This window comes from Microvirga lenta, from assembly GCF_020532555.1.
Classification (GTDB): domain Bacteria; phylum Pseudomonadota; class Alphaproteobacteria; order Rhizobiales; family Beijerinckiaceae; genus Microvirga; species Microvirga lenta.
The window spans coordinates 397,756-444,482 of the sequence record NZ_JAJBBR010000002.1 but is presented as its reverse complement, the minus strand read 5'-3'; the positions used below and the strand labels follow the sequence as shown (position 1 = coordinate 444,482).

General features: G+C 66.5%; 44 protein-coding genes (1 of these 44 running past the window's edge). 26 read left to right on the top strand and 18 right to left on the bottom strand.

All coding sequences use genetic code 11. The annotated features are described in order from the left end of the window. Positions 1-345 precede the first annotated feature (345 nt). The gene (locus tag LGR44_RS05095) at positions 346-621 is read left to right on the top strand and encodes a hypothetical protein (protein WP_226737917.1); all 276 of its coding nucleotides are present in this window, start codon (positions 346-348) and stop codon (positions 619-621) included. A 63-nt stretch (positions 622-684) separates the two neighbouring features. Here the strand turns inward: LGR44_RS05095 and LGR44_RS05090 are convergent, their stop codons facing one another. The 4 genes from LGR44_RS05090 to LGR44_RS05075 all read right to left on the bottom strand — a co-directional run bounded on the left by LGR44_RS05090 (position 685) and on the right by LGR44_RS05075 (position 7,858). Beyond that, positions 685-1,572, bottom strand: a complete 888-nt coding sequence (locus tag LGR44_RS05090) for a cation diffusion facilitator family transporter (protein WP_226737915.1) — start codon at positions 1,570-1,572, stop codon at positions 685-687. A 159-nt stretch (positions 1,573-1,731) separates the two neighbouring features. Next, positions 1,732-3,708 (bottom strand): CHASE2 domain-containing protein, encoded by a 1,977-nt coding sequence (locus tag LGR44_RS05085; protein ID WP_226737913.1) that lies wholly within the window; start codon positions 3,706-3,708, stop codon positions 1,732-1,734. Position 3,709: 1 nt separating this feature from the next. Then, positions 3,710-7,324 (bottom strand): FecR domain-containing protein, encoded by a 3,615-nt coding sequence (locus LGR44_RS05080; RefSeq protein ID WP_226737911.1) that lies wholly within the window; start codon positions 7,322-7,324, stop codon positions 3,710-3,712. A 147-nt stretch (positions 7,325-7,471) separates the two neighbouring features. Then, a complete protein-coding gene (locus tag LGR44_RS05075) occupies positions 7,472-7,858 on the bottom strand; it encodes a response regulator (protein ID WP_226737909.1) in 387 nt (128 codons plus the stop codon). A 464-nt stretch (positions 7,859-8,322) separates the two neighbouring features. On the opposite strand from LGR44_RS05075, the gene LGR44_RS05070 reads away from it, so the two are divergent. Beyond that, positions 8,323-9,066, top strand: a complete 744-nt coding sequence (locus tag LGR44_RS05070) for a glutamine amidotransferase (RefSeq protein ID WP_404809901.1) — start codon at positions 8,323-8,325, stop codon at positions 9,064-9,066. Positions 9,067-9,075: 9 nt separating this feature from the next. Further along, on the top strand, positions 9,076-9,588 hold the full coding sequence (locus LGR44_RS05065) for a GNAT family N-acetyltransferase (protein WP_226737905.1): 513 nt from the start codon (positions 9,076-9,078) through the stop codon (positions 9,586-9,588). A gap of 2 nt (positions 9,589-9,590) precedes the next feature. Here LGR44_RS05065 and LGR44_RS05060 read toward each other — a convergent pair whose 3' ends face one another. Further along, positions 9,591-11,024, bottom strand: coding sequence for a helix-turn-helix domain-containing protein (locus LGR44_RS05060; RefSeq protein ID WP_226737903.1), 1,434 nt, complete (start codon positions 11,022-11,024; stop codon positions 9,591-9,593). A 188-nt stretch (positions 11,025-11,212) separates the two neighbouring features. Here LGR44_RS05060 and aceA point away from each other — a divergent pair, with 188 nt between their 5' ends. From aceA to LGR44_RS05000, 12 genes are all read left to right on the top strand, one after another. Beyond that, a complete protein-coding gene (gene aceA / locus LGR44_RS05055; protein WP_226737901.1) occupies positions 11,213-12,532 on the top strand; it encodes an isocitrate lyase in 1,320 nt (439 codons plus the stop codon). A 43-nt stretch (positions 12,533-12,575) separates the two neighbouring features. Next, positions 12,576-12,782, top strand: a complete 207-nt coding sequence (locus LGR44_RS05050; protein ID WP_226737899.1) for a DUF4170 domain-containing protein — start codon at positions 12,576-12,578, stop codon at positions 12,780-12,782. A gap of 184 nt (positions 12,783-12,966) precedes the next feature. Next, positions 12,967-13,881 carry a glycine betaine ABC transporter substrate-binding protein OsmF gene (gene osmF, locus LGR44_RS05045; protein ID WP_226737897.1) on the top strand — a complete coding sequence of 305 codons (915 nt, stop codon included), beginning with the start codon at positions 12,967-12,969 and terminating at the stop codon, positions 13,879-13,881. 90 nt (positions 13,882-13,971) lie between these two features. Beyond that, positions 13,972-15,141: an ABC transporter permease gene (locus LGR44_RS05040; protein WP_226737895.1), complete on the top strand. Its 1,170-nt coding sequence runs from the start codon at positions 13,972-13,974 to the stop codon at positions 15,139-15,141. Further along, the gene (locus LGR44_RS05035; protein ID WP_226737893.1) at positions 15,134-16,072 is read left to right on the top strand and encodes an ABC transporter ATP-binding protein; all 939 of its coding nucleotides are present in this window, start codon (positions 15,134-15,136) and stop codon (positions 16,070-16,072) included. The genes LGR44_RS05040 and LGR44_RS05035 overlap by 8 nt, the downstream gene beginning before the upstream one ends. Continuing rightward, positions 16,069-16,821, top strand: coding sequence for an ABC transporter permease (locus LGR44_RS05030; protein ID WP_226737892.1), 753 nt, complete (start codon positions 16,069-16,071; stop codon positions 16,819-16,821). The genes LGR44_RS05035 and LGR44_RS05030 overlap by 4 nt, the downstream gene beginning before the upstream one ends. Positions 16,822-16,929: 108 nt before the next feature. Continuing rightward, entirely contained in the window at positions 16,930-17,496 is a 567-nt protein-coding gene (locus LGR44_RS05025; protein WP_226737890.1) for a biliverdin-producing heme oxygenase, read from the top strand. After that, a complete protein-coding gene (locus tag LGR44_RS05020; RefSeq protein ID WP_226737888.1) occupies positions 17,493-18,173 on the top strand; it encodes a PAS domain-containing protein in 681 nt (226 codons plus the stop codon). Before LGR44_RS05025 ends, LGR44_RS05020 begins: the two co-directional genes overlap by 4 nt. A 12-nt stretch (positions 18,174-18,185) precedes the next feature. Next, entirely contained in the window at positions 18,186-19,733 is a 1,548-nt protein-coding gene (locus tag LGR44_RS05015; protein ID WP_226737955.1) for a sensor histidine kinase, read from the top strand. Continuing rightward, entirely contained in the window at positions 19,734-20,180 is a 447-nt protein-coding gene (locus LGR44_RS05010) for a response regulator (RefSeq protein ID WP_226737887.1), read from the top strand. It begins immediately after the preceding gene. A gap of 8 nt (positions 20,181-20,188) precedes the next feature. Beyond that, the gene (locus LGR44_RS05005) at positions 20,189-21,247 is read left to right on the top strand and encodes a sensor histidine kinase (protein WP_226737885.1); all 1,059 of its coding nucleotides are present in this window, start codon (positions 20,189-20,191) and stop codon (positions 21,245-21,247) included. After that, positions 21,244-23,388, top strand: a complete 2,145-nt coding sequence (locus LGR44_RS05000; protein ID WP_226737883.1) for a sensor histidine kinase — start codon at positions 21,244-21,246, stop codon at positions 23,386-23,388. Before LGR44_RS05005 ends, LGR44_RS05000 begins: the two co-directional genes overlap by 4 nt. 15 nt (positions 23,389-23,403) lie before the next feature. Here LGR44_RS05000 and LGR44_RS04995 read toward each other — a convergent pair whose 3' ends face one another. From LGR44_RS04995 to LGR44_RS04965, 7 genes are read right to left on the bottom strand one after another with little or no spacing between them, the layout of a single operon-like run. Then, positions 23,404-24,372, bottom strand: a complete 969-nt coding sequence (locus LGR44_RS04995; RefSeq protein ID WP_226737881.1) for an isoaspartyl peptidase/L-asparaginase family protein — start codon at positions 24,370-24,372, stop codon at positions 23,404-23,406. Positions 24,373-24,384: 12 nt separating this feature from the next. Next, positions 24,385-25,434 (bottom strand): DmpA family aminopeptidase, encoded by a 1,050-nt coding sequence (locus tag LGR44_RS04990; RefSeq protein ID WP_226737879.1) that lies wholly within the window; start codon positions 25,432-25,434, stop codon positions 24,385-24,387. Next, positions 25,434-26,333 (bottom strand): polysaccharide deacetylase family protein, encoded by a 900-nt coding sequence (locus LGR44_RS04985; RefSeq protein ID WP_226737877.1) that lies wholly within the window; start codon positions 26,331-26,333, stop codon positions 25,434-25,436. The genes LGR44_RS04990 and LGR44_RS04985 overlap by 1 nt, the downstream gene beginning before the upstream one ends. A gap of 50 nt (positions 26,334-26,383) precedes the next feature. Further along, on the bottom strand, positions 26,384-27,139 hold the full coding sequence (locus LGR44_RS04980; protein WP_226737874.1) for an SDR family NAD(P)-dependent oxidoreductase: 756 nt from the start codon (positions 27,137-27,139) through the stop codon (positions 26,384-26,386). Beyond that, on the bottom strand, positions 27,136-28,152 hold the full coding sequence (locus LGR44_RS04975; protein WP_226737872.1) for a ketopantoate reductase family protein: 1,017 nt from the start codon (positions 28,150-28,152) through the stop codon (positions 27,136-27,138). The genes LGR44_RS04980 and LGR44_RS04975 overlap by 4 nt, the downstream gene beginning before the upstream one ends. Beyond that, a complete protein-coding gene (locus LGR44_RS04970; protein WP_226737870.1) occupies positions 28,152-28,847 on the bottom strand; it encodes a creatininase family protein in 696 nt (231 codons plus the stop codon). The genes LGR44_RS04975 and LGR44_RS04970 overlap by 1 nt, the downstream gene beginning before the upstream one ends. After that, positions 28,844-29,920, bottom strand: a complete 1,077-nt coding sequence (locus LGR44_RS04965; protein WP_226737868.1) for a GntR family transcriptional regulator — start codon at positions 29,918-29,920, stop codon at positions 28,844-28,846. Before LGR44_RS04965 ends, LGR44_RS04970 begins: the two co-directional genes overlap by 4 nt. Before the next feature lie 96 nt (positions 29,921-30,016). On the opposite strand from LGR44_RS04965, the gene LGR44_RS04960 reads away from it, so the two are divergent. The 6 genes from LGR44_RS04960 (at position 30,017) to LGR44_RS04935 (ending at position 37,158) form a co-directional block, all read left to right on the top strand. Beyond that, a complete protein-coding gene (locus tag LGR44_RS04960; protein WP_226737866.1) occupies positions 30,017-31,597 on the top strand; it encodes an ABC transporter substrate-binding protein in 1,581 nt (526 codons plus the stop codon). A 164-nt stretch (positions 31,598-31,761) separates the two neighbouring features. Further along, positions 31,762-32,736, top strand: a complete 975-nt coding sequence (locus LGR44_RS04955) for an ABC transporter permease (protein WP_226737864.1) — start codon at positions 31,762-31,764, stop codon at positions 32,734-32,736. After that, entirely contained in the window at positions 32,733-33,644 is a 912-nt protein-coding gene (locus LGR44_RS04950; RefSeq protein WP_226737862.1) for an ABC transporter permease, read from the top strand. Before LGR44_RS04955 ends, LGR44_RS04950 begins: the two co-directional genes overlap by 4 nt. Continuing rightward, the gene (locus tag LGR44_RS04945) at positions 33,641-34,660 is read left to right on the top strand and encodes an ABC transporter ATP-binding protein (RefSeq protein ID WP_226737859.1); all 1,020 of its coding nucleotides are present in this window, start codon (positions 33,641-33,643) and stop codon (positions 34,658-34,660) included. The genes LGR44_RS04950 and LGR44_RS04945 overlap by 4 nt, the downstream gene beginning before the upstream one ends. Next, a complete protein-coding gene (locus LGR44_RS04940) occupies positions 34,612-35,616 on the top strand; it encodes an ABC transporter ATP-binding protein (RefSeq protein ID WP_226737857.1) in 1,005 nt (334 codons plus the stop codon). Before LGR44_RS04945 ends, LGR44_RS04940 begins: the two co-directional genes overlap by 49 nt. Before the next feature lie 18 nt (positions 35,617-35,634). Beyond that, positions 35,635-37,158 carry a carboxypeptidase M32 gene (locus LGR44_RS04935; RefSeq protein ID WP_226737855.1) on the top strand — a complete coding sequence of 508 codons (1,524 nt, stop codon included), beginning with the start codon at positions 35,635-35,637 and terminating at the stop codon, positions 37,156-37,158. 5 nt (positions 37,159-37,163) lie between these two features. Here the strand turns inward: LGR44_RS04935 and LGR44_RS04930 are convergent, their stop codons facing one another. Genes LGR44_RS04930 through LGR44_RS04915 form a run of 4 tightly spaced genes read right to left on the bottom strand, consistent with a single transcriptional unit; the run spans position 37,164 to position 41,020 of the window. Beyond that, positions 37,164-37,925 (bottom strand): HugZ family pyridoxamine 5'-phosphate oxidase, encoded by a 762-nt coding sequence (locus tag LGR44_RS04930; protein ID WP_226737852.1) that lies wholly within the window; start codon positions 37,923-37,925, stop codon positions 37,164-37,166. Between the two features lie 38 nt (positions 37,926-37,963). Continuing rightward, positions 37,964-38,440: a heme utilization cystosolic carrier protein HutX gene (gene hutX, locus LGR44_RS04925; protein ID WP_226737953.1), complete on the bottom strand. Its 477-nt coding sequence runs from the start codon at positions 38,438-38,440 to the stop codon at positions 37,964-37,966. Positions 38,441-38,493: 53 nt separating this feature from the next. After that, positions 38,494-38,832 (bottom strand): antibiotic biosynthesis monooxygenase family protein, encoded by a 339-nt coding sequence (locus tag LGR44_RS04920; protein ID WP_226737850.1) that lies wholly within the window; start codon positions 38,830-38,832, stop codon positions 38,494-38,496. A gap of 34 nt (positions 38,833-38,866) precedes the next feature. Next, positions 38,867-41,020 (bottom strand): TonB-dependent hemoglobin/transferrin/lactoferrin family receptor, encoded by a 2,154-nt coding sequence (locus LGR44_RS04915; RefSeq protein WP_226737848.1) that lies wholly within the window; start codon positions 41,018-41,020, stop codon positions 38,867-38,869. 242 nt (positions 41,021-41,262) lie between these two features. Between LGR44_RS04915 and hemP the strand changes: the two genes are divergently transcribed. Genes hemP through LGR44_RS04895 form a run of 4 tightly spaced genes read left to right on the top strand, consistent with a single transcriptional unit; the run spans position 41,263 to position 44,188 of the window. Further along, positions 41,263-41,433, top strand: a complete 171-nt coding sequence (gene hemP / locus LGR44_RS21920; RefSeq protein ID WP_226737846.1) for a hemin uptake protein HemP — start codon at positions 41,263-41,265, stop codon at positions 41,431-41,433. A gap of 9 nt (positions 41,434-41,442) precedes the next feature. Then, a complete protein-coding gene (locus LGR44_RS04905) occupies positions 41,443-42,324 on the top strand; it encodes a heme/hemin ABC transporter substrate-binding protein (RefSeq protein WP_226737844.1) in 882 nt (293 codons plus the stop codon). Then, the gene (locus LGR44_RS04900; RefSeq protein WP_404809900.1) at positions 42,321-43,400 is read left to right on the top strand and encodes a FecCD family ABC transporter permease; all 1,080 of its coding nucleotides are present in this window, start codon (positions 42,321-42,323) and stop codon (positions 43,398-43,400) included. Before LGR44_RS04905 ends, LGR44_RS04900 begins: the two co-directional genes overlap by 4 nt. Beyond that, positions 43,397-44,188 (top strand): heme ABC transporter ATP-binding protein, encoded by a 792-nt coding sequence (locus LGR44_RS04895; RefSeq protein WP_226737840.1) that lies wholly within the window; start codon positions 43,397-43,399, stop codon positions 44,186-44,188. The genes LGR44_RS04900 and LGR44_RS04895 overlap by 4 nt, the downstream gene beginning before the upstream one ends. A gap of 6 nt (positions 44,189-44,194) precedes the next feature. Here the strand turns inward: LGR44_RS04895 and LGR44_RS04890 are convergent, their stop codons facing one another. Together LGR44_RS04890 and LGR44_RS04885 are read right to left on the bottom strand one after the other, a co-directional pair. Next, positions 44,195-44,704 (bottom strand): GAF domain-containing protein, encoded by a 510-nt coding sequence (locus LGR44_RS04890; protein ID WP_226737837.1) that lies wholly within the window; start codon positions 44,702-44,704, stop codon positions 44,195-44,197. A 114-nt stretch (positions 44,705-44,818) separates the two neighbouring features. Further along, positions 44,819-45,883 carry an endo-1,4-beta-xylanase gene (locus tag LGR44_RS04885; RefSeq protein WP_226737835.1) on the bottom strand — a complete coding sequence of 355 codons (1,065 nt, stop codon included), beginning with the start codon at positions 45,881-45,883 and terminating at the stop codon, positions 44,819-44,821. A gap of 73 nt (positions 45,884-45,956) precedes the next feature. Here LGR44_RS04885 and LGR44_RS04880 point away from each other — a divergent pair, with 73 nt between their 5' ends. Further along, positions 45,957-46,727, top strand: partial view of a SpoIIE family protein phosphatase gene (locus LGR44_RS04880; RefSeq protein WP_226737833.1) — the beginning only. Its footprint extends 1,224 nt past the window's final position; only the first 771 of its 1,995 coding nucleotides appear in the window; it begins with the start codon at positions 45,957-45,959; the stop codon falls past the right edge of the window.

Genomic DNA, 46,727 nt, shown 5'->3' with positions numbered 1-46,727 from the left:
AGGTGGGGGTGTGGGCGCCATCCTGGTTCCAGTCCGGCGCCCACACCCCCACCCTGGCCCTCCCCACAAGGGGGAGGGAAGACCGTCGCGCTGAACACCGCCTCATCCACGACGGCCTCTCACCAGATCCCAACCTCCTCAGGAGAGGCTGCGGGTGTGCGGGACAACCCAACCGGCCGCAACGTTGGATGAGTTTAATCCCAATATAGACAGCTGTTCGCCAAGTAGTCTGAATAGGCGTTCAGGTTACTTGCAGGGAATACGTTCATGAACGTTTTATTCGGAACCACGACATCGAAAAGGACGTTCATTTCCCACGTTTTCTCTGTGATGGAGACTTGAGAAATGCCCAAGAACATCTTGCTGGCGGCAGCCGCCGTCCTGGGCTTCGGAAGCATCATGGCCTCCGGCGCCCCGGCTCAGGCCCAGGTGGGACTCGAGATCGGCCCCGGCGGCGTACGCGTCTACGAGGACCGGCCCCATCGGCCCGTCGTCGAACGTCGTCGTGTGGAGCGTCGCGTCATCGTTGAGGACGAAGGCGAGGATTGCCGGGTGGAGGTGCGTCGCCGCATCAACCGCTTCGGTGAGCGCGAGGTAAGGCGCGTCACGATCTGCGAGTAAGACCACCACGGTCGAACACGGGCGCGACCTGCCGGGCCGCGCCTGTCTTCACGTCTTGGCTTGTTAAAGCACCACGATGCCGGCGTGCTTGGCCTTGTCGTCGGGCTCCACGTGGATCGTGATGAGGGCGTCCTCGACCTCCGCCTTCAGTGCCCGCTCCAGGCGGTCGCAGATGTCGTGGGCATCGGTGACGCTCATGGCGCCCGGGACCACGAGATGGAAGTCGATGAAGGTCATGCGCCCGGCATGGCGCGTGCGCAGGTCGTGGGCCTCGATGGCCCCTTCGGCATTGATCGCGATGATCTCGCGCACCCGGTTCAGAACGGTCTCCGGAAGAGCCTCGTCCATGAGCCCGCCGATGCTCTCCTTCATGAGGCTCCAGCCCGACCAGACGATGTTGAGCGCCACGACGATGGCCAGCGCCGGATCGAGCCAGAGCCATCCCGTCACTGAAACCAGCAGCAGGCCGGCGATGACGCCGGCCGAGGTGATCACGTCCGTGAAGAGGTGGCGTCCGTCGGCGGCGAGCGCCGGCGAGCGCAGGCGGCGTCCCTGCCGGATCAGCACCTGGGCCCAGACCGCATTGATGGTGCTGGCGACCGCGTTGACGGCGAGACCTTCCATCGGCGCATCGATCGCGCGAGGGTCCAGGAGGGTAAAATAGGCCTCCCGCAGAATCGCCAAGGCCGCCACGATGATCAGCACGCCTTCGAGCACGGCCGAGAAATACTCGACCTTGTGGTGGCCGTAGGGGTGGTTGGCGTCGGCGGGCTGGGCGCTCAGGCGCACGGCCAGGAAGGCCGCGATCGCGGTCACCACGTTGATGACGCTCTCCAGGGCATCCGAATAGAGCGCAATGCTGCCCGTGAGGTAATAGGCAGCATATTTCAGGACGAAAACGACGGTTCCGACGAAAATGCTGCCGATGGCAAGTTTCTGGATCTTGTCCATGGCATCGCAGGGCAAAACGGGTCAGCGGGAAAGACGGAGGCGACCTTATAAAGCCGGCGGCTCAGGCCGCAAGGCATTGTTTCTCTTTGCAAATGGCTCGCAAAAGCACTCGCGGCGGCCAAGCCGCTGTGCCTGAAAGCGATCCGTTCCCGAAGGCCCTCAGGCGATCCTGGCAAAACGCGCCGCCAGCCGGTCGTAATAGCCCGCAAGGGAGGGAGCCAGGGTCCGGCAGCGTTCGACGAGCCTGGCCGCGTCCTCCATCTCGCCGGCGCGCAGGCTCGCGAGGAGGCGGGGATGCAGGTCCTCGAGCTCGGCAACCGCCGGATCGGCTCTCCCGTCCGCCGGCGCGACGACCGTGTAGATGGCCGATTCGGTGGCGCGCCCGCGCACGGCGATGCGGTCGAGCTCGATCAGCACGTAATGGTCCCGCACCGCCTCCGCGGTGGCCGGACCGAGGATGAGCGAGACGCCGAACTCCTTCGACAGGCTCTCCAGGCGCGAGGCGAGATTCACCGCGTCGCCGAGGACGGAATAGTCGTAGCGCCAGCGCGAGCCCACATTGCCGACGACGCAATCGCCTGTGTTGATGCCGACGCCCACCGCGAAGCTGGGGGCGTTCTCGCCCTCCTCGCGGCGCAGGGTCCGGTTCAGCTCTCCCACCGCCTCCATCATCCCGAGCGCCGCGCGCACGGCGCGCAGGGGATGGTCCGGATTGCGCAAGGGGGCGTTCCAGAACGCCATCACGCAGTCGCCCATATACTTGTCGATGGTGCCGCGCTCGGCCAGCACGGCTCCCGACAGGGCGTCGAGCAGGCGGTTGATCAGCGTGGTGAGCCGTTCGGGCTCGTCCTTGAGCCGCTCGGACATGCTCGTGAAGCCGCGCACGTCGCAGAACAGGATCGTGAGGTTCCGGCGCTCCCCGCCCAGCTTCAGCGCGCTCGGGTCGCGGGCGAGCTGCGCCACCAGTTCCGGCGCGAGATAGCGGGAAAAGGCCTCCGAGACCGCGTGGCGCAGCTGCCGCTCGCGGATGAAGTCCAGGCCGAAGCGGGCGCCGAAGACGCCGAGCGCCGCCCCCACCGGCAGGGCCGGAGGCGCCCAGATGCGGCCGAAGCGCAGGAGCGCCCAGGCTCCCACGAGAAGCGAAGCGATTCCGAGAACGGCCAGGAAGCCCGCCCGCCTGGACATGCCTCGCAGACAGAGCGCGGCGGCCAGCAGGGCCGAGAGGACGATGAGCCCGGCCATGGCGAGACGGGAGACCGGCACCGCGTAAAGGCCGTGGCGCAGGTTGTCGAGGATCGTCGCCTGAACCTCGACGCCCGCGGTCAGATTGCCGGTGGTCAGGGTATAGGCGGTGGGAAAGGTGTCGGGGGCGCCGGTATCGGCCGAGGTCGCGGCCTTCAGGCTCAGGCCGATGAAGACCGTCTGGCCCCGGAGGCGCCCGGGCGGCAGGAAGGTCTCGGGGTCGAGGGCCTGGTAATAGGAGATTGTCGGGTAGGTCCGGGGCGGTCCGAAATACTGGATCAGCGCCCCCTCCGGCGGCGGAGCGACGGGGGTTCCCGCCAGGCGCAGGGCCTCGGCGGCGAAACCGTCGGGTCCACGGGGCATGAGGCGCAGATAGGCGTCGCCGTCGAGATCGACGGAGGTCACGCCGGGGACGGCACCGGCATCGAGAAAGGGGTCGACGGGATTGACCCGGGTGGTCTGGACGCCCTGGTCGAGAAGGGTCGTCACGTCGTCCGATGCCAGCACGACATCCGGACCGAGGGCGGATGCGAGCGCCCGGTCCGCCTCTTCGGTGGAGGGTTCGGAGAAGATGATGTCGAAGGCGATGACCTTGGCGCCCGCCCGGCGCAGGCTTTCGATGAGCTGCGCGTGCAGGCTGCGCGGCCAGGGCCAGCGCTGCCCCACCTCGGAGAAGGAGGGCTCGTCGATGGCCACGATCACCGCGCCCGGCTGCGGGGGCAGGGGCGGCGCGATGGTCGAGAAGATGTCGTAGAGCCGCCCCTCGACGAGGTGGAACGGCTTGAAGAACGAGACCGGGACGAGCAGGGCTGCGATGAGCCCCGCCATCGCGAAGTGGCGCCAGACCGAATCGTGGCGCCCGTCTCCGTCTTCCGCCGAGCGGCTCTCGGTCACGTCAGAAACGCGCCTTGATGCTCGCAGCGACGGTTCTTCCGGGACCCGGAATGGAGGGTGCGAGCTCGTATCCCCGGTCGAACAGGTTGAGCACCGTCACGCCCAGGAGCAGCCGCCGGTCAGGCGTCTCCCAGGTGACGGAGGCGTCCGTCGTCCAGTAATCGTCGAGCGGCGCACCGGCAATGTTGCCTGCGATGTCTCCGAGGAAGGTCTGTGCCAGGGTCACCTTGAGGCGGCTCGGATGGACGAAGGTGACGCCGGCGCGGGCAAAACGCTCCGCCACGTAAGGAACCGGCAACCCATAGACGTTGCCGGAGCGGATCTCCGACGAGGCGGCGCCGACCGTGCCGAACACGCCGATGCCATGGCCCAGCCAGAGATTGGCCGTCGCGGCCACCCGCTCGATCTTCGCCTCGTCGATGGGGATCGTGTCGAAGCTTTCCGGAATCGGAAGGCTCAACGAGGTCACGTCCTGCCGCTGGTATTCCACCGACGTGAAGAAGCGATCCGACCATTCCGCGTCCCAGCGCAGGGCGAGCGTGTCGGTCCTCCCGCCGACCCCCACGGGGAGGGCGTTCGGGAGGAGACCGACCGTCGTCAGCGGCGCGAGGGTGGATGTGGCCGGCAGGGACACGTCGCTGCGGTAGGCGGCCCGCAGCCAATGGCCCTCGAAGGGCGAGACGCCGATGCCCACGCGGGGCAGGGCGTACATGTCCGAAGGCTCGTTCTCGATGTCGAGCGAAAGGCCCTCGATCCCGGCCTGCGCCTCGAACCAGTCGTTGGGGCGCCAGAAGGCGTCCGCATAGAGCCGCCCGCCGTCGAACGAGGCATCGCCGCCTTCCGCCGGAAGGACGACGCCGTTGAGGCGCCTGTCGACCTGGGCCTTCGTCTCGCCCACGAAGCCCTCGGCTCCATAGCGGAAGGTGAGGTTGTCGAGGCCGAACATGTGGCTCAGGGCGAAAAGGGTCGCGTTCGAGCGGGTCCGCCGGTTCTGGAGCAGCTCGACGAGGGAAAGATTCTCGTCGAAGCCGACGATCTGTTCCCCGATCCGGTCTTCGCTGCGGGCGGCGAAAACGGCGGCCGTGAGCACGTTGCGGTATCCGAAGGTGTGGCTCCAGCCGGCGCCGAGCTGATACTCCGTCGTGTCCCTCATGGCCGCCGTGGCCTGCGTCGGAAATTCGAGGGTGATGGATCCGGGTTCGAGCCTCGCCAGGGTTCCGAAGGCCAGGAACCGGTCGGCGGCGGAGGGAGCCGCTCCGATGAAGAGGGCCGCGTTGTCGAGCCTCTCGTCGTCGAACGAATAGGGCCCGTTGGCCCGCAGGCGTCCGGCCGTGAAGGAGAATGCCGTCGGCACCGGCTCGTTGGAGAAGCCGTTGACCGTCGCGGTCGACTGCCAGCCGATCCGGCCTTCCTGGGAAATGATGCTCCCGCCGATTTCCGCGTCGAGGAACGGGCGCCGCAGGAGGTCGATCCGGCCGATGCGGCCGCCTGCCGCGAGCGGATCGAGAAGCAGGCCCTGAACGATGAGATTGAAGGCGGAGAGGCCGGGATCGGCGCCGGTCTCCACGCTCGAAAGGCTGGGCTCTCCGCTGAGCACATTGGCGCGGACGTTCGCGGCCTGATCGAAATAGCTCGATGACGCGAACGGATCGAAGGTGCGGTCGCCGTAGAAGCGCCCCCATTCGTGCAGGCCGATGAACCGGTAGGCGTCGGCCGGGTAGGATCCGCTTTGCCGGTTGGCCGACAGGCCGGCATAGTCGCCGCCGCGGGCCCGGGAGCGCTTCACGGCCTCGCGGGCGAAGCGGACGGCATCGTCGGCCCGGTACTGGTCCAGGGCGATGGCGGTGCGCACGATCGACGTCACGGGATCGTTCAGGTCGAGCCGGTTCGCATTGTCGAGGGCCTGGTCGGCGAGCTCGACCTCCCCGTTCTGGTAATAGGCGACGGCGGCGGCCACGAGACCGTTGGAATAAGCCGGGTTCGCCGCCGATCCGGCCAGGATCGACTCGATGGCGCCGGGAAGATCGCCCTTCTGCAGGAGGTAGCGGCCCCGCGCGATGTAGGCGACGTGAAACTCGGGATCGAGATCGAGGGCCTTCTCGACCAGCGCCCCGGCCTCCTCGACCCGGCTTTGGTCGAGCAGGTGGATGGCGAGATTGCCATAGGCGATCGGGTCCTCCGGATCGGCCTCGATCGCCTTCCGGAAGGCCGCCTCCGCCTCAAGGGGGGCGTCGAGTTCCGCCTGCACCATGCCGATCTCGTTCCAGATGTCGGCATTGCCCGGAGCCGCTTCGGCGGCCCGATAGAGATCGGCCAGCGCCCCCTTCCGGTCGCTCTCGAGATCCGCCTTGATGCGGCCGCTCATGGCCAGCACCAGATGGTCGCCGGGATCGACCGAACGCGCGCGCTCCACGGATGCGCGCATCTCGTCGTGGCGATTGAGCGCGAGCGACAGTTGCGCGGAGAAGATGGCGAGCCGCGTATCGTTCGGGAATTGCTTCTCCGCCTGCTTTGCGAGTTCGGCGGCGACGTTCAGGTCCTGCTTGAACCCGGCCACGAAGGCATTCGCGAGAGCCGCATCGGCGCTGCTCCGGCCGGTTCTCGGCTCCGTCAGGGCACGTTTGGGATCTGCCAGGGAAGCGGCGATGTAGCGGCCATAGGCCGCCGTCACGCGCCGGGTCGAATCCACGCCCCGTTCGGCGCGGGCCAGCAGGGCGACGGCGTCGCTCCACCGGCGCTCCCGTCCCGCGATCAGTCCCTCGACGAGATCGGCGCGGGCGCGCTGAGATGCCGTCAGCCTGTGCTGGCGGACCTGGGCGAGAGCCTCGGTCGCAATCCGCCGATTGGCGTTGGTGATGGTCACCTCGGCAAGGTTCAGCCAGTCCTCGACGCGACGCGCCTCCGGAGGAATGGCCAGAACGCGAGCGCGTTCCGCGCGGCGGGCGGCGCCGCGCAGGGGGCTCGCCGGCAGCCAGGTGAAGCCGTCGCGCAGAGTCAGATAGAACAGCATCTGCTCGCGGTCGTTCGGCCGGACGAGGATGAACTTGGTCGGGGCCTGGCCGATGGCCGCCACGGCGCCTTCGCCTTGGCGGACCGTGACGGAGCCCTGCGGGTTCGACAGCTCCACCACGCCCTCGAGCACGATCAGCGAGGTCTTGCCCGAGCCGTCCACCGACAGGGACCAGTCGGTCCCGCGGATGGCCGCCACGGCCGCCGGGGTCTTGACGTCGACGCCGGTGCCGCCGCGATTGGCGCGGGCCCAGATGTTGCCGGCCTGGAGGTTGAGCTGCGTCGCCCCGTTGCCGGGTCCGGCGACGTCGTTCACGGTCAGGGTCGAGTTGCGTCCGACGCGGATCTGGGTCTGGTCGGCGAACAGAATGGCCAGGTTGCCGATCGTGTTGGTGCGCAGCACGTCGCCGCCCAGGAGATCCTGCCGGATCTCCGCGGCCCGCCAAGTCTCTTCGCGGGTGAAGCGCAGTTCCTCGCCGCCCTTGGCGGCGACGATGGAGCCGGCCGGGGGAGCCGCTCGCGGGACGGGGGACTGCGCCTGCGCCGCGGCCAAAGAAAGAGCCATGGCGCTGGTGGCGACCAGAAACCGGAGAGAACAGGCGTGCATAGGAAGATCGACTTTAAAGTTACAACATACCCGGGCTAAGCCAACCTTAGCAGGGATAACATAACTTCAAAGCGAATTCCGCAGCGAAATGCCGTGTTTTACGGCACACCGTGAACGCCGCGGCGAAAAAGGAGGGGTGTGCAGCCCTCAGACGGCGGTGCTGCGCGCCATCAGAAGCTTCTGCTTCAGATCGTTCTGCGCGAAGGGCTTCTGCAGCACGGGACGGTCGCGGAAAGTGTCGCGGATGCCGGCGCTGCCGTACCCGGTCGAGAAGACGAACGGGATCGAGCGCTGGGCGAGGGCCTCGGCGACCGGGTAGATCGGCTCGCCGGCGACGTTCACGTCCAGGATGGCGAGGTCGACCTTTTCGCGCGAGACGGCATCGAGGGCCGCAGACAGCCGGGCCGCGGGGCCGATGACCTCGCAACCGAAGTCGAGCAGCATGTCCTCCAGAAGAAGGGAGATTGCCGCTTCATCCTCAACGACGAGAATCCGAAGGCCATTGAGGTCGCCGCTGGTTACGCTTTCGGTCACAGGTCCACTTTCTTCCACGAATGGCTCCGCAAGGGTGTTACGGCAGCCCGAATCAACCGCTTCTATCATCCCCCCGACGCACTGCGAAAGTGCGACGGAAGACTCAAGGACCGAGAGCTAGCCGGCCGTCGTTGAATTTAGGGTGAACGGTCCCAGTTGCAAAGGTCCGGAAGAGCTTGACTTTGCTCGGGAAAGCGATGGCGAGGCACCAGGTCCCTTCACGGCCCCGGTGCGACTCTTCGCCTTGGCCCAGGCCCGGTTCCGCCGCCGGGATCCGGGGCAGGATCCGGAGACGGAAGCCGTCGTGCATACAGGCCATTCGGCAGGAGCCTCTTGCGGAGAATGCCGTCCCGCCCGAATAATCCGCCCCATGTCCGCGATCCCCCGTCCGCATCACGCTTCCACCCTGTCCGCTGCCGCCCTGTTCTCCCACAGGGCCGATACTCAGACGAATCCCGCTCCGGATGGCGCCCATGGCTAGGGCTCAGGCGCGCCGCTCGCGAAAGGCGCCGGTCCTCGTCGTCCTGCACCAGGAGCACTCGACCCCCGGAAGGGTCGGGCGTCTCCTGCAGGAGCGCGGCCATCCCCTCGACATCCGCCGGCCCCGGTTCGGCGATCCGCTGCCCGAAACCCTGGCGGACCATGCCGGCGCCATGATCTTCGGCGGACCGATGAGCGCCAACGACCCCGACGACTTCATCAAGGCCGAGATCGACTGGATCCGCGTGCCCTTGAAGGAGAAGAAGCCCTTTCTCGGCCTCTGCCTGGGGGCGCAGATGCTCGCCAGGCACCTCGGCGCCGGGGTCTGGGCGCATCCGGACGGCCGGGCGGAGATCGGCTATTATCCGCTGCTCCCGACGCCGGCCGGGCAGGCCTTCGGCGAGAGCCTCGGCGCGCCCTGGCCGACGCATGTCTATCACTGGCACCGGGAAGGCTTCGATTGCCCGACGGGCGCCGACACCCTCGCCACGGGCGACGATTTCCCGACCCAGGCCATCCGGGTGGAGGACGCGGCCTTCGGCCTCCAGTTCCACCCGGAGGTGACCCACGCGATGATGTGCCGGTGGACCGTCGTGGCCGCCGAGCGTCTGGAAATGCCCGGGGCTCAGGACCGCATCCGCCAGATCGACGGCCGCTTTCAGCACGACCCCTACGTGGCGCGCTGGCTCGACATGTTCCTCGATCACTGGCTCGCCGAGAATAACTGAGAGCCGGAGATGAATAGCCCCGTTCTACAGAGCGAGCGCTTGTGCTTCCACCCTTGGGATCCGGAGGATTTTCCGCTGCTGGCCGTCCTGCACGGCGACCGAGAGGTGCAGCACTTCCTGCAGATGGGCGATCCGCCATGGGACGAGCCTTATCTGCGGGCGAAGTTCCATGGCTTCCTGGCCGATTACGAAGCCCATGGCTGGACGAAGTTCAAGGTCACGGACAAGGACGGGATCTTCCTCGGCCGTGCCGGGTTCGGGTGCTTTGGCCCGACCGGGGAGCTCGAACTTGGCTACAGCTTCAAGCGCCCGCTCTGGGGGCGGGGCTACGCGACGGAAGCGGCCGCAGCGCTGCTGGCTTGGATCTACCGGGTCGAGCCCGTCGATCACGTCATCGGCTTCGCGGTGGCCGAGCACGGGGCCTCCCGCAGGGTTCTGGAGAAGGCCGGCATGTCCTTCACGGGCATCCGTGACGTCGACGGCATTCCCAACGCCTTCTACCGGCACGATCGCCCGGCCTAACCTCAGGTCGCGTCGAACTCGAACGGCGAGACGCCGCGCTTCATCTCGTCGACGATCAGGGCGTGCATGAGCGGCGGGGCGGCCCGCTGCGGGCAGGCGACCCGCTCGCACAGGCGGCAGTTGATGCCGATGGGGGTCGGGTCCGGCGCCGACAGGTCGAGGCCGCGGGCATAGACGAGCCGGTGGGCGTATTTGAGCTCGCAGCCTAAGCCCACCACGAAATGCGGGTCGGGCATGCCCCAGGGATTGAAGGCGCGCTTGACCGAGCGGGCAACGGAGAACCAGCGCGAGCCGTCCGGCAGTTCGACGATCTGCGTCACCACCTGTCCGGGCGTGCGGAAGGTGGTGTGGAGGTTCCACAAGGGGCAGGTGCCGCCGAACTGCGAGAACGGGAACCGCCCCGACGAGAAGCGCTTGGAGACGTTCCCGGCCGAATCGACCCGCACCAGGAAGAACGGGATGCCCCGTGCTCCGGGCCGTGCGAGGGTGGTGAGCCGGTGCGCCACCTGCTCGAAGCTCGCGCCGAAGCGGGCGCCCAGTACCTCCACGTCGTATCCGAGCGCCTCCGCCGCCGCGTGGAACTTGCCGTAGGGCATCATCAGCGCGCCGGCGAAGTAATTGCCGAAGGAGACGCGCAGGAGGCGTCGCGCCGGCCCGTCCTCGGGCTCGAGCCGCGCCGCCAGGGCATCGATGGCGCCGCGCATCTCCGCGAAGGCGAGCTGGTAGGCGGCCTGGAAGGTGCGGCCCGAGGGATCGACCAGCTCGGAAATCAGGAGCTGGCGCCGGTGATGATCGAAGCGGCGCAACGAATCCGGCATCACGTCGATGGGCATGATCCGCACGCGGATGCTGTGCTTGGCGTGCAGCCGCTCCGCGATGGCGTAGAACGGCTCGTGCCCCGTCAGGGCGAGGTCGGAGGCGAGCGTCTCCGCAGCCTCGTCGAGCTCGGGAAAATGGTTCTTGGCTTCGTGGATGAGGTGCCTCACCCGGTCGACCGGGTTGTCCTGCGGCGCGTCCTCGGCCCGGTCGCGGTCGCTCAGGCGGGGCGTGAGCGCCTCGCTGGCGCCGCGCAGGGAAAGATAGGCCCGGTAGAGACGGTTGACCGCGTCCACCAGGGTCGGGGCGCTTTCCACCGTCTCGCGCAGTTCGAGGCGCGAGACCGGCGCGCTGCGGAAGAGGGGATCGGCGAAGACCTCGTCGAGCTCCGAGACGGTGCGCTCGTGATCGTCCGTGGCGAATTCCCGGGGATCGAGGGAATAGGCATGGGCGAGGCGGATGAGGACCTGCGCGGTGATCGGGCGCTGGTTGCGCTCCATCAGGTTCAGGTAGCTCGGCGACAGCCCGAGCTCCTCGGCCATGCGGGCCTGGCTGAGATTGCGCTCCCGCCGCAGGCGCTTGAGGCGCGGGCCGACAAAAAGCTTTCTGGACTCATCCATTTGTAAACATCTTTACAGGTTTACTTTTCTATTCGTGTCGCGTTGTGACAACTCGACTTTTCTTCCCGAAACATACGTTGAAACAAAGGCTTCTTCAGCGATTAATACTGACAGAAGCTCTGCCGATACCACGAGATTGTGGGCCGCAGACCTCACTTGTCAATGAATGTAAACGGAAGGATAAGACAATGACAGCGCAGACGCCCCCGGGTTCGCTCCACGATCTGGTGCCCTCCGCCCCCGCCGGCCGGTTCGACGGCATCCGCCGTCCCTACTCGGCGGACGACGTGCTTCGGCTGCGCGGGTCCTTCCCCATCGCCCACACGCTCGCGGAGCGCGGCGCCCAGCGCCTGTGGCAGCTCCTGCACGAGCGCCCCTACGTGCATTCCCTCGGCGCCATGACCGGCAACCAGGCCATGCAGATGGCCCGTGCGGGGCTGGAGGCGATCTATCTGTCCGGCTGGCAGGTGGCCGCGGATTCGAACGTGGCCGGCGCCATGTATCCGGACCAGTCGCTCTACCCGGCCAATTCGGGCCCCGAGCTGTGCCGCCGCATCAACCGCACCCTGCAGCGCGCCGACCAGATCGAGCACGCGGAGGGCGGCGCGAAGCGGGACTGGTTCCTGCCCATCGTGGCCGATGCCGAAGCGGGATTCGGCGGGCCGCTCAACACCTTCGAGATCATGAAGGCCTATATCGAGGCCGGCGCGGCGGGCGTGCATTTCGAAGACCAGCTCGCCTCCGAGAAGAAGTGCGGGCATCTGGGCGGCAAGGTGCTGATCCCGACCTCCGCCCATGAGCGCAACCTGACCGCCGCGCGCCTCGCCGCCGACGTGATGGGCACCTCGACCCTGATCATGGCCCGCACGGACGCGGAATCGGCCAAGCTCATCACCTCGGACGTGGACGAGCGCGACCGCCCCTTCATCGAGCCCGACAGCCGCACGCCGGAAGGCTTCTACCGCCTCAAGGACGGCACCGGCCTCGACCATTGCATCGCCCGCGGCCTGGCCTACGCGGAACTCGCCGACCTGCTGTGGTGGGAGACCTCGCACCCGGATCTCGACGATGCGCGCAAATTCGCGGAGGCGATCCACAAGCGCTATCCGGGCAAGCTCCTGGCCTATAACTGCTCGCCGTCCTTCAACTGGAAGAAGAAGCTCGACGACGCCACCATCGCCAAGTTCCAGCGCGAGCTCGGCGCCATGGGCTACAAGTTCCAGTTCGTGACGCTCGCCGGCTTCCACCAGCTCAACTACGGCATGTTCGACCTGGCGAGCGGCTACCGCGACCGCGGCATGGGCGCCTATTCGGAACTCCAGGCGGCCGAATTCGCGGCGGAAGCCGACGGCTACACGGCCACCCGCCACCAGCGCGAGGTCGGCACCGGCTATTTCGACCAGGTTTCGCTGGCGATCACGGGCGGCAAGTCCTCGACGACCGCCATGAGCGATTCCACCGAGACCGCGCAGTTCCACTCGGCCACGAAGCTTCAGGCGGCCGAGTAAGCGTCGAAAAACCCTCACATCCTCTCATCAATGGAGATCGACAATGCATAAGTCACGTTTCTGGGTGGTCGGCGGCGAGTACACCTCCTGCGACTGCGAAACCCTCGTCCAGGGCACCGAGCGGGTGGTCGGCCCCTTCGAGAGCCGCACAGAGGCCGAGCACACCTGGCGCACCCTCTCGGAGGATCACCGGCCGCAGGCCCAGGTGCGCTTCACCATCGCGCAGGAGCCGCCGGCCCTGAGCGCCTGAACCGCTCCACGCCGATCGAATCGCGCGAGGCGCCGCCCGTCCCCAGGAGACGGGCGGCGTCTTGTTGCGCATTCACGCGGTTTTGTCGTCTATTCGGGAGAACTTCTTGGCGGCACCCTCTGCCTAACGGCGGCGAGTGACCTAAAACAGCAGAGCTGTCGCGCCGTCATCCGAGGGAATACCCATGAGAGCCGTCCTGAAATCGCTGACCGCAGCCCTGGCACTGGGCCTGACGGCCATGTCGGCCGCCAAGGCCGACGTCGTCGTCTCCTCCAAGATCGACACCGAGGGTGCGGTTCTGGGCAACATCATCCTGCTCACGCTCAACGCCAACGGCATCAAGACGCAGGACCGCATCCAGCTCGGAGCCACGCCCGTCGTCCGCAAGGCGATCACCGCCGGCGAGATCGACATCTATCCGGAATATACCGGCAATGCCGGCTTCTTCTTCAACAAGGCCGACGACCCGCTCTGGAAGGACGCGGCGAAGGGCTACGAGGCGGCCAAGAAGCTGGACTACGACGCCAACAAGATCGTGTGGCTCACCCCCTCGCCGGCCAACAACACCTGGGCCATCGCCCTGCGCAAGGACGTGGCGGAGCCGAACAAGCTCGCGACCCTCACCGATTTCGGCAAGTGGGTCTCGAACGGCGGCAAGGTGGTGCTCGCGGCATCCGCCGAATTCGTGAACTCCGCCGCGGCTCTTCCGGCCTTCCAGGCGGCCTACGATTTCAAGATGAAGCCCGAGCAGCTCATCGTGCTGTCCGGCGGCGATACGGCCGCGACCATCAAGGCGGCGGCCGAAAAGACCAACGGCGCCAACGCCGCCATGGTCTATGGCACCGACGGCGGCATCGCGCCCTCGGGCCTCGTGGTGCTCGCCGACGACAAGAACGTGCAGCCGGTCTATGCGCCGGCCCCAATCATCCGCGAGGAGGCGCTGAAGGAGAACCCGAAGGTCGCCGAGGTCCTCAAGCCGGTCTTCGAATCCCTCGACCTCACCACCCTGCAGGACCTGAACGCCCGCGTGCAGGTGGGCGGCGAGCCGGCGAGGGCTGTCGCGACCGATTACCTGAAGTCCAAGGGCTTCCTGAAATAGCGCGTCGCCATAGAATGGCGCGATGCGGGCAGGTGACGAAAAGCCGGGCTGATTGTGAACTCGACCTCCTTTCCAGCGAGCACGCTCGGCATGGCTTCCTCCCGCAAGGGTTTCAGGCTTGATCGACTCGGCGGCGTCATCGCCGTGCTGATCGGGCTTGCGCTCTTCGCCGCGCCCTTCGCCACCTACCGCGCCAACCGCATCGTCTCGGGCGAGCCCCGCATGCTGCTCGATGCGCTGCCGCCAGGTCTCGCCTCCGGCGTGCTGGCTGCGGCGCTCGCCGTCGCGGTCATGGCGGCCACCCTCCGGGCGGCGCCAGTCCGGCTCGCCGCCGCCGGTCTCGGATTCGCGGCCGTCGCTCCGGCGATGGGCATGGCCGCGCTCTTCCTCACGCCCGAGGGCAACACCTTCGCCCGCGTCTCGCCGGCCTTCGGCTTCTGGCTCCTGATGCTGGCCTTCGGCCTGCTGGTGGCGGATTCGCTCACGCGCCTGCGCCTCGGTCCATGGGGGCGCCTCGCCGCACTGGGCGTCGCTGCCGCCTTCGTCGCATTGCTGCTCCTGTCGGGGGCCTGGAGCGGCCTCTCGATCATCAAGGAATACGCGGCGCGGTCGGACAGCTTCTGGCGCGAGGCGGGCCAGCATCTCCTTCTCGCGCTCGGATCGCTTTCCGCCGCGCTCCTGGTCGGGCTGCCGACCGGCCTTCTCTGTCACCGTCTTCCGCGCCTGAGATCGGGCACTCTCCAGGTGCTCAACGTGGTTCAGACGGTTCCGAGCATCGCCCTTTTCGGCATCCTGATGGTGCCCCTCGGCTACCTGGCCGCCACCGTACCCCTGGCGGCGGCCTTGGGGATCCGCGGCATCGGCGCCGCTCCCGCCCTGGTGGCGCTGTTCCTCTATTCGCTGCTGCCCATCGTGGCCAACACGGTGGTCGGCCTCGGCCAGGTGCCCGCCGCCGTCGTCGAGGCCGCGCGAGGCATGGGACTGTCCCCGCGACAGCGCCTGCTGCAGGTCGAGCTGCCCCTGGCCCTGCCCGTGATCCTCGCCGGGGTGCGCATCGTCCTCGTCCAGAATCTCGGCCTCGCCACGGTCGCGGCTCTCATCGGCGGAGGAGGGTTCGGCACTTTCGTGTTCCAGGGCATCGGCCAGACCGCCATCGATCTCGTGCTGCTCGGCGCAATTCCGACCGTGGCGCTGGCCTTCGCTGCCGCGGTCGTCCTGGATGCGGCCATCGAACTGGCCAATGGAACCTCCCATGATTGAGATCGAGCGCCTGACGAAGCGTTACGGGAACAGCACCGTCGTCGATGGGGTGACGATGCGGGTCGAGGAGGGATCCATCGCCGTCGTCGTCGGCACGTCGGGGGCTGGCAAATCGACCCTGCTGCGCATGATCAACCGCCTGATCGAGCCGACCTCGGGCCGCGTGCTCATCGACGGGCAGGACACGATGTCCGTCCCCGAGGACGAGCTGAGGCACCGCATCGGCTACGTGATCCAGGGCTACGGGCTCTTCCCGCACCGGACCGTGGCCGAGAACATCGCGACCGTGCCGCGCCTCCTCGGCTGGAACCGGAAGCGCATCGCCGACCGTGTCGAGGAGCTGCTCGATCTCTACCAGCTCGATCCCGCGGAATTCGCGAACAAATACCCCCATGAGCTCTCCGGCGGACAGCAGCAGCGGGTGGGTGTCGCGCGGGCGCTCGCGGCAAGGCCCGCCCTCCTTCTCATGGACGAGCCGTTCGGCGCCCTCGATCCGGTGATCCGCGCCAAGGCGCAGGACGACCTCCTCGCCATCCAGCGCCGCCTCGGCACCACCATCGTGCTGGTGACCCACGACATGGAGGAGGCCTTCCATCTCGGCGACCGGATCGCCGTCATGGACCAGGCCCGCCTGCTTCAATACGCGCCGCCGGCCGAACTGCTCACCCGTCCGGCGGAGGCCTTCGTCGAACGTCTCGTCGGCTCGGCGGAGCGTCCTTTCCGCCTCCTGTCGCTCTCGACGGTGCGGGATGCAACCGAACCGGGTCCCGCGAGCGGCGAGCCGATCGAGGCTTCCGCCAACCTGCGCGAGGCCCTGTCGCGGCTCGTGTGGTGCGGCCGGGATGCGCTGCCGGTCGCCGGTGCCGACGGCGCCGTCATGGGGCGCGTCAGCATCGACGGGATCCTTCGCTTCGGAAGGCCGTCCCGGTGACCAGGCCGTCATCCCTCCTGCGTGTCGCCGCGCTTGCGCTGCTCGCGGTCTTCGTCACGGCGCCGCATCTCTTCGCCTTCGCGTTCGAGCCGCTGACCGAGAACGAGGCGCCCGCCATCTACAACCAGGGCAGCCTGCTCTCCCTCACCCTGTCGCACCTCGTCACGGTTTTCGGCGCCACCCTCGCCAGCACCGCCGTGGCGGTTCTTCTCGGCGTGTTCGTGACGCGGCCCTCGGGTCTCGAATTCCTGCCGCTCTCCCGCAGCCTCGTGCATATCGGTCAGACCTTTCCGCCCATCGCGGTTCTCGCCATCGCGGTTCCGCTCGTCGGGTTCGGGGCGAAGCCGACGCTCATCGCGCTTTTCCTCTATGGTCTCCTGCCGATCTTCGAGAACACCCTTACGGGGCTGACCCAGGTCTCTCCGCTCACGCTGGAGGCCGCCAAGGGCATGGGCATGAGCCCGCGCCGGCGCCTGTTCGAGGTGGAACTGCCCCTGGCCCTGCCGGTGATTCTCGCGGGCGTCAGGCTCTCCGTCGTGATCAATCTCGGCACCGCCACCATCGGGTCGACCGTGGCCGCCAAGGGGCTCGGAGAGGTGATCATCGCCGGGCTGCAATCCAACAACACCGCCTTCATTCTCCAGGGCGGACTCGTCGTCGCACTGCTGGCCGTCCTCATCCATGACGGTCTCATGACGGTGGAGCGTGCCGCCGCGAGAAAGCTTGGCGGTTTCGCAGGCGTGTCATGAAGATTGTTACGTCTTCACTTTGAGGTGAAATTGGAGGCACAAGACCTGATCCAATTTGTATCGCGGCCTATACGCGGCAGAAAACTTTCCCTAAGGTTCGTCCCTTCCATGACACTGCTTGAACGCTTGAAAATCGAAACGCGGACGGCGCACGACCGGATCGAGACGGCCATCGACCTCGACCGGCGAATCGCGTCGCGCGACGGCTATCGGGCGTTGCTCTGCCGTTTCTACGGCTTTCACGTCGCCTGGGAGGGAATGGCGGGCGATTTCGCGCCCGACCCCCACTTCTTCCGCCGGCGCTGCAAGACGGATCTTCTCGTCAAGGACCTGAGGGCGCTCGGCATGACGGCTCGCGAAATCTCCCGGTTGCCCCGGTGCGACAGCCTCATGCCCCTGCCGGCCCCTGCCGCCGTGTGGGGGAGCATGTACGTGGTCGAGGGCTCCACCCTGGGCGGCGCCGTCATCGCGCGCGACGTGGAGCGGCGTCTCGGACTGAACGCTGAGACCGGCTGCGCCTATTTCCGCAGCTACGGACGGGAGACCGCCGTCATGTGGAAGTCCTTCGGCACGATGCTCCTGACGGCCTCCTCGCCGGAGGTGGACGATCTCATCGTCGAGACGGCGAACCGAACCTTCGACGTGATGCACGATTGGCTGTGCGAGGCGCCATGAGCATTCAGACGACGCCCGACATCGACCTGACCGCCTGCGAGCGCGAACCGATCCATATTCCCGGCAGCATCCAGCCTCACGGGATCCTGCTGGCCCTTCGGTCCACGGATCGCGCCCTGGTCTATGCCAGCGCCAACATCGCTTCCCTGCTTGGCCTGGAACCGGCGGCGGTGCTCGGGCGTCCGTTCGGGGATGTCATGCCCGACCTGGCGGCCCGGTTCGACGGCGATCTCGCGGAGCCGGCGCAGCAGGGGACCTCCCGCTATCTCAGAACGATCACGCTGGAAACGAAGCAGGGAGAGCGGGCCTTCGATGCCGTGCTCCACCGCTCGGGCGACTACACCGTCCTGGAACTGGAGGAGGTTCCCGCCGGCTCCAGCGCGAGCCTGGACACCCTCTATCCGACCCTGCGCCGCTTCGTGGAGCAGTTGCAGACCGCCACGACCATCGACGATCTGTGCCGGGTGGCGGCCCAGGACATCCGGCGCCTGACGGGGTTCGACCGCGTTCTCGTCTATCGCTTCGACGAGCAGTGGAACGGCACCGTCATCGCGGAGGATCGCAACGAGAACCTGCCCTCCTATCTCGATCTTCGCTTTCCGGCTTCCGACATACCGGCCCAGGCGCGGGAGCTCTATCGCCGCAACCGCCTGCGCATCATTCCCGATGCCGACTAAACTCCGGTTCCGATCCAGTCGCACGACCCCGCTCCGCTCGATCTCAGCGATTCGGTGCTGCGCAGCGTGTCTCCCGTTCACCTGGAGTACATGCGCAACATGGGTACCTTCGCGTCCATGTCGATCTCGATCCTGCGCGAGGGGGCGCTCTGGGGGCTGATTTCCTGCCACAACAGGGATCCGCGACGGGTTCCGCTGCAGGTCCGCAATGCGTGCGACTTCCTCACGCAGATCTTCTCCCTGCAGCTCGAGGCCCGCGAGAACACCATTCTGGCCGAGAAACGCATCCGTCTGCGCTCCGTGCAGGCGCGTCTCCTCGCCCACATGGCGGCGGAGGACTACTTCATCGACGGGCTGGTGCAGCATCCGGCGGAGCTGATGCTTCTGGCCGGCGCGGAAGGAGCCGCCATCGTTTCCGGAGAGCATTGCTGGCGCCTGGGCCACACGCCCTCGGAGGAGGAGGTGAGAGACCTTTTCGCCTGGCTCTCGACGCATCACGAGGAGGACGTGTTTGCCACCGACGCCTTGTCGGACCACTTCGCCGAGGCGGCGGATTATGCCGACAAGGCAAGCGGCCTTCTCGCCATCTCCATCTCGAAGATGCACGCGAGCTACGTGCTCTGGTTCCGGCCGGAGGTCGTGCAGACCGTGAAATGGGGCGGCGATCCGAACAAACCGGTCCAGGAGGTCGCGGGTGTCCAGCGCCTCCATCCCCGACGCTCCTTCGAGATCTGGAAGGAAACGGTGCGGTGCCGCTCTCTGCCGTGGGATGCGAGCGAGATCGAGGCGGTGAAGGAGCTGCGCAACGCGGTCGTCGGCATCGTCCTGCGCCGGGCCGAGGAACTCGCCTCGCTGACCGACGAGCTGAAGCGCAGCAACAAGGAGCTCGAAGCCTTTTCCTATTCCGTGTCCCACGATCTGCGCGCGCCGTTCCGCCATATCGTCGGCTATTCGGAACTCCTGAAGAAGCAGGAGGCGGACAAGCTCTCCGAGCGCGGGCACCGCTACGTCGATACCATCATCGAATCCGCCTATACGGCCGGAACGCTGGTGGACAACCTTCTCAGCTTCTCCCAGATGGGACGGACCGCGCTGAAGCCTCGGCGCATCGACATGAGGCAAATGGTCGACGAGGTTCGCCAGAGGCTCGCCATGGAGGTGGGCGACCGGCGGGTCTCGTGGCAGATCGGCCATCTGCCTGCGGCGGTCGCCGATCCGATCATGATCCGTCTCGTGATCGAAAACCTCCTGTCGAACGCGGTGAAGTACACCCGCCCGCGGGAGCAGGCCCGGATCGAGATCGGCGCCACCCGGGAGAATGGGGAAGTCGTCTTTTTCGTGCGCGACAATGGCGTCGGTTTCGATATGACCTATGTCGGCAAGCTGTTCGGCGTCTTCCAGCGGCTGCACCGGATCGAGGAGTTCGAGGGAACCGGGATCGGCCTGGCCAATGTCCGCCGCATCGTCGAGCGGCATGGCGGGCGCGCCTGGGCCGAGGGCGTGCTCGACAAAGGCGCCACCTTTTACTTTTCTCTTCCCGATATCGAAGGAGCGGCGTGAATGCCGGAACTGAAACCTATCCTTCTGGTCGAAGACAACCCGAAGGATATCGAGCTCACACTGGCTGCCCTGGAGCAGAGCCAGCTCGCCAACGAGGTCGTGGTCGTTCGCGACGGCGCGGAAGCGCTCGACTTCCTGTACCGGCGCGGAACCCACGAGAGCCGCAACACCAGCGACCCGGCCGTGGTGCTGCTCGATCTCAAGCTGCCCAAGGTCGACGGCCTCGAGGTGCTGGAGAAGGTCAAGGCGGACCCGGTTCTCCGCAACACGCCCGTCGTCATGCTGACCTCCTCCAGGGAGGAGAGCGACGTGGTCCGCAGCTACGAGCTGGGCGTCAACGCATTCGTGGTAAAGCCGGTGGGTTTCCGGGAATTCTTCGACGCCATTCAGGATCTCGGAGTATTCTGGGCCATCCTCAACGAGCCGCCGCCGCGGAACGGCCAATAGAGCGTTCGATGAAGCAGTCCGACGTCGCCCAGTCCGATCGGAGCTTGCGCGTCCTCCTCCTGGAGGACAGCGCCCTCGACGTGGAGCTGGTGACGGAAGCGCTGGCCGCGACAGGACTCGCCGTTACGGTCCACAACGTGGTGGACCGCGCCGACTTCTCGAATGCGGTTCGGGAGACGAGCTGGGACCTGATCCTGGCCGATTACGTCCTTCCCGCCTTCGACGGCCTGAGCGCGCTGAGCCTTGCGCGCGAGCTCTGCCCCGACACGCCTTTCATCTTCGTCTCCGGCACTCTCGGCGAGGAAGTGGCCGTCGAGGCGCTCAAGCGCGGGGCGACGGACTACGTTCTGAAGCAGCGGCTCGAACGCCTGCCCACCACGGTCCTGCGCGCCCTGTCGGAGGCACGCGCCCGGGCCGAGCAGCAGCGCACCCAGGAAGCGCTGCATCGGCTTCTGGAGGAGCGCACCGCCCTCCTGCACGAGCTCGATCACCGGGTGAAGAACAACCTGCAGCTTCTCCTCTCCCTCCTCGGCATCGACATCCGCCAGACCCGGAACAGGGAGGTGCGCGAGGCGCTCGGCTACATGAAGCAGCGGCTCCAGGCTCTCGCGGCGGCTCACCGCGACCTCTACGACGGCCGGGGGGCGGCGCGGTTCGATGCGACGACCTTCGCAAGGAGCCTGTGCGAGGAGCTGACCACGCAGATCGACCGCGTCCGGATCACACCGGAATTCCAGCTGGAGGCCGTGGAGGTCGAGGCGGCGAAGGCGGCGCCGATCGCGCTTCTCTTCAACGAGATCGTCGTCAATGCCCTGACCCATGCCTATGAGCACCGGCACGGCAAGCTGAAGCTGATGATGGGTAACCGCGATGGGCGCCTGCTCTTCCAGCTCTCGGACGATGCCTTCAGTCCGGAGGAAAAGAACGCGGCCCGAAAAGGCAGCACGGGGACGATCCTGAGAGCCCTCGCGCGTCAGCTCAATGCCGACGTGGAATGGCCGGACGACGATCCGGCGACTCTGGTGCGCGTCACCATGCCCATGCAGGGAGGCGGTCAGCACCCATGATTCAGGCAAACCGAACGGCAACCCGAACGACGGAACCGGGCAAATCCTCCGCAGGAAGAGCGCAGACCTCCCTGCGGCAGGTTCTCTGGGTTCTCGTGCTGGCTCTTGCCCTGCCGGCCATTCTGGTGGCCGGAGGCGGGCTCTATTCGGTTTATCGGGCCGAGCAGCGGGCCACCGACCTGCGCCTGCAGGAAATCACCCGCGCCATGTCCCTGTCGCTCGACCGCGAGATCGAGAAGGCCGAGGCCGCCCTGCGTGTTCTGGCGTCCTCGCCCTCCATACGAACCGGCGACTTCGCCGCCTTCCACCGGCAGGCGATGGAGGCCGGGCTTGCGGAGCCGGCCTGGATCGCCCTGTTCGAACCGGACGGCAAGGTGCTGCTGAACACGCGGGTCCCCTACGGCACGCCGCTGCCGGACAGCATTCGTCCGGAAACCATCCGCCGCGTCCAGGAAACGCGCCGGGCCGAGCTGTCGGACCTCGCCGTCCGCCCGGCGACGGGGCAGGCGCTCGTCACCCTGGACGTCCCCGTCGTGATCGACGGCAGGGTCGCCTACATCCTCTCGTCCGCCATCGGGCCGGAGGTCTTTCAGAAGCTCATTCAGGACCAGCGGATCGCGGCCGGCTGGAATGCCGCCGTGCTCGACCGGAGCGGCAAGATCGTCGCGCGCTCCCGGTCGCCGGAGCAGTTCATCGGACAATCGGCCCGCCCGCGGCTCCTCGAGGCGATCACCGCCTCTTCCGAGGGGCAGATCGACAACGTGACTCTCGACGGGATTCCCGCCCGCACGTATTTCAGCCGCTCGCAGCCCTTCGGCTGGTCCTTCATCATCAGCTTGCCGGCCTCCGAACTCCGGGCCGCTCTTCAGCGTCCTCTGATCTGGCTCCTCGTCCTCGCAGGCGTCATCGTGGCGGGCATCGTTCTGGCAGCCCACCTGTCGCGTCAGATCGCGAAACCGGTCGATCAGCTCGTCGCCTCGGCGAAGGCACTGGGCAGGGGCGAGCCGGTGACCGACGCCTCGACCCATGTGCTCGAATTCGATGCGATCCGGAAGGCGCTCGCAGAGGCCGCGACGGCCATCCGGATGCAGAAGCAGTCCCGCGAGGAAGTGATCGCCCATGTGGCGGAGAGCGAAGCTCGCCTGCGCCTGGCGCTCAACGCCGGCGATCTCGGGTCCTGGGAGTTCACCCCGTCGACGGGCGAATTCGTGACCTCAGCGACCTGCCGCGCCAATTTCGGCCGCGCAGCCGACGAGTCTTTCACCTACACGGACCTCGTCGCCTCGATCCATCCGGAGGACCGCGCCAAGCAGGCCGAGGCGGTCGCCGAGGCCATGACGAACCGGACCGACCTTCATGTGGAGTACCGGGTGATCTGGCCGGACGGGAGCGAGCACTGGATCCGGGTCAGCGGCCGCACCCGCATCGGCACGGACGGCTCCCTTTCCATGGTCGGCGTTTCCCAGAACATCACCGAGCGCCGGGAGGCGGACGAACGACAGGCGCTCCTGCTCCACGAGCTGAACCACCGGGTGAAGAACACCCTCGCGACGGTCCAGTCCATCGCCTCGATGACGCGCCGCTCCGCCGAGGCGGGCGATCCGAATGCGTGGGACGCGTTCATGGGACGGCTCCAGGGTCTGGCCAAGACGCACGACCTGCTCACGAGCACCAACTGGAACGGCGCTCTCCTGGAGAACGTGCTGAGGAACGAGCTCGATCCCTATCAGGATCCCATGCAGCAGCGGATCAGGCTGCGCGGGCCCCGGGTCAACCTGCAGCCGAGCGCGGTCCTGGCCATGGGTCTCGCCGTGCACGAGCTGGCCACCAATGCCGTGAAGTACGGCAGTCTCTCCATGATGGAGGGGCGCGTCTCCGTCATGTGGGCGGTGACGACGGGACCGGGGCCGGCCTCGCTCCTGGTGGAGTGGACCGAAAGCGGCGGTCCGCGCGTGAAGCCGCCGGAGCGGCAGGGCTTCGGAACGAAGCTGATTCAACGGGGGCTGGCGCAGCAGTTGGGCGGCGACATCAAGCTCGATTTCGCCCCGGCCGGAATCCGCTGCGTCATCACCTTCCCCCTCAAGTCCGTCGTGGTCGCACTGGACGCGACGGAGGAGAACGAGGAGCGTTACGCATCGTAACGCTCCCGCCGTCCGTCAGTCCTGCTGCCGTTCCACGAAGGCTTCGTCGTAGATCGCCGTGCGCAGGATGCCGTCGCCGCGCACATAGCCGCGATACATGCCCGAGCAGTTGAAGGGCAGGGAGACCGCGCCCGTGCGGTCGACGGCGATGACGCCGCCGGATCCGCCCGCCGGAGCGAGGACATCCACCACCACGGCCCGCGACGCCTCTTCGAGGGATTGGCCCGCATAGCGCAGGCGCGATGCGATCTCGTGGCCCGCGGCGTAGCGGATGAAGATCTCGCCGTGCCCGGTTCCGGAGACCGCGCAGGTCTCGTTATCGGCCCAGGTCCCGGCGCCGATGACCGGGCTGTCGCCGACGCGTCCCGGTGACTTCGCGGTCATGCCCCCTGTGGACGTCGCCGCGGCAAGATTGCCGTTCCGGTCGCGCGCGACGGCGCCGACCGTTCCATGCTTGCGGGACTCGTCCTGATCCTCCGCGCCGCTCCGGCGCATGGCGAGGGTCTCCTGGAGGGCCTGCCAGCGGGCCTCGGTGTAGAAGTAGGACGGCTCCTCGAAGGCGAGGCCCTGCTCGCGGCAGAAGCGCAAGGCGCTGTCGCCGATGAGGAACACATGGCCCGAATGCTCCATGACGGCGCGGGCCGCGAGAATCGGATTGCGCGGACCGCAGATGCCTGCGATGGCGCCCGCGGACCGGTCGCGCCCGTCCATGATCGCGGCATCCATCTCCTGCTTGCCGGCGGACGTATAGACCGCGCCGCGTCCGGCATTGAACAGGGGCTCGTCCTCCAGCGCCATCACGGCGGCGCTCACCGCATCGAGAGCCGTGCCGCCATCGGCCAGTACCACCCGCCCGGCTTCGAGAGCCCGGCGCAGGCCGGCGTGGTACGCAGCCTCGCGCTCGGGCGTCATCTTGCTGCGCAGGATGGTTCCGGCGCCGCCATGGACGGCGAGGACGAAGTCGTTGTCGGATGTGCTGGTCATGGGGTCTCGGACCTAGGTTGAGGACAGGTGTTTCAGGGCGTCGGCGAGGCTGGGGCGGTGATGGCCCGCGCGGCCCGTCATGGGGCCTGCCGCCACGAGTGCGTCGAGCACCGCCTCCTGGGTGGCGTCCGCCATCGCCTCGAAGAGGAGATCGATGCGGTTCTCGTTGAGAATGCCGATCGTCGCGAGGTCGGCCTTCTCGTCATGCGACACGCGATTGGCGGTGGAGAAGCCGAGGGCGATATCGCCGCTGCCGTGACCCCAGAAGGAGCCGAGCCGCGCAAGCCCCACGCCGGCACGGCGGATGACGCGCCTGAGCTGCCGGTCGCTCAGGGGAATGTCGGTTGCCGTGATGATGATGATGGAGCCTTTTTCGGCTGCCGCCGGTTCGGGTACGGCGTCAGGAGACACGCGGGTGCCGTCGGGTAGGCGCAGATCGCCGGAGCGCCCGAAATTGGACAGCACCAGAACGCCGAGATGAAACGGACGTCCGTCGAGGTCCAGTCTCCGCGACGACGTTCCGATCCCGCCCTTGAAGCCGAAGGTGCTCATGCCGCAGCCGGCGCCCACCGCGCCGACGGCGAAATCGGGCGAGGCGTCGTCGAGAGCCGCCTGCGCATCGGCTTCAGTCACCGCAAGCGCCTGGATATCGTTGAGGAACCCGTCGTTGCACTCGAGCACGACCGGGTTCACCGTCGCCGTCTCACGGCCGATATCGGGATTGTTCGCGATGGCATGGCGCACGAGCGTCGTGCAGCAGGTTCCCACCGACAGGGTGTTGGTGAGAAGCAGCGGCGTCTCGATAGTGCCCAGTTCCTCCACCTGCACCAGCCCGGCGCTCTTGCCGAAGCCGTTGAGCACATGGACGGCGGCGACCGGCTTTTCCCGGTAGAGATTCCCCTCGTGAGGAAGGACCGCCGTGACGCCGGTGCGGATGTCGCCGTGATTCAGCGTGCGATGGCCCACCCGCACGCCCGGCACGTCACAGATGCTGTTGCGCTCGCCCGCAGGCAGGGAGCCGCAGGCGAGGCCGAGATCGCGAGCGCGGCGCCCCGTGCTCATCAGGGACATTCCTGTTTCACGTAGGCCGCGATTTCCGCATGGGTCGCGATCCACACGTCGGAGCGCTGAGTGATCTCTTCCAGGAGCTTTTCCAGGATCCAGATACGCGAGCGGTATCCGGTCACGTGCGGATGCATGGTGAGGAGGAACAGGCCGCCCTCCTCGTACGCGCGCTCGAATTCACGGAAGAAGATGTCGTAGACGGCGGTCGGCGGGGTGTGCGGGCGCAGGCCGTTGAAGCGGTGCATGTTGAAATAGACCGCGTCGTCGCGGATCCACTCCACCGGAAGCTCGACGATGCCGGTCGGCTCGCCTTTCTCCACCAGTTCGTAAGGGTCGTCGTCCGCCATGAGGGACGAATCGTAGAGCAGGCCGAGCTCGCGCTCGATCCGCAGCGTGTCGGCGCTGAAGTCCCAGGACGGGGTGCGCAAGCCTACCGGACGCACGCCCGTGATGCGTTCCAGCGTGTCGGCGGCGCGGAACATCAGGTCGCGCTCGGTCTCGTAGGGAAGCTGGCTGTTGAGCTCATGGATCCAGCCGTGAATGCCGATCTCGTGGCCTTCCGCCACCACGCGGCGCTGCTCGTCCTCGTAGAGCAGGGCGGCCACGGCCGGGACGAAGAAGGTGGCCTTGGCGTCATACTTCGCGAGCGCATTGAGAATGCGCGGAACGCCCTGCCGATTGCCGTACTGTCCCTGAGACATGCGGCCGATGGACTTGCCGCCGTCGCGCAGCTCGTTGGTTTCGTGATCCGAGTCGAAGGAGAGCGCCACGGCACACCGGGCGCCGTTCTTCCAGCGCGCCGGTTTCATGGGACGGCCGGCGCGCACGTGTTCCACCTTGCTGCGCCAGGTATTCTCGTCCCAGGTCCAGGGCTGGCTGAGGCCGATGTCGTTCATGGGTTTTCCTCGGAATTCGTTACGTTCTGTTGAAGGTGCGGCGCGCTGTTTCAGGAGCGTCCGCCATCGACGGAAATGATCTGCCCGGAGACCCAGCCGGCGGCATCGGAAGCAAGGAACATCACGGCATCGGCGATGTCCTGCGGACGGCCGAGGCGGCGGGTGTGGATGCTCTCCACCAGCCGCGCCTGCCCCTCGGGACCGTAGCTTTCCCACTGGCGCTGCGTGGCGGGGTTGGACAGGACGAAACCGGGCGCCACGCTGTTGACGGTGACCCCATGGGGGCCGAGCTCGAAGCTCAGCTGCTTCGTCAGTCCGACGAGAGCATGTTTCGATGCCGTGTAGGCCTGAATGCCCGTAAGGCTCGGGCGAAGCCCGGCACCGGACGAGATGTTAACGATCCGCCCGAAGCCCTGGCGCTTCATGTGCGGCGCCACGCCCTGCGAACACCAGAAGGCGCCATGCACGTTGGCCTCGAACAGCACGAGCCAATCCTGCTCGCTCACCTGTTCGATCGGCCTCGCCACCTGGCCACGCACGCCGCCGGCGCAGTTGACCAGAATGTCGATGCCGCCGAGGCTCTCGGCCATCTCGTCCATCACCTGGGCCACGGCGGCGCGGTCGGCGAGGTCCAGGGTGCGGGTGGCCTTGGCGCCGGCCTCGGCGGCAACACGCAGGCCCTCCGCATCGAGGTCGAGGGCCCAGACCTGGGCACCTTCGGCGGCGAGAGCCTGAACGATGGAGCGCCCAATGCCTTGGGCGGCGCCGGTGACGACGGCGCGGCGGTTCGTGAAATCGAGCTTCATGATTCGAGCATCAGATCGAGGGTGGACCAGGATTGTTCGCGGCGGCCGTCCTCGATGTCGTGGATGAGGTCGACGAGCCGGGAGACGGTGGGCGTCGCAATGCCGGCCTCGGTGCCGAGGGTGGCGATGATCGCGATCTGCGCATCGACCTCCGTCTTGCGCTTGCGCACGGCGAGATCGCGCCAGATGCCCGAATGGGTCTTGGCGGTGTGGCGGTTGAACTCCGCCATGGCGGCGACGGAGCGGCGTGCGGCCTCCTCGTCGGCGCCCGGCATGAAGGCGTCGGGGTCGAAACCGTTGAAGCCGAGCGGCCTGACGCCGCGCGCCTTCGCGACCGCCATCACCTCCTGGCCGAGGCGGTGAAACACGGGGAAGTGCTTCTCGGAGGCGAGATTGTCCGACATGGTCTCGTTGGTGAGCGCCGTGGCGAAGAGCAGGGCGCCGTAACCCAGCTTGCCCCAGAGACAGCCCCAGATGTTGTCGGTCAGCACGGCCTGCGGCTCGAAGATGGAGAGCAGGCGGTGATAATCCTTCGCGCGCTCCGTGACGCGTCCGTCGATCTCGCCGATGGCGACCGCGGCGCGATTGCCGAACAGGATGCGGCCCGGCTCCAGCCAATCGGCGCCGAAATTGACGAAGCAGCCGACCGTGCGCTCCGCACCGATCTCCTCGGCGATGACGAGTTCGTTCAGTCCGTTCTGCGCCGACAGCACCGATCCGTCGTCTGCCAGGTGCGGCTTGAGCGCGCGGGCGGCATCGCGGGTATGGTGCGCCTTCACGGCGAGGATGATGCGCCTGAACCGGCCGGACACCTGGTCCGGCGTCACGGCGCGGACCGACTGGCGGAAGGTTTCGACGGGCCCTTCGATGGCGAGGCCGTCCTTGTTCATGGCGTCCACATGAGGCCCGACGATGTCGACGAGCAGCACGTCCTCGCCTGCGCGGGCCAGATAGGCGCCCAGCGTTCCGCCGATGGCGCCGGCGCCCCAGATCAGGATCGTATCGTCGTTCATCACCAGCTCTCGATCAGGGTGCGGGTTTCCTCGATGGCGACGGACCAGATCGCGTCCATCTCCTCATCGGGCCGCTGATAGCGTCCGCCGAAATTGCCGTCGCCGAGGATCTCGCGCACCCCGTCCGGACCGAAGGTGCGCATGCGGTCGAGATCGACCATCGGCTTCTGGTGGTCGGGCTGGGCGATGTTGGGAAGACGCGTCCAGGGGAAGTTCTCCATCCAGGAGGCGTGCGATGCGACCGGATCGATCTCCTTCACCTTCGCGAAGGTGAGCGGCGCGTTCCACCAGTTATGGAACTTGACGCGGCAATCCGGGTTCTGCCCCATCCATTCGATGGCCGCGGTGTGGCCCGGCGTGTTGCCGCCGTGGCCGTTGACGAACAGGATGCGGCGGAAGCCTGTGCGGCGCAGCGAATCGAGAATGTCGGTGAGGATGCGCAGATAGGTGTCCGCCTTCAGCGACACGGTACCCGGATAGGCCATGAAGTACGGCGTGATGCCATAGGCCACCACGGGGAACACGGGCACGCCGAGAGGCTCCGCCGCCTCCAGGGCCACGCGCTCGGCGAGAATGCTGTCGACCGAGAGACTCAGGTAGGCGTGCTGCTCGGTGCAGCCGAGCGGCACGACGGCGCGGTCGTCCGTCTTCAGGTAATCCTCCACCTGAAGCCAATTCATCTCGCTGATTTTCATGCAGGTTGGTCCTCGTTGGTATTCGTTGCCGAACGCAGCCGTTCGATCACCGGCAGCAGGCTCTGCCTGATGGCATGGGGATCGGGCACGTATCGGAATTCGATGGCTTGGCGGCCGGGCGGCAGGAACGCCTTGACCTTCGCCTCCGCGCCGCTGGCGTAAATGGCGACGTCGACCGAGCCGAGAAAGGCCTCGAGATCCGGAGCCGTGATCAGGCGCACGTCGACCTCGGAGACATGGGGCGCGAAGCGCAGCACGCCCGGCTTCATCAGGGCCATGAAGGTGGGGAAGATCGAAACGATGCCCACACGCGCCATCGGGTCGATGGCGGCGAGAAGCTTGCGCGTCTCCTCGGCCGGGATGAAGCTGAGGCCGACGACCGGAATGCCCGTGGGAACCAGGTGCTCGACCTCGCTGCGGCGGTGGGCCAGGGTGATGCAGACATCGCAGGGCTGAGGGAAGGCATCGCCCTCCTGCAGGGCATCGACGGTGGTCACGGCAATCGTGTCGCCCGCGCCGAGATAGTCCTGAATCCGATCCGCGTATTGCTGGGTCGTATCGACGAAGTTCCCCACCATCACGAGCCGGACCGGGCGGGTCGCCGTGCGTCCGCGGGCGGCGCGGGCATTCACGAGGGACGAGACCACCGTGGGGGCGAGCCCGAGCTGCTCGGCCTCTTCGAAAAGCGCCTCGATCCGTTGCTGGATCTTCCGCATGGCCGTGGTGCGCACGCCGTCGCTGATATGTCCGTCGCCCACATAGGTGCCGGCGCCGGGACGCGACTCGATCAGCCCCGCCTCGCGCAATTCCCGATAAACCGTCGCGACCGTCATGTTGGCGATGCCGGCGCGCTCGGCGAGTTCGCGCACGGATGGCAGGCGCTGGCCGGTCGGCAGTTCCCCCAGGGCGATGCCGAACTCGATCAGGCCGCGCAGCTGGATGCCGAGAGGCACGGGAAGCGTGCGGTCGAGCGCGTTCGCAAGACGGGCCAGGATACGATCCTCGGGCGTCTGTTCCGTTCCACTATAACGGTTGCCTACGGAAACGGCAGCTGATGTTTGAGTTTTGAGCACGTCGCAGTTGACTTTGTTTGACGCGGTGACCTACCGTTCTAATCGACAAGAACACCTTGGACGAAAAGTCAGGTTCTTAGCAAGAGGGGATATGCAGTGAAACAAACTTTCAAGCTCGGCGGGGCGCTGGTCGCGGCCCTTCTTCTCGGAACATCCCTCAGCGGCGCCGCTTCGGCGCAGACGCTGACCATGGGTCTGCGCGCCGGTCCCGACTCCATCGATCCGCATTGGTCGACCCTGGGCAGCCAGGCGGAAGCCCTGCGCCACATCTTCGATACGCTCGTCATGTCGGACGAGAACCTCGGGCTGAAGCCCGGCCTCGCCACCTCCTGGAAGCCGATTGACGACACCACCTGGGAGTTCAAGATCCGTGAGGGCGTGAAATTCCATGACGGCTCCGAGCTCACCGCCGAGGACGTGAAATTCTCCATCGACCGCATCCCCGTGGTGACCGGTCCGATGAGCATGACGATCTACACGAAGCAGGTCGAGTCCACGTCGGTCGCCGACAAGTACACCCTGCACGTGAAGACGAAGAAGCCCGCGCCCACCCTGCCGAACGACTTCATCCGCCTCTTCGTGGTGTCGAAGAACATCGGCATGGATGCCCGCAACGAGCAGTTCAACTCCGGCAAGGCCGCCATCGGCACCGGCCCCTACAAGTTCGTCTCCTGGGAGCCGAAGGGCGATCTCGTTCTCGAGCGCTTCGACGGCTATTGGGGCGAGAAGCAGCCGTGGGAGAAGGTGATCCGTAAGGAGATCCCGAACGATCCGGCGCGCATGGCGGCCCTGAAGTCGGGTCAGGTCGATCTTGTCAACTACGTTCCCGCCACCGACTACGCGGCGATGCAGCGGGACAAGTCGGTCGACACCTTCGTGGCCGACTCGGTCTACTTCCTCAATCTCACGCCGAACGTGAAGGAGACCCTTCCGAAGAAGGTGAAGGTCGACGGCAAGGAAATCGAAGCCAATCCGCTGCGCGATCCCAAGGTGCGTGAGGCCATGGACCTCGCCATCGACCGCAAGACGCTTGTGCGCGTCGTGCTCGAAGGTCTGGGCCGCCCGGCCAACCAGCTGATGCCGGCAAGCTTCTTCGGCGGCAACAAGAACCTGCCGGAGCGCCCCTACGACATCGCCAAGGCCAAGAAGCTGCTGGCGGAGGCGGGCTATCCGAACGGCTTCGAGATCGACTTCCACTGCACCAACAACCGCCTGCCGGGCGACTCGGCGGTGTGCGAGGCGCTCTCGCAGATGTGGGCGCGCGCAGGCCTGAAGGTGAACGCCAATGCGCTCAACGGCACGGTGTTCTTCCCGGCTCAGCAGAAGGGCGAGTTCTCCCTGTGGATGAGCGGCTGGGGCACCCTGACGGGTGAAGCCAGCTACACCTACGGCTCGCTGGTGCACACGGCGAACCCGGAGCTCGGCCTCGGCGCGTTCAATAAGCAGGGCTACTCCAACCCCGAGGTGGACAAGCTCCTCCAGGAAGGCGCCCGCACCATGGACGACGCCAAGCGGCGCGAGCTGTTCGAGAAGGTGACGGAAGTCTCCATGAACGACCGTGCGCTGATCCCGACGGTTCAGCTCCAGACGGTCTGGGCCGCGAAGAAGGACAAGCTCACCATTCCGCCTCGCGTCGACCAGGAGACCCTGGCCTACGAGATCAAGCCGAAGAGCTGATCGCAACCGCTGCCGGCCGGGTCAGTCCGGCCGGCCTTCTCTCCGGCTTGGCCGCGTCCTTATGGATCGAGGCCAAGCCGGAAAGTCTTTGTACGATGCATTCCGGGTAGGTGGGCCTGCATCCGTCCGCCTGCTTGTTCATTTGAAGCCATGCACGAGACAGCATGATCGGTTTTTTCATTCAGCGCGTCCTCCAGGCGCTCATGGTCATCGTCGCGATGTCGGTCATCGTGTTCCTGGGCGTCTACGCCATCGGGAACCCGATCGACGTGATGATCGATCCCGCCTCGGACCAAGCCCTGCGCGAGGCGCTGATACAGCGCTATGGCCTCGATCGTCCTCTGATCGAGCAGTATTTCGTCTTCATGGGCAACCTGCTGCAGGGCGACCTCGGCGAGTCCTTCATCTATCGGCTGCCCGTACTCAACCTGATCCTGTCCCGCTTCCCGGCGACGCTCGAACTGGCGCTCACGGCGATGATGATCGCCACCTGCCTCGGGATTCCGCTCGGGCTGTGGGCCGGCTACAAGCCGGATTCCCTCTCGGCCAAGGTCATTATGGCCGTCTCCGTTCTCGGCTTCAGCGTGCCGACCTTCTGGGTCGGGCTGCTGCTCATCATGACCTTCGCGGTCGAGCTCGGCTGGCTGCCCTCGGGCGGACGGGGGCCGGTGACGGAGGTGCTGGGCATGCCGCTCTCCATCACTACGCTGGAAGGCTGGAGCTACATCATCCTGCCGGCGTTCAACCTCGCCCTGTTCAAGCTCGGGCTCCTGATCCGCCTCACCCGCGCAGGCACCATCGAGGTGATGAGCTCGGACTACGTGCGCTTCGCCCGCGCTCAGGGGCTCTCCGAGGGCAAGGTCGTGGGCCTGCACGTCCTGAAGAACATCTCGATTCCGATCGTCACCGTATTCGGTCTCGAACTCGGTTCGACGCTCGCCTTCGCGGTCGTCACCGAGACCGTGTTCAACTGGCCCGGCATGGGCAAGCTCATCATCGATTCCATCACCGTGCTCGATAGGCCCGTGATGGTCGCTTACCTCATCCTCGTGGTGTTCCTGTTCGTCGTGATCAATCTCGTCGTCGATCTGATCTATGGCCAGCTCGATCCGCGCATCCGTGTAAAGGCCGCGTCATGAGCAGCGCTCCCGTCATTACCGCTCCGGTCGAGACCCGCTGGGTCCGGCTCGGCAATTTCTGGTCGGACTTCAAGCAAAACCCCGCCGCCGTTGCAGCTCTGATCGTCATCGTTTCCGTCGTCCTGATGGCGGTTCTCGCGCCTCTCGTGGCGCCCCAGGACCCCTACAACCAGGAAACGCTCGACCTGTTCGACGCCCGACTCGAGCCGGGCGAGGTCGGTTCCGGCGGCTATGTCCATTGGCTCGGCACCGACGCGGCCGGCCGAGACGTGTTCTCGGCCATCCTCTACGGGCTGCGCACGAGCCTCATCGTCGGTGTCATGGCCGGTACGCTCGCGCTCGTCCTCGGCGCCACCGTCGGGCTCGTCGCCGCCTATTACGGTGGTCGCGTCGAGGCGGTCATCATGCGCGTCATCGACCTGCAGCTCTCGCTGCCGGCGATCCTGCTCGCCCTCGTTCTCGTGGCGATGCTGGGGCAGGGGCTGCCCCAGCTGGTGACGGCGCTGGTCGCCGCGCAATATGCCTACTTCGCCCGCACCACCCACGGTGCGGCGAGCGCGGAGCGGCGCAAGGACTACATCGAGGCCGCGCTCTCAACCCCGCTTCCGGCGCGGCAGGTGCTCTTCCGCCACCTGCTTCCCAATGCGCTGCCGCCCCTGATCGTGGTGGCGACCGTGCAGGTGGCGAACTCGATCGCTCTCGAGGCGACCCTGTCGTTCCTGGGTCTCGGCCTTCCGCTGACGCAGCCCTCGCTCGGCTCCCTCATTTCGAACGGCTTCCAGTTCCTGCTCTCGGGCCGCTACTGGATCTCCATCTATCCCGGCATCGCACTGATGCTGACCGTCGTCGCCATCAATCTCGTGGGCGATCAGGTTCGTCACGTCCTGAACCCGAGGCGCAGCCGATGAGCAAGCCTGTCCTGAGCGTCAAAGATCTCCGAACCCAGTTCCACACGCGGACCGGTGTCCTCAAGGCCGTGGATGGCGTCAGCTTCGAGGTCGGGCGCGGCCGCATTCTCGGCCTCGTAGGGGAATCCGGCTCCGGCAAGAGCGTCACCGGCTACTCGATTCTCGGCCTCATCGAGGCCCCGGGCGAGATCGCCGGAGGCGAGGTGCTCTTGAACGGGCAGGATCTGACCCGCCTCAAGGGCGAGGCTATCCGCCGCGTTCGCGGTGCGCAGATCGCCATGGTCTTCCAGGACCCGATGATGACCCTGAACCCGGTTCTCAAGATCGGGACCCAGATGATCGCGGCCGTGCGCGCCCACGACAAGGTGTCCAAGAAAGCGGCCCGCGCCCGGGCGCGCGATGCGCTCGCCAAGGTGGGCATCCCGAGCCCGGAGGAGCGGCTCGACGCCTATCCGCACCAGCTCTCCGGCGGCATGCGCCAGCGCGTGGCCATCGCCATCGCGCTGCTGCACAGTCCGGCGGTGATCATCGCGGACGAGCCCACCACGGCGCTCGACGTGTCGATCCAGGGCCAGATTCTCGCCGAGGTCCGCCGCCTCGCGGATGAGACCGGCACGGCCTTCGTGTGGGTGACGCACGATCTCGCCGTGGTGTCGAGCCTCGCCGACGACATCTGCGTCATGTATGCCGGCCGCGTCGTGGAGACCGGTGCGGCGGCGGACGTGATCGCCGCACCGCGCCATCCCTACACGGCGGGCCTTCTCGCCTCCGTTCCGGCCGAGCACGAGCCAGGAACGAGATTGCCGCAGGTTCCCGGCTCCACCCCCTCCCTCGCCAACCTTCCGGCGGGCTGTGCCTTCGCGCCGCGTTGCTTCAGGGCCGGACCGGCCTGCACGACCACGCCGCCCGTCCAGGATTTCGGAGACGGACGCACCGCCCTTTGCCATTACCCGATTGAGACCGATTCATGTCAGCCGCTCTCCTCGACATCGACCACGTATCGAAGCGCTTCGTAAAGCGCCCGAGCCTCGGCGAGCGTATCGCCGGGGTCATCGGGGCCGGACGCAAGACCGAAATCGTCCGCGCCGTGAGCGACGTCAGCCTCAGCGTGCGCAAGGGCGAGGTCGTGGGCCTCGTCGGCGAATCCGGCTGCGGCAAGTCCACCCTCGGCCGCATCGTCGCCGGGATCTACGCACCGAGCGACGGCAAGATCCTGTTCCAGGACAAGCCGGTCGCCAGGGAGCAGGGGCGGCATACGCAGAAGCTGACGACCCGTGTTCAGATGGTGCATCAGGACCCCTTCGCCAGCCTCAACCCGCGCATGCGCATCGGCGACACGGTGGCCGAAGGGCCCGTCACGCATAAGATCGTGAAGTCCCGCGACGCGGATTCCTACGTGGCCGACATCCTCGGCCGCGTCGGCCTCGATCCGAGCTATCGCCGGCGCTTTCCTCACCAGTTCTCCGGCGGCCAGCGCCAGCGCATCGCGATTGCCCGCGCGCTTGCCATGAAGCCCGACCTCCTGGTGCTCGACGAGCCGGTCGCGTCCCTCGACGTATCGATCCAGGCGCAGGTGCTCAACCTGTTCATGGATCTGCGCCAGGACCTCGACCTGACGGCGATCTTCATCAGCCACGACCTCGGGGTGGTGCGCCACGTCTCCGACCGCGTCGCGATCATGTATCTCGGGCGCATTGTCGAACTCGCGCCGACCGCCGAGCTCTACGCCGCGCCGAACCATCCCTATTCCCGCGCCCTCTTCGAGAGCGTTCCCCGGGTCGGCGTGGGCCGCAAGAGCTTCCATCCCATCGCAGGTGAGATCCCGTCGCCCCTCCACCCGCCGAGCGGCTGCCACTTCCATCCGCGCTGCCCCTTCGCAGGCCCCCGCTGCATAAGGGAGGCGCCGCCCCTTGCCGCCATCGGCCCCGGCCGCTTCTCGGCCTGCCATCTCAACACCGGCGGTACGGAATAACCGAAGAAACGGCACCCCATGACCCAACAGGCTTCCATCGCTGCGCTCAACGAGCGTGTCGCCGCCGTGAACGACGTGCTCAACGCCACGTCGGTTCTCACCTGGGATTCCCGCACCATGATGCCGCCGGGCGGGGCTGAGACGCGCGGATACCAGATCGCGACCCTCACCAGGCTCGCGCGCGACCTTCTCCTGTCTCCCGAGACCGAAGCCGCCTTGGATGCGGCCGAGCAGACCGTCGCCGGATTGGCGGAGGACGCCCCGGCGCGGCGCATCGTGGCGCAGACGCGCCACGCCTTCGAGCACCACCGCCGGGTGCCCGCCTCCCTCATCCAGGAGAGGGCGGCCCTTCGCACCGTGGCCCAGTCCGCCTGGATCGAGGCCCGCGCAAAGAGCGACTTCTCCATCTTCGCGCCGCATCTGGCCAAGACCGTGGAGCTTTCCCGCGCCTATGCCGACTGCATCGGCTGGAGCGAGCATCCCTACGACGCCATGGTATCGATCTACGAGCCGGGCGAGACGGCGGCCAGCCTGAAGGCGCTGTTCGGGACACTGCGCTCCGGTATGCAGCCGATCCTCGACGCGGCCCGGTCGCGTCCCGCGCCGCGTTCCGACTTTCTCTTCCGCGACTTTTCCGAGGAGGGGCAGAAGGCGTTCGGCCTCCGCATGGCGGAAAAGCTCGGCTACGACCTGAGCCGCGGGCGCCTCGACACGACCGTGCATCCGTTCGAGGTTTCGTTCACCCGCAACGACGTGCGCATCACCACGCGCTATAACCGCAACTACCTGCCCGCCTCCCTGTTCGGGACCGCCCACGAGACCGGGCACGGCCTCTACGAGCAGGGCGTCGATCCGGCCTATACCCGCACGACCCTCGCGACGGATCTCGTCGGCCTCTACGCGGTCGGCGGCACGAGCTTCGGGGCGCATGAGTCGCAGTCGCGCCTGTGGGAGAACCACATCGTGCGCAGCCGCACCTTCTGGCAGCTGCACTTCCCGGAGCTGCAACGGCACTTCCCCGATCAGCTCGGAGACGTGACCGCCGAAGAGTTCTACCGCGCGGTCACCCGTGTGGAGCCGGGCTTCATCCGCGTCGAGGCGGACGAGCTGACCTACGATTTCCACATCATGCTGCGCGTCGACATCGAATGCGCGCTCATGGACGGTTCGCTCAAGGTGGCCGACCTGCCGACGGCATGGAACGCCGCAATCAAGCGCGACCTCGATCTCGTCGTGCCCGACGATGCCCGCGGCGTGCTGCAGGATGTGCACTGGTCGACCGGCTATATCGGCTCATTCCCGACCTACACCATCGGCAACGTGATGGCGGCCCAGATCATGGAAACCCTGCGCCGGGAGGATACCTCCCTCGACGCGGCCATCGCGGCCGGCGACTATGCCGGATTGGCGGATGCGCTGCGCAGCAAGGTCTGGCAGCATGGCCGCCGCTTCATGCGGGACGAATTGCTCCAGCGGGAAACGGGACGCGGCCTCGATCCTGCGCCATACCTCGCCTATCTCGACGCGAAGTACGCCCGCTAGGGGCCTCAGTCGGCCGTGCTCCGGTTGCGCGCGTCCTGCGCCAGCCTCACGAGCATGGGGCGCAACTCTTCCGGGCCCGTCAGGGGTTCCGGAAAGGTGAGGCGCACGATTTCGTCCCCGAGGGCCAGCAGAAGCCCCTCGGGATCGATGCCGGTGAGCCTCCAGGCGCCGTCGCGAGCGCCGCACAGCCTCGTGGCATAGAGGGCTACGGCCTCGGAATGGTCGGCGTTCATGTGCTCCACCGCGTCCGCTTCCAGGTCGAGGAGACCGTCGAGGCCGTCCATGGGCGCCAGCACGTCGGCCCGGTCCATCCGGTAGGCCCGCCCGAAGCCGCCATTGAGACTCGCAGATGCGATATCGAGGCGCCAGAACGCGAAGTCCGGAAAGTCCACATAGAGTGAAGCCTTCGGCTGATGCGCCAGATAGCGGCGCCGGATGCGTTCTCCCTCCGGCGAGCTCCGTTGTTCCACCCGTCGGGCCTCCGCAAGCAGCGTGACGCGCGGATGGGCGAGCGGGTCGCCCTTGCCGGAGGAGGAGAGCAGCAGGGAGCAGCGGGCATCCGCCTCCAGAAGTCTGGTGTGAATCGAGAGCTGCGACGTGAGGATCAGCGGGGAGCCGTCCACGTCGGTCGCCACCGCCACGAGGCTGGCGAAGGGAACGCCGCTGGCCCCATCGTTGGTGGCGAGCGCTCCCGATCGGGCCGTCCGTATCAGGTGCTTGGCGATCTGGCGGGCTTCACCATCCACCGGCAGGATCGGGTCCTTCATGCTCTCCATCCCTCGCGACGACGTTGAATCGACAGGCATCATATGATGCCTGCCGTCCGGTCGCGCAAAGCCTCGAACCGGGCGACCTGATCCGCCTTGAGGCTTCTGTCCTCGTTCCGGCCGACGAAGACCTTGAACATGGCCTCGCCCGTCTTGTTGATGAACTGCACGGAGCAGGAGCGCTTGCCGAAGAACGGACGGTCCACGAAATAGATCCACCGGCAATTCTCGGCCCTGATGTGGCCGCCGATGGGGCTGTCCCCATGGATGTTGAAATAGCCCCGCCCGAAGGTTCCGGGCGGGATGCCGCCCTTGCATTCGAACACGCCGTCGCGGGTATGGACCACGAAGGTGATGTCGCCCCAGGTCGTCAGGTCGCTCCAGACATCCTCGAAGGCGCCGCCATCGGCACGAAGGGCGGCGCCCGAGGGGAGGCAGTCGAGGACGTTCTGCAGCGAAACGTCGAGATCGGCCGCAATCGCTTCGAGAACGCCGTCGGGCTTTGCGGCGAGCATGTCCCGGATGCGGGTCTCCGAGGGTGCAGGTTCTGACAGTGCCGTCACCGCCTTCACTCCGCGGCCTTCGGCAGGCGTCCGATGGTCTGGATCACCTCGAAACCCTCGAATTCCGGGTGCCCGAGGGTCAGCGGCTTGTTGGCACCGGTGCTGGCGCGGGTGTGCGAGGCGCGAAACTGGTCGGAGCGGGTCCATGCCTCGAAGTGAGCCTTCGAGGCCCATACCGTGTGCGAGGAGTAGAGCACGTGATCCTCGCGCTCCGGGCCGCGCAGCATGTGGAATTCGACGAAGCCGTCGAGTTCGTGAAGATAGCTTTCGCGTGAAAGCCAGCGCTCCTCGAACTCGGCCGTTGCGTCCTTCAGGACCTTGAAGCGGTTCATGGCAATGAACATGAAAACGAACTCCTTTCCAATCTGGCGCGGCAGGCTACCGGCTTGCGAACTTGACGGTGAGGCCGAACTTGGCTGTCAGGCCCGGGCTCGCATTGCTGTTCAGGTATTGGGTGTACTGCCTGTCGAACAGGTTCTGGATGCTGATGTCGCCGCTGATGTTCTCATCATAGCGGTATGAGGCGAAGAGATCGACCAGTCCGTACCCCTTGGTCGGATTGGTAACCGTCGGCTTGGTGTCGTCGACGAAGGTCAGGCGCGTGCCGATGGTGAGCTTGTCCTCGAGGAAGCGGAAGCCGAGCGTGGTGCTGATCCGGTTCGGGACGACCGAGTTGAGCGGATCTCCCGTAATCTCGTTCCGGCCGCTGATGATCGTGCCTGCGAGGCTGACGAAGCCTCCGCCCCAATCGTAGGCCGCTTCGAGCTCAGCTCCCTGCAGGCGCGCCTGGGCGATGTTCTGGTACTGCTGGTCCTGGACGCCGATCTGGCACAAATGTGGTGCGAACACGCACGCGCTGGCCGGCATGCCGGGAATGAACGGCACGTTGTAGACAGGCCCGACCGCGACGGTATCGATAAAGTCGTCGATCTCGTTGTGGAACACCGCCACCTTGGCACGGAAGCTGTCGCCGGTCTTGAGAAGGTCATCGTACTGGATGTTGACGCCGCCTTCCAGGTTATGGGCGACTTCGGGACGCAGCGTCGGGTTCGGCAGGATGTTGAAGATCGGGAAGGGGTGGACGCCCTGGATCAGGGTTTCGGTGATCGACGGCGCGCGATAGCCTTCAGCGTAGGTGCCGTAGAACTCGATTCCCTTGAAGGGCTCCACGCCCACGGTGATCTTGGGAGAGACGCGCGATCCGTCCGAGCTGACGCCCCCGCCGTTCAGCTCGTAGCTGTCGAACCGAAGGGCGCCTATGGTGCGCAGCCATGGCGTGATCCGCACCTCGTCCTGAATGAAGCCGCCGAACAACCTGCGCTCGCCGGAGGGGGTGAAGGCCGCTCCATAGCCGCCGGCGCGGTCGCTGGTCTCGCCCTGGTCCTGCGCGCCGTCGATGCCGAGGGTCAGAGCGTGGCCGAGCCCGAAGGTGTCGAACCGCGCCGTGTTGTGGATGTCGAAGCCCGCCGTTTCCATGCTGTAGGTCAGGGGAGCGCCCGGCCGCACGCCAAGCGAGCCGTAGGTCGAGCTTGGCGTTATGACGCGCTTCCGGTCCTCTGTCGTGGTGTAGTAGCCCTTCACGCTCAGGTCGAACCACTGGATGTCGGGCCGGCTGAAGCGGTAGCCGAGCGTATAGGTATTGGCCGTGACGTCGTTCTTGAACCTCGTGCCTCTCCCGGTATCGCCGTTGTTCGTGAAATCGTAGTTCTGCAGCAGGGCAGATGCGCTCACCGTATGCCCGTCGGCCGGGTAGAGGTTGAACTTGAACAGACCTGCAGTCAGCTCGGAATCGGAATCCAGGATCTTGTTGTCGTCGCCGTCGCGGTAATTGTTGGTGTTGCGATACAGAAACTGGCCGAACACGTCCGCAGCCGTTCCGATGCGCGCGCCGACCATGCTGTTGGTGAGCACGCCCGCTCCGTTCGTGCCGATGCCGAGCTTCTGCACGGCGCCGTACGTCTCGTCAGGGTTCAGGATGTCGTCGATATTCCTGGTCCGGAAGGACACGACGCCCCCGATGGCGCCCGAGCCGTAGACGGTGGAGACCGGTCCGCGCACCAGGTCCACCTGGCCGATCAGCTCAGGGTCGAGGTAGAACGTGCCGTTCGCTCCATGGCCGCTCACCTGGTAATCCTGCCGCGCACCGTCCACGAGCACGTTCACGCGGCCGAAATCCTGAAGACCGCGAATGTTGACGGCCTGCCCCGGATCCGTTCCGGTTTCCTGCACCGCCACACCGGGCACGCCCTGAAGGACGTCGGACACGCGCGAGGATTGGAGAAGGTCGATCTGCCGGCGTGTGACGACGCTCGATCCCGCCAGGTCGTTGATCACCCTGTCCTCGGTTTTGCCGGAGGTCACCGTGATCGTATCGAGCATCAGGGTATCACCCTCGCTCTGCACGACGGGCTCGGAAGAGGCGCTCTGCGCCTGGGCGACCGAGGCCAGAGGCGTGCCGGCGAGCGGCGCGAGGACGAGAAGGGCGAGAGGCGAGGTGGACGCGCGAAGGCCTTCGCGCAGGAAGGTAATCATCCTGACGATCCCAGTCTTTCATGATGTTCTTTTTCGTGACTGGCTGGCTCGCGGAGAAATCGAACTCACGCTGGCTGGCTAACGGCCCGCTTCCATCGAAGAGGGTTTGCATCCGATACTCAAATAGAGTAACCGCGTCAATATCAGCTGTCAAAATCGCAGTTTTACATGTTTCTAAACTGCGAATACATGAGACGGTTGCAATTGCTGTAATTTAGAAAAAGTAAAACCTGGAGATCATCGTGCAGAAAGCGCCTCCGTCGCCTGACCGCGCCGGGACATCCTCCACAGTCGCCAAGGAAATCGACGTGATGACCCTGATCGGAACCGGCCGTGAAGTGGTGCTCCTTCACCGCGGGGAGCGCTACCGGTTGCGGGTCACGGCGAACGGCAAGCTGATCCTCACGAAATAGGAGCCTCCCATGACGTCGATGTCCCGCCGCAGCCTCATCCTGGTCTCGGCTCTCATGCTTGCCTCCGTTCCTTCCAGGGCCGTATCCCCGCGCCGGATCGTCAGCATCGGCGGGGCCGTGACCGAAATCCTCTATCGCCTCGGCCGCGAGAGCGAGATCGTCGGTGTGGACACCACGAGCCTGTTTCCCGCCGAGGCGCTCAAGACGAAGGCCAATGTCGGCTATGTTCGCGCCCTGGGGGCGGAGGGCATTCTGTCCCTTGATCCGTCCCTCGTCCTGGCGACCGAGGGAGCCGGGCCGCCCGATGCCATGCGCCTGATCGAGCAGGCGGGCGTTCCGATCGTCCGTGTCAACGACGAGCCGAGCCCCGAGGGAATCGTGCGGAGAATCCGCGACATCGCGAAGGCCGTCGATGCCGGCGAGGCCGGAGACGCACTCGTGCGGGAGGTCGAGCGCGGCTTCGCCCAGCTGTCGCGAAACCGCGCCCAGGTGACGCGCCCCACGCGCGCCCTGTTCGTTCTGTCGCTGCAGAACGGCCGTCCCCTCGTGGGCGGCAAAGGCACGACGGCCGATGCGATGCTGGCCCTCGCAGGCGCCGAGAATGCGGCCTCCTCGCTTCAGGGATGGAAGCCCTTGTCGGACGAGGGGCTGATCGCAGCCGCTCCGGAGGCCATCGTCATGATGAATCACGGTCCGGACGGTGCGGCGCACGATCCGTTCGCGCTTCCGGCCTTTGCCGCCACGCCGGCCGCCGCCAAGCGCAGGCTCGTCGTGATGGATTCCCTCTACCTTCTGGGCTTCGGCCCGCGCACGCCTTCCGCCGCCCAGGATCTGATGGTGGCGCTCCATCCCGATCTGCCGGCCTCGGCCCGGTGGGTGGCACAGCCATGACGGCCCTCGCGGTCCGCGCGATGTCCCACTCCCGTCCTGCCGGGCAGAAAGGAATGCTTCTGACGGGACTCGCCGTTCTGCTCCTCGTCACGGGCCTTCTTGCCATGAGCAGCGGAGCAACCGGCATTCCCGTCGCGCGGGTCCTGGCGGTTCTCTCTGACGCCTTGGGCGAGTCGGATTCAATCCAAGGCGGGGATGCCCTCATCATCCTGCAGGTTCGCCTGCCGCGCCTTTGCCTCGGGGTCTTGGTCGGTGCGGCGCTCGCATCGTCGGGCGCCCTGATGCAAGGGCTGTTTCGCAACCCGCTTGCGGATCCCGGACTGGTGGGCGTTTCGGCCGGCGCGGCCCTCGCGGCCGCCGCGACGATCGTGCTGGGCGATGCCCTTCTTGCGCCGCTGATCGGCCCGCTTCCCTTCGGCGCCCTTCCCATCGGCGCCTTTGCGGGCGGCCTTCTCACGACATTCGGTCTCTATCTCGTCTCGACCCGCGGTGGGCGCACCTCCATCGCCACCATGCTGCTGGCGGGCGTCGCCTTCGGGGCTCTGGCCGGAGCGGTCATGGGGCTCTTCTCCTATCTCAGCGACGACCGGCAGCTGCGCGATCTTTCATTCTGGTCCCTGGGCTCCCTGAGCGGCGCCAGCTGGACCAAGGTGATGACGGTCGCGCCTCTCGTCCTTCCCATGCTTCTCGCGTCGCCGTTTCTCGCGCGGGGCCTGAATGCTCTCGCGCTCGGCGAGGCGGAGGCCTTCCATCTCGGCGTCCCCGTGCAGAGGGTGAAGGCTCTCGCCATTCTCCTGGTCGCCGTCGCGGTCGGCGCTTCGGTCGCGAGTGCGGGAATGATCGGCTTCGTCGGCATCGTGGTTCCCCACGTGCTGAGACTGATGGCGGGGCCCGATCATCGCTTCCTGTTGCCCGCCTCGGCCCTGCTCGGCGGCGCTCTGCTGCTGGCAGCCGACACCGTGGCGCGCACTGTTGTGGCTCCGGCCGAACTGCCGATCGGCATCCTGACCGCCGCCATCGGGGCGCCGTTCTTCCTGTGGCTTCTCCTGCGCCGGCCGGGCGGCTTCTCCCTATGACGGCCATTCTTGAAGCAAAAGGCATGAGCTATCGCGGCGGCGGGCGCCTGCTGGTGAACCGGGTCGACTTCACGGTCGACGCCGGCTGCTTCACCATCGTCGTCGGTCCGAACGGCGCCGGGAAATCGACCCTTCTGAAACTGCTGTGCGGCGAGCTCGCACCCACGGAGGGCGAGATCATGCTGGGCGGCCGCCCGCTCCGGTCGATCCCGCCGTGGCAGCTGGCGCATCTTCGCGCCGTCATGCCTCAGGCGTCGGAACTCGGTTTCCCGTTCTCGGTCCTCGAGGTGGCGAGCCTCGGGGTCGAGGGTATCGGGCGGGGACTGTCCCGCAGCGACCGCCGCCGCATCGCGGAGCAAGCCCTGGAGCGGGCCGATGTCGCCCATCTGGCCCATCGCAACTACCAGACCTTGTCGGGTGGCGAATGCCAGAGAGTTCATTTCGCCCGGGTCCTGGCCCAGCTGGGGGCAGGCCGAACTTTCGAGGACCGCCAGATCCTCTTCCTCGACGAGCCGATTTCAAGCCTCGACCTGAAGCATCAGCTGGCGCTGCTCGAAGAGGCACGCCGGTTGGTGCGGGAGGGGATCGCCGTCGTGGCGGTCCTGCACGATCTGCAGCTTGCCGCGGGACTGACGGATGATCTGGCTCTCATGGACGAGGGCCGGTTGGTCGCCAGGGGGGCGCCCGACCGGGTGCTGACCTCCGAGCGTCTTGCCGCCGTCTTCGGGGTCGGCCTGGTGATGGAAAGCCTGCCGCCCCATCCCTGGGTGCTCGCCGGCAGATCGTGACGGCTCTCACTCGTGCGAGGGATGCAGGGTGAACTCGCGGGCTGCGATTTCCGCCACCACCCTCTCGGCATAGATCTGAAGCTCAGCCCTGTCGCCCCGGGAGAACGTACGGGGCTTCGTGTCCAGAAGGCACAGGGCGCCCAGACGGATATTCTTCATATAGATCAAGGGAGCCCCCGCGTAGAACCGGATGCCCATGTCGCCGGTCACAGCGGGATTGCTCTTGAAGCGATCGTCGGCCCTGGCGTCCTCGACCACGAAGACCTCGTCGCTGAGGATCGTATAGTTGCAGAAGGCGATGTCCCGCGGCGTTTCCGGAAGGCAGATCCCTTGAGCGGACTTGATCCACTGCCGGTCGCGGTCGAGCAGGGTCACCAGGCACATGGGCACGTCGAAATGACGCTGGGCCTCTCCGGTGATGGCGTCGAAGGCCGGATCCGACGCCGTATCGAGAATGCCGGTTTCCAGGAGCGCCGCCAGGCGCTCCTCCTCATGGGGACCGACGGGATAATCCATCGATGAATGTCCTTTGAAAAATCGTTCCGGGAAATGATCCGGCTCGCTATCACTATACGACCGTAAGGGCCGCATCACCTCGGAATATGGGCTTCGGACCCGGCGGCCACCACTTCAGTTAATTTTTCCCTTGGGGAAGGCGGGTTCAACCCCACCATCCGGGTTCCTCGCCGAGAGCAGGGCGCTTTTCACCGCGTGCCAGGCAGGCTTTCGTCTCAGGGCTCGATCCAGGAGCATCGGCCGCACGGCGGCCCCGTCGGGTCGCTTCCTCGCCGTCGCGAGCCAGGTCCTGTCGTCGGATAGACCCCACGTGCTCACGCCGAGGGAGCGGCTCTCCTCCAGCACCAGTTCGAGATAGGCCCGGTAGGTATCCGCGACCATTCCGTCCCGCAGGCGGCGATCCCGTGGGCAGTTCTGGTCGCTCACGTCCATCTCCGTGATCATGACCTTCAGTCCCAAGCCGTCGATTTCCCGCAGGAACGCCCGGAGTTCCGGGTGGTGGCGGGGCTGGTCGGCCGCATCGAGGTGGGATTGAATTCCAAGACACTGGATCGGGGCTCCACGGGCGAGCGCCCGTTCGAGAAGGGCCAGCATGGCCCGGCGTTTCCGTTCGGCGCCGGGCGAGGCATATTCGAGGCCCATCTCGTTCAGGACCAGCACCGCCTCGGGGTCGATTTCGGCCGCCCGTCCGAACGCGACTTCCAGATAGGTCGGCCCGAAAGCCCGGAGAAAGCGCGAGTGGCGCAGGCCATCGCGGCGGCCATGGTCCGTCTCGAGCGGTTCGTTCACGACATCCCAGGAATACACGCGCCCGGCATAGCGCCGGACCACCCGCGTCAGGTGCTCCAGCGCGGCTTCGGCAAAACGCGCATCCGAGGCCTCCCCCAGGTCCTGCGGCACCGATTCGTGCCACCAGAGCGTATGGCCATGAAAGGCGAGGCCGTTCTCGACCGCAAAGGCGACGAGCCGGTCCGACGCCCGGAAGTCAGGGGCATCCGCTCCCCCGATCCGGTCCCACTTCATCTCGTACTCGGGCGTGATGATGCTGCACTCGCGAAGAATTGTGTCGCAGCGCCGTTTCTCCGTCAGATCGGATGTGCAAAGAGCCGTCCCATAGAGTAAATGCCGGTGGGCGGCGGCATCACGGAGGCTGTCGGTTTCAAGCTTGAGCGGTTCCATCGTCCCATGCCGGTATGAGATATCGGCGGTTCTGTCACAATAAAGCGTTCGCTGCCGTCATATCTCGTCCCCCATGAAAATTCGCTACATCCTGCTGACCCTGACGATCTTTCTCGGCGTGGCTCTGCTCGTGGCGGTTTCGGTCCAGATCCGGACCGAGATCCTGCAGCATCAGGCGGCCCAGCGCATGGTCGCGTCCAATGCCGTCCGGGAGCACCTCCTGCTCAACGCCAACGCTCTTGCCCAGGAGCGAAGCCGAACCGTGAGGCTTCTCGTCTCGGGCGAGGCCGATGCCAGGCACCGGGAGGAACTGCAGGAGGCGCGCGCCCGCGTGGATGCCACGCAGGAGGCGGCCGAGCAGGAAATCGTCGAGCGGAGCTCCGACCTGCGTGACCCGGCCCGCAGCTTGGCTTCGCTCTCGGGCGTGGCCCGCGACCTCGACGCCCTGAGACAACAGGCCGACGCCTATCTGTCGGCCGACCCGCAGAACCCTGGCTCGGAACCCGTGCAAAGATGGTTTCGGGAGGCGACGCGCCTGATCGACGAGGTCCAGTCCTTCCGCCTCACATTGTTGCAGCAGGAGCGGCCCCAGGATCCTGCCCTGCGCGCCGAGGCGGTTCTGCGGACCTATGGCGGCGTCCTCAGCGAGAGCATCGCCCGAAATCAGGCCATCCTCACATGGGCCCTGTCTCGTCCCGGCGAGATCAACCCGGCCGAGCTCGAAGCCGTCGGCCGCAATGTCGGGCGGGCGGATCTCGCTTGGGAGCTGATCCAGAGCCAATTGACGGCACCCTTGAGCCCGAGCGTCAGGGAGGCCATTTCGGCCGCTCACGCGAAGTACGAC

Coding starts and splice junctions, on each gene's coding strand:
- LGR44_RS05095 (WP_226737917.1), top strand. CDS start 346: ATGCCCAAGAACATCTTGCTGGCGGCAGCCGCCGTCCTGGGCTTCGGA.
- LGR44_RS05090 (WP_226737915.1), bottom strand. CDS start 1,572: ATGGACAAGATCCAGAAACTTGCCATCGGCAGCATTTTCGTCGGAACC.
- LGR44_RS05080 (WP_226737911.1), bottom strand. CDS start 7,324: ATGCACGCCTGTTCTCTCCGGTTTCTGGTCGCCACCAGCGCCATGGCT.
- LGR44_RS05070 (WP_404809901.1), top strand. CDS start 8,323: ATGGCGCCCATGGCTAGGGCTCAGGCGCGCCGCTCGCGAAAGGCGCCG.
- LGR44_RS05065 (WP_226737905.1), top strand. CDS start 9,076: ATGAATAGCCCCGTTCTACAGAGCGAGCGCTTGTGCTTCCACCCTTGG.
- LGR44_RS05060 (WP_226737903.1), bottom strand. CDS start 11,024: ATGGATGAGTCCAGAAAGCTTTTTGTCGGCCCGCGCCTCAAGCGCCTG.
- aceA (WP_226737901.1), top strand. CDS start 11,213: ATGACAGCGCAGACGCCCCCGGGTTCGCTCCACGATCTGGTGCCCTCC.
- LGR44_RS05050 (WP_226737899.1), top strand. CDS start 12,576: ATGCATAAGTCACGTTTCTGGGTGGTCGGCGGCGAGTACACCTCCTGC.
- osmF (WP_226737897.1), top strand. CDS start 12,967: ATGAGAGCCGTCCTGAAATCGCTGACCGCAGCCCTGGCACTGGGCCTG.
- LGR44_RS05040 (WP_226737895.1), top strand. CDS start 13,972: ATGGCTTCCTCCCGCAAGGGTTTCAGGCTTGATCGACTCGGCGGCGTC.
- LGR44_RS05035 (WP_226737893.1), top strand. CDS start 15,134: ATGATTGAGATCGAGCGCCTGACGAAGCGTTACGGGAACAGCACCGTC.
- LGR44_RS05025 (WP_226737890.1), top strand. CDS start 16,930: ATGACACTGCTTGAACGCTTGAAAATCGAAACGCGGACGGCGCACGAC.
- LGR44_RS05020 (WP_226737888.1), top strand. CDS start 17,493: ATGAGCATTCAGACGACGCCCGACATCGACCTGACCGCCTGCGAGCGC.
- LGR44_RS05010 (WP_226737887.1), top strand. CDS start 19,734: ATGCCGGAACTGAAACCTATCCTTCTGGTCGAAGACAACCCGAAGGAT.
- LGR44_RS05005 (WP_226737885.1), top strand. CDS start 20,189: ATGAAGCAGTCCGACGTCGCCCAGTCCGATCGGAGCTTGCGCGTCCTC.
- LGR44_RS05000 (WP_226737883.1), top strand. CDS start 21,244: ATGATTCAGGCAAACCGAACGGCAACCCGAACGACGGAACCGGGCAAA.
- LGR44_RS04995 (WP_226737881.1), bottom strand. CDS start 24,372: ATGACCAGCACATCCGACAACGACTTCGTCCTCGCCGTCCATGGCGGC.
- LGR44_RS04990 (WP_226737879.1), bottom strand. CDS start 25,434: ATGAGCACGGGGCGCCGCGCTCGCGATCTCGGCCTCGCCTGCGGCTCC.
- LGR44_RS04985 (WP_226737877.1), bottom strand. CDS start 26,333: ATGAACGACATCGGCCTCAGCCAGCCCTGGACCTGGGACGAGAATACC.
- LGR44_RS04980 (WP_226737874.1), bottom strand. CDS start 27,139: ATGAAGCTCGATTTCACGAACCGCCGCGCCGTCGTCACCGGCGCCGCC.
- LGR44_RS04975 (WP_226737872.1), bottom strand. CDS start 28,152: ATGAACGACGATACGATCCTGATCTGGGGCGCCGGCGCCATCGGCGGA.
- LGR44_RS04970 (WP_226737870.1), bottom strand. CDS start 28,847: ATGAAAATCAGCGAGATGAATTGGCTTCAGGTGGAGGATTACCTGAAG.
- LGR44_RS04955 (WP_226737864.1), top strand. CDS start 31,762: ATGATCGGTTTTTTCATTCAGCGCGTCCTCCAGGCGCTCATGGTCATC.
- LGR44_RS04950 (WP_226737862.1), top strand. CDS start 32,733: ATGAGCAGCGCTCCCGTCATTACCGCTCCGGTCGAGACCCGCTGGGTC.
- LGR44_RS04945 (WP_226737859.1), top strand. CDS start 33,641: ATGAGCAAGCCTGTCCTGAGCGTCAAAGATCTCCGAACCCAGTTCCAC.
- LGR44_RS04940 (WP_226737857.1), top strand. CDS start 34,612: ATGTCAGCCGCTCTCCTCGACATCGACCACGTATCGAAGCGCTTCGTA.
- LGR44_RS04935 (WP_226737855.1), top strand. CDS start 35,635: ATGACCCAACAGGCTTCCATCGCTGCGCTCAACGAGCGTGTCGCCGCC.
- LGR44_RS04930 (WP_226737852.1), bottom strand. CDS start 37,925: ATGAAGGACCCGATCCTGCCGGTGGATGGTGAAGCCCGCCAGATCGCC.
- hutX (WP_226737953.1), bottom strand. CDS start 38,440: ATGCTCGCCGCAAAGCCCGACGGCGTTCTCGAAGCGATTGCGGCCGAT.
- LGR44_RS04920 (WP_226737850.1), bottom strand. CDS start 38,832: ATGTTCATTGCCATGAACCGCTTCAAGGTCCTGAAGGACGCAACGGCC.
- LGR44_RS04915 (WP_226737848.1), bottom strand. CDS start 41,020: ATGATTACCTTCCTGCGCGAAGGCCTTCGCGCGTCCACCTCGCCTCTC.
- LGR44_RS04905 (WP_226737844.1), top strand. CDS start 41,443: ATGACGTCGATGTCCCGCCGCAGCCTCATCCTGGTCTCGGCTCTCATG.
- LGR44_RS04900 (WP_404809900.1), top strand. CDS start 42,321: ATGACGGCCCTCGCGGTCCGCGCGATGTCCCACTCCCGTCCTGCCGGG.
- LGR44_RS04895 (WP_226737840.1), top strand. CDS start 43,397: ATGACGGCCATTCTTGAAGCAAAAGGCATGAGCTATCGCGGCGGCGGG.
- LGR44_RS04890 (WP_226737837.1), bottom strand. CDS start 44,704: ATGGATTATCCCGTCGGTCCCCATGAGGAGGAGCGCCTGGCGGCGCTC.
- LGR44_RS04885 (WP_226737835.1), bottom strand. CDS start 45,883: ATGGAACCGCTCAAGCTTGAAACCGACAGCCTCCGTGATGCCGCCGCC.